This window comes from Pseudalkalibacillus sp. A8, assembly GCF_045920555.1.
In the GTDB taxonomy this organism is placed as follows: Bacteria; Bacillota; Bacilli; order Bacillales; family Fictibacillaceae; genus Pseudalkalibacillus.
Genome location: NZ_CP174509.1, coordinates 4,323,520 through 4,381,190 on the forward strand (window position 1 = coordinate 4,323,520; position 57,671 = coordinate 4,381,190).

Consider the following 57,671-nt stretch of genomic DNA (forward strand, 5'->3'; position numbering starts at 1 on the left):
CCCTGGAAATCATAGCCTTTCAATGATGGCAGCGGTCGCCATGCCATGTCCGATACATATCGTCAACAAGCCGTATTTACCGTCAATCCGTTCGAGTTCATGGAGCAAGGTCGTGATTAGTTTAGCTCCAGTGGCACCTAAAGGGTGACCGAGTGCGATCGCCCCACCATTCACATTTACCCGCTCAAGCGAACCGCCGATTTCTTTTTCCCAGGCTAAGACAACCGGGGCAAAAGCTTCGTTGATTTCTATGCGATCGATGTCCTCGATAGAAAGTCCTGCTCTATCCAACACTTTTCTTGTTGCAGGAATGACACCATCGAGCATCAGCGTCGGGTCAGAACCGACGACAACCCTCTCGACAATACGTGCGCGTGGTTTCATCCCCAACGATTCGGCTCTCTTTCTATCCATTAAAAGGACAGCAGCCGCACCATCACTCATCTGGCTCGCATTCCCAGCGGTGACCACACCATCCGGCTTGAAGACAGGCTTTAAACTTGCGAGGGCTTCTAAAGATGTATCTTTTCGGGGCCCTTCATCTTTAGACACTGAAATCGTATTCCCTTCAGCATCTTCACCATTCACCGAGAGGATTTCACGATCGAAGTGCCCTTCCTTTTGTGCATTCAATGCCCTTTGGTGGCTTTCAAAGGCATACCGATCTAAATCCTCCCTTGTCATGTTGTATTTATCAGCGATCAGTTCTGCAGAAACACCTTGATGGACAAAATTATATTTTTCCTTCAACGAGTTTGGAATCGTCCGTTCATTCCCATCACTTAAGATCGGAACCATCGTCATGTTCTCAACACCTGCGGCAATGGTGATGTCCATATCGCCTGCTAAAATTTCTTGCGCAGCAAAATGCAAGGCTTGCTGACCCGAACCGCACATCCTGTTGATTTGCACAGATGGGACTTCAACTGGAAATCCTGAATCGAGCGCTGCAAGCCGTCCAATATTAAACCCTTGCTCTGAATGTGGGGTAACGCACCCCATCACGATATCTTCAATCAGATCCTTTTCAATGTTCGCTCTTTTCGTCAGTTCATCTAGAACCGCTCCTGCCAAGTGCACGGGATGAGTATTCCTGAAAACCCCTTTCCGTTTGCCAACTGCTGTACGTACTGCTTCTACAATCACAACTTCCCTGTTCATGTATATTCCCTCCATCCTGTCCCCTGATTGTTTATTTATCGTAAGTGTAAAATCCACGTCCCGTTTTGACGCCAAAATGTCCTGCTTCAACCAGCTTCCTTAAGATCTGCGGTGGGCGGAAGCGGTCCCCGTACGCATCAAGCATACCTTCACTTGCGAACAACATCGTATCCAAACCGACGTAGTCAGCGAGTTCCAATGGCCCCATCGGGTAATTCAATCCGAGCCGGATCGCTTTATCGACGTCTTCGATGGATGCAACACCTTCTTCATAGATGCGCATACACTCAAGCATATGAGCAGACAGAGCGCGTGTCGTCACGAATCCTTGGGCATCTTTTACAAGTACCGTTTCTTTACCGATTTCTTCAGAAACCTGTTCAATGGCTCGAACCGTTTCATTAGACGTCTCGATTCCTTTCACGATTTCAATCAGCCTCATGATTGGTGCCGGGTTGAACCAATGCATACCGATCACTCTACTTGGCCGTTCAGTGGCAGATGCGATTGCTGTGATACTAAGCTCAGATGTATTGGTTGCGAGAATTGCATCTTTCGGAGCTAACTGATCAAGTTGATTAAGAACCCGCTTTTTCAATTCCAGATTCTCAGGAACAGCTTCGATCACAAGCTCACTTTTCGTACATGCTGTAGGCAGATCAAGTGTAGTCGAAATATTGGCAATGGTAGTCTCTACGTCATCGGTAGAGAGATGACCTGCTTTCTGGAGCCGCCCCAGACTTTTTTGGATTTTTTCCATTCCTTTCTTTAAAGCATCCTCTGTAATATCCTGCATGATGACCTTTTTGCCTTTCATGGCCATCGCCTGGGCAATTCCATTTCCCATCAGCCCTGCGCCTATGACCCCCACTTTTTTGATCATATCAGCCATTTCCCCTTTTTATTTTGATGTCGTTTCCAAATAATCTTTCAACTGATCCCGTAATGCGCGTTTTAAGAACTTACCAACTGAGGTTTTCGGATTTCATCAAGGAAGGCGATATCATCTGGAAGCCACCATTTTGCAAATTTTGGTCTTAAAAACGCCATTAATTCTTCTTTTGTGACTTTATCTTTCATGTCATCCTTGAGAACAACACAGGCCAGTGGTCTTTCCTGCCATTCACGATTTGGTACTGCAATGACCGCAGCTTCGAATACCGCATCATGAGCCATCAAAGCATTCTCCAAATCAACAGAGGAAATCCACTCTCCGCCACTCTTGATCAAATCCTTTGTACGGTCAATGATCTTGACGTTCCCTTCTCGATCGACTGTAACAACATCCCCTGTATGCAACCAGCCATCTCTGAACGCTTCATTTGTACGTTCATCTTGGTAATATTCATTAGCGACCCAGTTACCCCTGAGTAACAGTTCACCCATTTCCTTACCGTCCCATTTCACCTCGCCGTCTTTACCGATTACCTTCATCTCGACACCTGGAACAATGTACCCCTGCTTACTCCGGATATCAAGACGATCATCTTCAGGATAGGATTCCTGATAGCTTTTCAAGCGGGACAATGTTACGAGAGGACTGGTTTCTGTCATACCATAGGCATGGATGAATGGAATTCGGTATTTTTCTTCAAAGGTATGGATCATCGACTTAGGTGCTGCAGATCCTCCACATAAAATCGCTCTCAGGCTGCTCATATCATAATTTCCATTTTCCAACTCTTTCAAGAGGGCGATCCAAATGGTTGGCACGCCAGCCGCCAGTGTAACACGGTGTTTTTCAATCAAATCTGCTAAAATTGCTGGGGTCGGCATCGGCCCTGGAAGTACTTGTGAGGCTCCGAACCAAACCGAGGCGAAAGGCAATCCCCATGCATTCACATGAAACATTGGCACCACAGGCATCGTAACGTCAGATTCAGAAATCGCTGCACTATCCGCAAGACCGAGAGCCATACTGTGAAGAACAGTGCCGCGATGGGAATAGACGACTCCCTTCGGATTGCCTGTCGTGGCCGAAGTGAAACACATACCTGCCGGATCATTCTCATCGATATCCTTAACAAATTCATAGTCTATTTCGCCCTCATTAAGGAAATTTTCATAATGATAGACGTTTCGCAAAGTCGTTTCACCCAATGTATCTTCATCCGTCATGATGATATATGCTTGTACAGTCTTCAGTTTGTGCTGGATTTTTTCAATGAGCGGGACTAATTCGGTATCTAAAAGTAAGGCCTTGTCTTCTGCATGGTTGATGATATATGAAATATGTTCTGCGGAAAGACGGATGTTGATCGTATGCAAGACACCACCCATACCTGGGATTCCGAAGTAGGCTTCAAGGTGACGGTGATGGTTCCATGCGAAAGTACCTACCCGATCCCCTTTCCTTAAGCCTAACTTCTTTAAAGCACTTGACAGCCTTCTAGTACGCTCTGCAATTTCACTATACGTAAGAGTACAGACCTTTGTCGCATTCCTTGATGTTACTTTTTTTTGAGGAAAATACGTTTCTGCGTGCTCCAACATAGATGGTACAGTCATGGGAATGTTCATCATTTTAAAATCCTCCCTTGTCTTAAACTTGCTTCATAATCCCATTTCCTTTGCAATGATCGTTTTCATGATTTCATTCGTGCCTGCATAAATGGAAGCGACAGGGATATCCCGGTATCTTCTTGCAATCTCGTATTCTTCCATATAGCCATAGCCGCCATGGAGCTGCATACATTGCGTAGCGATGTTCCGAGCCATGTCCGTCGTCCAATATTTAGCCATTGATACTTTCTTGACTACATTCTTTTTTTGGATATGCTGATCGATAAGATCGTCTAAGAATGTCCTGCCAATCTCTACCTCAGTGGCCATTTCCGCTAAACGGAACTGGACGGTTTGAAAATCACTGATCTTCTTTCCAAATGCATTCCGGTTTTTCACGTAATCGATCGTTTGTTTGAGCATTTCTTCTGCTGCTGTCACCGCAACGATCGCTACAACAAGGCGCTCCTGCTGAAGCTGTTGCATGAGATAGTAGAAACCTTTCCCTTCCTCTCCAATCAAGTTAGCTGACGAAACCTTTACATCTTCAAAAATCAATTCAGCAGTATCCTGACTGTGAAGACCTACTTTGTCGAGCTTTTTCCCACGCTTGAACCCAGCCGTATCCCCTTCAACAACGATCAGGCTTATCCCCTTGTGTGCCGGCTTTATTTTTGTATCGGTTTTACATACAACTACGATGAGATCAGCATGGATACCATTGGTGATAAACGTTTTTTCTCCATTTAAAAGGTAATGGTCGCCATCTTTCCGCGCTGTCATCCTGATACCTGCAAGATCCGATCCCGCTCCTGGCTCCGTCATGGCGATCGCTGTTATGATTTCACCCGTAATACACTTGGGCAACCAACGCTTTTTTTGTTCTTCGGTCCCGTATTCTTCGAGGTAAGGAATGACGATATCATTATGCAAACCAATTCCGACCAGGCTTGAACCTACCCGTTCCAATTCCTCTAAAATGACAACGGAATATGCAAAATCAGCATTCAAACCACCGTATGCCTCGTCCACCCCTGGACAGAGGAAACCGTTCTCCCCCATCTTCTCCCAAAAGCTCCTCGGGATGAGACGATCTTTTTCCCAAACGTCATAAAAAGGGTACGCCTCTTTCTGAAGAAATTTCCGGAAAGCTTCCCGGAATATATGATGTTCTTCTTGCAAATATCGTGCTGTCATTCAAATCTCCCTTTCCACTGTTTTAAGGCATTTGTGTTTCAGCATCCCGTTTATATTGCTTTCTCAGCAGGAATTTTTGAATCTTACCGCTCGCATTCCGAGGCAATTCTTTTACGAAAATGTAGTTTCTCGGGCGTTTGAAGTCAGCGAGGGCCGTACTTGATTTACAGAATTGCTCGAGCTCATCCTCTGTCAGACTTTCATCTTTTTTCACTATGACAGCGGTTACATTTTCGCCCCACTTTTCATCTGGAGTACCAAGTACAGCTACATCCAGAACGCCTTCATGTTCATACAGCACATCTTCTACTTCTCTCGGATAGACATTCTCGCCACCTGTGATGATCATGTCATCTACTCGGTCGGCTACATAAAGATAACCATCATCGTCCATATAACCTAAGTCGCCAGAATGGTACCATCCTTTATACATCGCCTTTTCTGTCGCTTCTTCCCGATTGAAGTATCCAACCATCATACTTGGTCCTCTGACGATGATTTCACCGACTTCACCAGGTGGAAGGATATCTTCAGGTTCTGAGGGACCATGCTCATTCGGACGGACAACGCGGACTTCGTGATTCAAACAAGCTCTTCCCGCTGAACCTGCTTTTAGAATCTGCTCATCATCCGATAAGAACGTTATGGCTGGTCCCATCTCCGTCATTCCATATGCTTGGATGAGATCGACCCCTAATTTCTCTTTACATGCTCTGACGAGAGCAGGGGCCATAGGAGCAGCACCATATAAACCGAGACGCAAACTGATGATGTCATAGGAAGTAAGGTCTTGTTGAAGTATCATATTCCACATGGTAGGGGCACCAAAAAATACTGAGATCTTTTCTTGATTGATGACTTGAAGGACTTGTTGAGGGTCGAAATGATGGATAATGACATTTGTTGCCCCGACATGGACTCTAGGTAGGAAGCAACAATGAAGCTCTGCACAATGGAACATCGGAGCTGCCACCAATCCTCGATCATTTTCGGTCAATTGCTTCACTGCAGCACAGGCAATACTTTGCTCAACCATGTCGCGATGTCGGTGCATGACTCCTTTTGGTCGCCCTGTCGTTCCGCTCGTGTACATGATTGCATATAGGTCATTTTCCCCAACTTCCACTTTCGGAGCTTTTGTCGAATATTCACGTACTCTGTCATGATAATTAACAGCATAGGTCGGACAATTTTTACTGACACACCAAAAAGAGGTTTCTGGTGTTTGTTTATGTATTGCCGCAATATGAGGTTCAAGCATTTCTTCGAACAAGAATACAGTCGGCTTTGCATCTTCAATTATATAGGCTACTTCTTGTGCTTTTAGACGGAAGTTGATCGGATTCAGGATAGCTCCGATTTTAGCGCATGCGAAAAGTACTGTTGCAAGCTCAGTTGTATTGAATAAGAAGGTAGAAACACGATCGCCCTTGCCTACACCCGATTCAATCAAAGCGTTTGAAAGTCGATTGACGTTTTCATTCCATTCCTGATACGTCCAACGTTGATTGGTTGCAGCATCCACAAGTGCCTCTTTGTTCGGAAACTTTTGTACAGTCAACTCGAATAATTTCCCAATCGTTACATACATAAACGTTCCTCCTCTTATTAAATTACATTGGATCACTGACAATCATCATCCTTATGCACAGATGTAAACCCGCCGACTTACCTCCTTTTCATACTTACTTCGTTCCTTATATTCATTTCGTTATTTTCAAGCTATTTCCTACTGTTTTTTGAATTTTCACATAACATAATGGAAAAAAATAATTAAAAAAGGATTAATTGTCGAATGAACGGGGTAATAACTTTATAAACAAAGCACTAAATAGTCTATAACTCTTTAAAAAAGGTCGGCTTCTGTACTACAAAAAAATAAACCATATAAATTAACTTATGGATAGGAGGAATCTGAAATGAGTAGCCTAAAGCTACCTATTTTCCACAATGGAGATTGGGTTAAGGGGAAAACGATCAATGATGAGATGATTCAAGGATTTATTCATTCGATTCATCCTGCAAACGGGACAGTAAAAATCACAGTTACTCAATCTGACAATAAGCAAATCCAAGGAAAAAATATCGAAACATTCATTCACCGAATCACTCCGTTGACAGAGAAAATCGATGATCAAGAGGTATTCCTTGAAAACCTCATTGACGTTGCCCTATTAACGAAAGATAGAGAATGGTTCATGGAAATATGGGATAGACTTGATGAACTCCGTAAGAACAAAGAACAAACGATGCCATGCTAAAAAAGACAGACAGTCTTTAAGGAAAGGCTGTCTGTTTTTTTGATGTTTTAAATCCAAGAAAAGATAAAAAGGTAATGATAAAAAAATAGCCAACAAGTTTGTTGACTACTTTTCCACTTTATTTATATTTCGGCCTCGAAATCCTAAACGACTCCCCAAGATAACAATACCCAGGCCCAGCCAATCGTCCAATTGGATTTAACTTTTCAATATTAATCTTTCCATCATAATAAATGTCATCCTCTATATAAAAACACTTAACTTCACCTAGAACCATATCAAAATTCACATTTCCATTTTTATTTTGCAACTCGATATGCTGATGAAGCACACATTCCATCGCGATTTTACTTTCCACAATTCGAGGAACAGATACACTTTCCCCAGGAATCGTCGTTAAGCTTGCCAATTCAACCTCACTCACACCCTTAGGTGCATCAATAGCCGTGTGGTTGGCTTGCTCAAGATTTTCCTGATCTACAACATGAACGACAAATTCTTTATTCTCGATTATATTCGTAACCGTATGCTTCATCTTCCCCCCTTTTTCACGTCCTGCTGAAAACATGACGATAGGAGGATCATTGCTCACAATATTATAGAAGCTAAATGGTGCCGCATTAATAACACCATCTTCATTTATACTTGTAACAAATGCAATCGGCCTTGGGACCACGCTTCCCATTAATAACTTGTAGTTTTCTTGAACTGATTGTTGATCCGAATAAATATACATAAATAAACTCCCTTTAGATAAAATCAATCATATCTACTAAGAAGATAAAGATTCTAAAATGCTGAGCTTCCAATAGTACCCCCGATAAATCCAATGAATACTAGAATTGGATATGCCAAGCTTCAAGCTCTTTCATAAATGAAAAAATCCCAATTCGATATGAATCGATCTATACAAACAAAGGAATGACTTTGTCCGCTCTCCAACAAAGGAACACTTCATCCCCAGAATTTAGACTGTTGATGTCATGCTTTTCTGAAGGGACTTCCACGACCATGGATTCTCCATTTTCAAAGGTTGTATCCATTTCAATAAAGGTCCCTTTATAAATGACTTGATTAATCTTAACCTTGAATTGATTGCTATAGTCAGATACTTCAGATGGATTGAGCACTACCATGTTTGGCCGAATGCCAATATGCTTAATGCCCTCTTCTGTACTACTCAGGTTCACCTTTAACCCTTGATCGGTCACAAAGTAACCATCTTCTATTTTTCCACCATAAATGTTTCTCACTCCAACAAAGTCAGCTGTAAAGTAGGATTTCGGAGAGTCAAAAATCTCACTCGGAGTACCAATTTGGCGGATATTTCCTTCGTCCATAACCACAATTTTATCAGACAATACCAATGCTTCTTCCTGGTCATGGGTTACGAAAATACAGGTTAAATCTAGTCTTTTTTGCAACGAAAGAATTTCATTTCTCATTTCATCTCTAAGCTTTGCATCTAAGTTACTTAAAGGTTCATCTAAAAGTAAAACTCTTGGGTTTACAATAATTGCACGGGCAAGCGCAATTCTTTGCTGCTGTCCACCGGATAGTTGACCTGGATAACGATCCTCGAACTGGTCAAGATGAACCATTTTCAATGTTTCGCTCACTCTGGTTTTGATTTCACTTTTCGGTACCTTTCTCATTTTCAACCCATATGCTACGTTGTCGGCAACAGTCATATGAGGAAATAAAGCATAGTTTTGGAACACAAGTGCCGTATCTCTTTTATTAGGTGGTATGTGAGTAACAACAGAATCATTAATCTTAATTTCTCCTTCATCAGGTTCTAAAAAACCTGAAATAAGACGAAGTGTTGTACTCTTTCCACACCCACTTGGTCCAAGTAAGGAAACCAATTCGCCTTTCTTGATTGATAGACTTATATTTTTGACGACAACGTTATCTCCAAATTTTTTCTTGACTTGGTTTAGAACTAGTTCCTCCATTAAATACGCTCCTTACGTTCGAAATATATTTAAACTAAGCGCCCTCTTGGATTCCAGAAGAATTCCCTTCAATAACCTGCAGCTCCTTAGGGTATTGAGTTAACAGCTTATAACCGTCCTTGGTGACTAAAACCTCATCCTCAATTCGAACACCGCCGATTTCTGGAATATAAATACCTGGTTCAATTGTAAAGGTCATTCCTTCCCGTAAAATGTTGTCGTTGTCTTGATGTAGAGATGGATATTCGTGACCTTCAAGACCGATTCCATGACCCACGCGGTGCGGATAATAATCATCATACCCCGCTTCTGTAATCACTCTTCTCGAAATCCGGTCAATTTCTCCAATCGTCATGCCAGGCTTACAGCTTTCAATTGCTTGACGATTAGCCTCTAATACTGTTTCATAAATTTCTCTTTTTTGCTCTGATACGCTATCAAAAACAAAGGTTCTCGTAATGTCTGAACAATACCCATCTAAAATGACACCAAGATCAAACATCACAAGGTCCCCTTTTTCTAACTTCCGAACCCCCGACTTTCCATGTGGATGCCCACTGTTTTTACCAAATAACACCATGGGCGGTGCAGCCATATGCCGAACACCTTTTTTCTTTTGTTCATATTCGATATGAGCAACCAATTCAATTTCTGTAATTCCTTCACGTAAAGCCTGAATACCGGCTTCCATCCCATACTCAGCAATCTTGGCGGATTTAATCATTGCTTCAATTTCTTGTTCACTTTTAATCAACCGATTTTGGTTCATCACTTCATCAGCCGGCACGATGGAAGCGGAGGCAAATAATCCTTGAAGCTTTTGGCTTCGTTCATAAGATAAAACCGATTCCTCAATGGCATAGGTTTTCGGAGTTAATCGTTGCCGAGCAAAGAACTCCTGAATCATTTCCCACGGATTCTCATTATCCTGATAGCTAATGATCCTATAGGTCCAGCCTGTTTGGATAACTTGTTCTTCCTCAAGTTTGGGGCAAATGATGATTGGATCGGCTTCTGAAAACACCAATAATCCAACTAAGCGTTCATAAGGTTTACATGTAAACCCTGTATAATAGTAAATATTCGTTACCGAATTAATAAACACAAATTCTACTTTTTCGTCCTTAAGCCAATTTGATAGTTTTGCTAACCTATTCTCCATAAAAACCCCCAGCTATCTAATATGTTTTATTGATTAAAATACTTTCCCGATACTAATAAACTTGTTGGCAATCCACATTAAGATACCAATTAATATAATTTGAACTGTTGAAACGGCAGCGATTAATGGATCTACCTTCCAGAATACATAGTTTAGGATCTCAATTGGTAACGTTAACTCTCCGGGTCTTACTAACATCAAACTGATCTCTAAGTTGTTAAATGAATGAATAAAGGATAGAATCGCAGCAGCAATTATTGAAGGTCTTAAGTTGGGTAGAACAATTTTTACGAATGCTTGGGTTCTTGTTGAACCTAAGTCGATTGCAGCTTCTTCTAAGGATGGATTAATACTTAAGAGTCCTGCAGAAATTAAACGTACGGTCCACGGGATACAAATGATGACATGGGCCGTAACGAGCGCCCATAGGTTTGGCACCATGTCAATCCCAATTAATCGTTCCGCATTAAATAAGAAAATATAGATTCCGATACCTGTAATTATTGTAGGAACAATTAACGGAGATAAAAATAAAAGCTCTAAGATTTTCCTTCCTTTAAAGTCATATCGAATTAGGGCAATTGAACCGAGTAATCCCAACACTAATGAGATAATCATCGCAAAAAAGGACACCTTCAAACTTAATAAGAAAGAACTCATAAACTCTTGGTGATGTAAAAGCTCCACAAACCATTTAAATGAATATCCCTTAGGAGGAAAGGTAATTAAAGAAGTTGAGAAAAAGGATATCCATACGACCATAAACACGGGCAGTACAATAAAACCAAAGATTAAAAAGATCGGAATCCATTTCAAAAAGGTTAACCATTTGGATTGTTGCATCATCCTTTCACCTCCGTTGTGGTTGTATTATTGCTACCAGATGTAGTTCGTTCGATTACTCTTAAGTACAGAATGGATGAAAGAAGTGTGATGATAATCAGGATAATCGCCATTGCAGATCCCATTGGCCAATTGGATACTTCTGTGATTTGGGCATATAATGCAGGGGCCATCATTTGAACTTTTGTTCCACCAATAACGAGAGGTGTAGTGTAAGCATTCATAGAAAGAATAAATACAAAAAGTGTTCCGGCTAGAATACCTGGCGTCGCAATCGGTATCACAACCGTACGAATCACTTTCCATCGAGATGCACCTAAATCTATCGCAGCCTCTTCTAACGCTGGATTGATTCGTTCTATAACAGCTTGAATGGATAAAATCATATACGGCAGTACCACATTCGCAATCGCAATAATAACGGCTGGTGGTGTCTCCAAAAATTGAACAGGACCATCTGTAAGTCCTATTTGCGTCAAAATTCTATTCACTAGACCATTTTCACTGAAAAAAGCAATCCAACCAATATCTCGGACAATGTTCCCGACCAAAAGCGGAAAGACAACGAGCGCGATTAATACCCTTTTCCATTTAGACGTCATTCTAGCTAAAATATAGGCGACCGGAAATGCCATCACAAACGTGAGGATGGTTGCTGCTATAGAAATATAGATGGTATTCCATAGAATTTTTAGGAAATACGGGTCCGTGAAAAATCCAATGTAATTCTCAATGGTCCAGGCGGACTCCATGAATCCGCCTAGTATATTTTGATTGAAGCTGACTCTTAAAAAATAAATCAGAGGTAGCAGGAACATAATCGTAATTAGGATGGTTGTAGGAGCAATTAGCGTTCCTATTTCAAATCTGCTTCGTTTTCTGTTTTGGGACACAAAATTCCCCCTCCCGATTCTTTTTTATTATTTACTTGCAATCTCTCGATCAAATTTATCTTTCCATGCTGCATAATTTTCAGATACATAGCCAAAGTCAATAGACTTTACAAGTTCCGTTTCTTCTTCAGAAAAACCTACATTTTCGATTAATTCTTCTGACATTTTGGCATTGACTACCGTTGTGTCATATCCCATATTTGCCGCAAATTCTACTTGGGATTCCGGCTCTAGCATAGCATTTAAATAATCATAAGCTGCATCTACATTTTGAGCGTTAGCTGGAATTCCGCCACCATAAATTCTTGGGTATGTTCCCTCTTGAGGAATCACATTACCAATTGGGTCTCCACCTGCTTCATTCCATTGTACGGCACGGGACTTCCAACCAATAGTTAATGCAATTTCCCCTGTTTGCAAGGCTGTACCCAAAGCTTCTTGAGACGTGTAAAACTTAGGATCATTTTCTGTTATAGAGATAAACTTGTCCCAGCTCTTATCCCACTCCATAGATTCCGCGTTTCCTTCTAGAGTAGCAGCAGCATACAACCATCTATCAAATACGTCTACATAAATGCCAACTTTCCCTTTATACTTTGGATCCCACAACACTTCCCATGAAGTAGGCTCTTCTTCTACTATATTTTCGTTGTAAAGAAGAACTCCAGCACTATAGATATGTGGAACAAAATAAGGATTCTCTAAGTTTGGTTTAATATGTTTAGAATTAGTAATTTTACTATAATCCAATTCCATCATAATACCCTCATCAATCATTTCTTGAATCGTATCGTACGACAACTGAACCACATCAAAGGTTCCATCTCCTTCTTTTTCAACACGAAGCTTCGTCAAACGTGAAGGTGCATCCTCAGGTACATACACGACTTCTGTATCACTATTCACTTCTTCAAATCCCGGATTTACAAAATCTGTCATGAACTGCTGATAGTCACCGCCCCATGCTCCAACAACAAGCTCAGAGTTGGTTTCACTTGATGTGGCATTATCTCCCCCACAGGCTGCCAACATAACTAACAGAACCGTCATAGATAGAAAAAAACTAAACTTTTTCACAAGTTTTCATCCTCTCTCATTTTTTATATAAATTTGTAATTCTACTGAATGATCAATGACTCTAAATCCCTAGGATAATATGTTAAAAATTCAAACCCTTCCTCTGTGATTAGAATGGTATCCGAATTTCGGAACCCTCCAATATGTTTAACATATAATGCCGGCTCAACAGTAGCTACCATACCAGGCTGCATAATCCTTTCATCTCCTAGATCAAAGAAAGGAGCTTCATGATTAAGTAAACCGATGTTATGACCAGTATGATGTAGAGTCAGATGTTCCACATTATTCTCTTTATAGAAATCCCTTACGTTTTTCTCCACATAGCTAAATGGCTGTCCTGGCTTAATACTGTCTACTGCAATTTTTTGAGCTTGTTGAACTAAACGATAATATTTTTCTTGCTCTTTACTCACTTCGCCAACAAACATCGTTCTCTCCAACTCACTTCTGTAGCCCCAAACGGTAGATTCGGACTGAGAAACAACATTGTCTCTCTCTTTTAAGATTAAATTCTGTGTCTGTGAGTGTGGAAAATAGGAATGTTGTCCAATTTGACCGCGATAAAAAGCATGAGTAGGTTCGCCGTGAGGTAGAAACTCTTTACCTAGTGTTTCAATCATCGTTGTAGTGGCTTCAAGTGTGGCTCGCCCCGAAATTTCAATTTCGCTTAAACCTACTTTACTGTATTTATGAAGTAGTCGATGAGCTAAATTTCCCCATCGACAGGATTCTTTTATTAACTCTATCTCATTAATCGACTTAATCTGTCGAAGTTCCTCTATCCAACCCTTTATAGATATAAATTGTTGTCCGTCAATCAGGTCTGTTACATTACTGCCTTTATAGCCTTTTGGCGAGCTGTACCCTTCTGTATCTAGTCCAATCACTTTATTTTGAAAACCCGCATCTATTAAACTTTTTTTCATATAATCCATTGGATGTCGTACACCTGGGTACTCAGGGTAATAATGAACGTTTTGAACGTAAGCATATTCTTCGGCATGCTCTTTTTCTAAATGCGGAATTAGTAGGTGTGTGTTTTCTTGAGGGTCTATGAAAAAAGCAATCGGTCGTTCGGATGGGCGAAAATTAAAACCTGTTAAATAGAAAATATCCGTCGCACTAAATAAAATCGCGGCATCAATACCTTTTTCCTGTAGGGAAGAAAATAATTTACTTTGTCTAGATTTGATCTCGCTTTCTGGTATAGAGAGTCGCATCCATTCACATCCTTTATATAAAATTTTGTCAAAATATAATGAATTATCTAAATTTCATCTTATCATTAGCGGAGTAATTGGTATAATATATTATTATCTATTATTGATATCTAGAAAATATCATTCAGGATGTGATTCGGTGGAACTTCGTCATTTGAAATATTTTACAATGATTGCAGAAGAACTACATTTTGGACGAGCAGCCAAAAAGTTAAACATCTCCCAGCCGCCTCTAAGTCAACAACTTAAACAGCTTGAAAACGAGTTACAGGTAAAGCTATTTCACCGCACGAACAGATCAGTAGAACTTACAGAAGCTGGTAAGTTGTTTCTAGAAAAAGTCTATAATATTTTCAACTACCTAGATTACGCTTGTGAGGAGACAAGAAGTATAGATCGAGGAGAAATTGGGGAATTGACACTAGGGTATAGTGGTTCAGCCGTGTTTGACTTACTTCCTACCATTATACATTCTTGCAATCAACACTTCCCAAGTCTAACCTTAGACTTGAAGCAGCTCACAACATCTGAACAAATTAAAGCTTTAGAAGAAAGAAAAATTCAGGTTGGATTACTAGTCCCTCCAATTGAAAGCCCCAATCTCATTACTGAAACGATACGGGAGGAAAAACTGGTGGTTTGCCTTCCCAAGAATCATCTCCTAGCCCAAGGGCGAACACAAATTGATGCTAGAGAATTAGCGATGGAAAACTTCATTATGCCACCTAAACAAGAAGGGCATGGCTATTATGATGCGATTAAGAATATATTTGAGGACGCAAGTTTCACCCCCAACATTGTTCAGACGGCAAAAGAGCAGCATACAATGGTATCGTTGGTGGCAGCCGGGATCGGCATTGTCATTGTGCCTGAGTATACTCAGTTTATTAAACTGGATGATGTGGTTTATTTACCATTCAATAAGCACTATCCGAAGATCACAGCGATGACATGGCATAAGGAGAATAAACAGCCAGTTGTGAACCGATTTATTCGGGTAGTTCAGGAGCAGGTGATACCGAGGTTTAATTAATAGTTTCCAATCTTATTAGGGAGCCAGAAATTTATCTCTGGCAGTTGTCCACAAGAGCGTAGCATAGAATAATGAAAACTAAATGGATTGGTAGATATATCTAAAAATGTCGTAACACATACATGAATTCCGATAAAAAGGATACCACAAGTGATAGGGTTAAACCTTTTATCGCTCATGATTTTCTTTGATTTTTTTACTAAGTTATCAATTTCTCCATTATTAGTAGACCTACTATCCGGCTAGTATTATTCCTTCTATCTCTTAATCCTCTGGCATATCGGCCACTAAGCCTTCAAGCTGTTGTTCCGCCTCCATTTTTAACGTTTGAATCTTGTCAAAAACGGTAAAAAAGAATAGTAGATTCAATACTTAGATTGGAGGCTTTGATCAATGAGATTCTCCGAAAAACTAAAAGAATTACAGCAAAAGAGAACAGCCGGATCACAAAAGATCCTATCCTTGTATTTGAATACAGACCGAAGCAGTGCCGACCAACAAGGCGGGGAATGGAAAATCAAACTGAAAAACGGTCTTAACAAATTTGAAGAATACATCGATGAAATGAGAAATGACCACGATGAACTGAAAGGCTATAGAGAATTGAAGGATAAGATTTATAAACGAATCACCGGTAGAGAGCGTGAGCTGAAAAGAAGCCTAGTTCTGTTTGCGACCCCAGATGAAACATTATGGGTGATGGAAGATTTACAGGTACCGATTGAAACGTCATTCCACTGGGAAGAGAAACCAGTACTCGATCAGCTTGAAGACTTGCAGAACAACTATCCTTACAGCGGTATTGTTGTCATCAATAAAGAGGATGCAACAGTATTGGAGACCGAAATGGGCGTTCTAATCGATGAATTCCATTACACGTTCGATCCGGATACAGAGGATTGGCGGGAACATCAAGGTCCATTTGATGCCGCAATTTCAGGTGCTAATACGAATAAAAGGGACGAATTCCAAGAACGTTTTGAAGCAAACCAGCATCGTTGGCTGAAGAACTTAAGCAATAAAATCGAAAAGAAAGCGAAAAAGAATAAGTGGCAGGAAACTTACTTAATGGGTGAAAAAGGCTACCTCAATGAATTTGAAAGCCATTTATCGATTAAAGAAACGAAGAAAACAGGTAAGAATCCAAGTAAAATAGAACCGACGAAAATCATCAATCAAGTGATTGCTGGTTAAGCTCCATACTGACTTCCCCCTTAAAGTATAGAGCTTAAAATAAAATGGGCTGACCCATATGAAGTGACCCCTGTCAAGTAGACAGAAATTAAAAAGCATTTTTAAGCAGCCTGAGCTCTATAATTATAGGGACTCAGGTTGTTTAATTTCTTTTGAAATCTCTGGTGATTATAAAATCGTATGTATTGGTGGACGGCAAACTTAACCTCTTCAGAGGTTCGGAAAGAGTATAAGTGAAAACATTCTGTTTTAAAATGGCTAAAAAAGTTCTCCATACAAGCATTATCCCAACAGTTTCCTTTTCGAGACATACTCGCTTTCATTTTGTATTTTTTAAGCAGTTGGTTATATTGTTTTGAGGTGTACTGGAATCCCTGATCGCTATGAAGGATAATTCCTTTTACACTCCGTTTTCTTCTTGCCTTTTTTACTGTATCCATTACTAGTTGAAGGTCGTTTCTTTGACTGATTTTATATGCGATGATTTCGTTATTGTATAAGTCTTTAATAGCCGATAAATACAATCTTTGTCCATTAAAAATTAAGTATGTAATGTCTGTTACCCATTTTTCATTTGGCTTAGAGGCTTTAAAATCTCGGTTCAAATGGTTTTCTGAGATGGCATAAGCTTCCTTCTTTCCGTAGTAGGGCCGTTTTCTTCTTATGATGGCTTTTATTCCCAATTCACCCATCAAGCGTTGAACCCGTTTATGATTCATATGTAAATTGTGTACCGACTTAAGCCAGACATGTATCCTTCTATAACCATAAATCCCCTTGAGCTTTGTGTGACACTTTATGATTAACTTCTTGATTTTATCATCCTCTAACTGTTTAGAAGAGGGGGCTTCCTGACGCTTTAACCACTTGTAATATCCGCCCCTTGATACCCCTGCAAGTTCACATAGAAGTTGGACAGGGTATTGTTTCTTGGACATATCTTGAATCACTTTATACTTAGTACCTGTTGATACGGCTTCCATACCCCCTTTTACTTCCCTAAGAACTTTTTTAACATTTCATTCTCGGCTTCTAATCGTTTGATTTTCTCTTCTGGATCCTCAGGACGGGTTCTTGGTCTGCCTTTCCCAGGTCCTTTTGCTTTCCCGCGCTTTTCCTCGAGACCCTTTATTCCTTCTGCCTCAAAGTGTTGAACCCAACGACGTACAACTGAACTAGAAATACCTACTTCCTTCGCAACCGTATCGTAGCCCATACCATCTTTAATATATAGATCCACTACTTTTTTCTTAAATGCAACATCATATGATTGTCTCATTTTCCCCATAGAAAAATCCCCTCCATAATAGACAGATTAATGTGCTTTCTTTTTTCTGTCTACTATGTGGGGATCATATCAATAAGTGTCAGCCCATTTTAATTATGGATCCAGACATTTGTACCAATCGGCACTAATCTGGACAATTCATTCACATCTTTGTTATACATCCTGATACAGCCTTTCGAAACATCCTTCCCAATCGATGATGGATCGTTTGTACCATGAATACCATAACCTGGCCTCGACAACCCCATCCACATCGTACCGTATGGACCCCCTGGGTTTGGCTGTTTATTGATGATCGTATATTCGCCCGTCGGAGTTGGGGTCAGCATCTTTCCAACTGCAATGGGATATGACTTGATGAGTTTACTAGCATCGAATAACTTCAACTGATGTTTTTTTAACGCAACATCTATCCAGTAAACCATATGTGCCCCTCCTGTTTTTTCTATCTATATGCATGGAAAGGAGAATTATTTGTGTTGGAGGCCTTAATAACTTCGTCTTACTGAAATAACATACGTGAAAATTTGAATGAGAGGCATGACCAATATGATAAGCATTGGGTAGTAAGGCAACGTATCCGAGACAAATGGATAAAATAACATCAAAGCTGTTATGAGCGGGGTTCCGAACCACATGGCAAAATAGGAATTACGGCAAGCTTGCCCGGTGATATACTGTTCACGCTCATCTGCTTCTTCAAGTTCAGGAGGCAATAACAATGCCTTCTTCCATGATTGGTATTTCTTTTTATTTACCTTATAAGAAACAAACGTCAGAATCCCACCTATGACAATTACTGCAAGGATCGGGATTGCAGAAATAGTGACTTCCCAGGGCGGTTCAGGATTTTTCACAATCTCCGCAAACTGTATCTGAGCCTCATATAAAACGATCATCCCCCACCCGAACAAAATGATGACTATGGTTGTCATGATTGCATTCCGCCAAATGTTCATTCATCTTCCTCCTCAAAAAAGATCTCTTCAATTGGTTGGTTAAAATACTTCGAGATTTGCATGGCTAAAAGTAACGAAGGAATATAACTTCCTTTTTCCAATGCAGCAATCGTCTGTCTGGTGACACCGACCGCTTCCGCTAAATCCGACTGTGTTGTGTTGAACCTTGCTCTAAGCTCCTTCACTCGATTTGAAATTGTCATTTTAAACCATCTTTTCTTTTATTTGATAAAAATATTGTAAGGTTGACTTAACATTAAGAGTATGGGTAATTTAAAAATCACCGATTTATTCCAAATTCGCACCGAATTAAATTTAAATTGCACCGAAATATTCTACACTTGCTACGATATATTTCAAAATTGCACCGAAATCCCTTCTCCCCTTCCACCATACAAAAAAGCATGCAATCCACATTGGATCGCATGCTCTCGCAAACTTTATTACAACTCTGTCCGGATGTCCCAAAGTTCTGGGAAGAAACGGTGGTCCAGTACTTTTTTCAAATAAGACACTCCAGATGACCCACCTGTCCCTATTTTATGACCGATGATTCGTTCTACCGTTTTCATATGACGGAATCGCCACTGCTGAAGCCAATCTTCAATATCGACCAATTTTTCTGCTAATTGATAAAGATCCCAATATTGATCTACATTACGGTACACCTCAACCCATGCGGCTTTCACCGAAGGATCTCCTTCGTAGGTCACAGAATAATCCCTCTTCAATAATTCTGGATTGATATCAAACCCGGCTTTTGAGAGTTCTTGGATTGCAACATCATAAATGCTCGGTGCTTCATATGCTTCCTTCAAACGTGCATGGAGCTCTGGATCCTTCTGATAAATCCGCAGTACATGCGGCGTTTTGTATCCAAGTGCAAACTCGATCATACGGTACTGGTAAGATTGGAATCCAGACGCTTGCCCAAGCTTGTCACGGAACTCTAGATATTCGCTAGGCGTAAGCGTTGATAGTACATCCCATGCCTGGATGATCTGCGACTGTACTTTTGATACGCGTGCGAGCATTTTAAAGGCAGGTTGTAACTCTCCTTCACGAATAGAATCAATCGCTGAATTCAGTTCATGTAAAATCATTTTCATCCATAACTCACTGACCTGGTGGATGACAATGAACAGCATTTCGTCATGATGACCGGATAAACTTGTTTGGCTGGATAAAAGGCGATCGAGCTGCAAGTACTCCCCATAGGTCATATTGTTATCAAAATCAGTATGGATCCCCTTTTCGGTTACGTATTTCCCTTTTCCCTCTTCATGGTTGTTCCTCATTTTCACCACTCACTTTCTCCTCAGATACATTTATGCAACGACACCGCGTTTATTTTCAAACTGTTTGTATTCTTCGTCATCCATGATCCTCTTCAACGCCTGGATGGCATTCCACACTTCTTCAAAGGTGTTGTATAGTGCGGCAGGTGTTAATCGGATGCCATTCGGATTGCGGAAATCGGGCATCACTTTATTCACTTTCAATGCTTTGCATATTCGGGCAGCTTCTGGATGCTCCAGATAGATATGACCACCTCTTCGATGATCTTCTAATGGATTCCCGATTAAAAACCCATGATCAGCTAATTCGTGTGCGATAAGCTCCATCATGTACTGTGTCAATCGCAGTGATTTTTTACGCAGCCGTTCGATTCCAGCTTCCTGAAAAATTTCCAAAGACCCCAGCAATGGTACCAAACTCAACATATGCGGCGTTCCGATTTGGAATGCTCCTGCCGATTGGGCTGGCGTCAATTGATGGTCCATATCAAACTGCTTGTCTTTATCCGAGCTGAACCATCCAGCGAGTCCAGGTGTTTTCCCGATATGTTTTTCGTTTACATAAATTCCAGCGACACTTCCAGGACCAGCATTGACATATTTATAATTGCACCAGAACGCAAAATCTGCTCCCCAATCATTTAAAGCGTGAGGGATAGCACCGATTGAATGGCATAAGTCGAACCCAATGATGATACCGCGTTTATGTGATTCTTCTGTCAAACGCTTCATATCAAGCACTTGTCCGCTTCGATACATGACGCTCGGCAGCATGATTAATGCTACTTCATCTGTCATTGCTTCGATGATGTCGTCTTCTTCTACTATTCTTCCATCACGGCTTTTTACACGTATCAGATGGTCAGCGGGATCATACCCCTTCAGTTTCAATTGACTTTGGAGTGCGAAGATGTCTGAAGGGAACGTCAATTCATCCGCCAAAATTTTCGTCTTTTTCCCAGATGGACAATAAAACGTTGAAACCAGCTGATGGAGGTTGACCGTCGTGGAGCCTGTTGCAATCACTTCTTCAGGCTTTGCACCGACAAGCGGAGCCGACATTTCCCCTAACTTTTCAGACATGTAAAACCATGGTTGCTCCCCTTCGGTCCAACCATCAATCCCATATTCCTTCCAAGACTCAAGGGTTTCAGATAATGCTTTTTCTGAACGCTTGGATAAAAGGCCTAGTGAATTTCCAATCAAATAAATCGTATCTTCTTTTACATAAAATTCATCACGAAAGGATGAGAGGTCATCCTGCTGATCAAGCTTTTTTGCATAATTTAGAGAGGTATCAAAAGACTGATTACCCATAGGATATCGACTCCTTTAACAGATTGTTATTTTAACTATACCTTCCTTACTGACAAAGTGTCAATGACATGATGTCATTGACAACTTCTCCCCCTCATGCTTAAAATAAAAGGCACATTGATAAAAGGGATGAAATCGTATGAATTCAAAGAACCAAGAGCTCACAAGCCGACAACAACGGTCGGTCAAAACACGTAAAAATCTACTGAAAGCTGCAGAACTCATATTCATCGACCAGGGCTTTCAGAAGACAACCGTCACCCAAATCATTAGAAAAGCAGATACTGGCTACGGTACCGCATATGTACATTTCAAAAACAAAGATGACATTCTGATTGAGCTTATGGAAGACGTCATGCAGAAGTTTCATGACATTGCAGAGCTTCCTTTCAAACCGGAAACTGTGGAAGAAGCAGAACAACTCATTCAAAAGCAAACAGGTATGTTTTTAGAAATGGCTCAAAAGGAGGATCAGATTTTGAAGGTGGTAGAAGAAGCGATGGGCGCATCACTTCCTGTTCAAAACAAATGGAAAAAAATCCGGGAGCGTTTCATCAAAGGGATTACTAATGATATTACGTTTACACAACAAAAGGGGTTAACCCGGAAAGATGTAGATGCACACCTGGTAGCAAGAGGTTGGTTCTTTTCAAATGAGATGTATTTATGGGAAATCGTCCGCGGTGAACTTCAAGCATCAGTAAAAGATATTGTTCATAACCTTACAAGGATGTATATCAGAGGATTATATATTAAAAGCTAAGAAAGAGCTCGGAATTGAACTTCCAAGCTCTTTTTTTCTAATTCTATCCTTTTTTAAACAGCATGTTTTAAGGACAATTAATCAGGTAATAGTACTTCAACGAATACCCCTGATCAATTCAGCATAATCATACTACTTGTTATAAAAGGAGACGAACCATGCTTAAAAAAGAGACGGCCTACCTGCTAACTAAGGAAGTTATAGAACAGGGGAACAATCTCCCGGATTGGTTTCAAAATGAATATAATACCTTCAGTCAAATTGTAAATGACCCAACCTTCCCTTGTTTTTTCGGAAGGAACGGACAGCGAAAAGGCGAACTACGTTATACTTATATTGAACATGATAAACGGGATCACTTACCAGCGACAGTGGAGAGTTTCCTAAGCCTATTCGATGAACCTGAAGCGAAAAGACACGGACTATTCATTTTCGTAGAACCAGAAAAAACTGAGAAATCCCTTGAGTACTATCGCTCTTACTTCTGGGACATTCTTCAGTATTTGCATGATAATGATCGTTTTCCATGGCCGCATGAAGCCCCAAAAGACCCTGAACACTTCCTGTGGGATTTCCATTTTGCCGGTGAACCAATTTTCACCTTTGGAAACGCACCGGCATATAAGCAGCGAAAAACGAGGAATTTGGGGAACAGTTTGATTTTAGGATTTCAACCTCGTGTCATTTTTCAAGGACTCGAAGGAACAGAAAAAGGTGGCATCATGTCCCGTGAAAAAGTAAGAGTACGTGTGGAAAAATGGGACGGGCTCCCTACCCACCCTGATATCAGCCATTATGGTGACCCGGATCACAATGAATGGAAACAATCGTTTATTGGGGATGACATTAATCCAATAGAAGGTAAATGCCCTTTTCACCATAAAGACAGTTGCACTGGTGAAATGTAAATAAGGTAATCTTTAGGGTTTTACGGTATTGCGCACAGGGAAATGTAAAATATCGTCGAGACGGAGGTTATGGATATGAAGGGAATGGCAGTAGGCAGCAGCATTCATTGTAATACAGAATACACAGCTCTCAAAAAAGTGCTTATGGTAAAACCTACCTTTATGAAGATTACAAAAGCGATCAATGAAACTCAAAAACACTATAAAGAAACGAACATCGATACTTCACTTGCCTTAAAACAACATGAGGCGTTTGTAGATGTACTGAAGGAGCATGATGTTGAAGTCAACGAACTTCCTCCAAACCCCAGGTTACACGAGCAGGTATTTACAAGGGACATTGCTTTTACGATTCATGATCAGCTATTCATCAGCTCGATGGGTGAACAGGTTCGAAAGGATGAAACAGCTATTCTTAAAGCCTGGTTACAAGAAAACTCATTACCATATCAAGAAGGTCTTCCTCATTCCATCGAAGGTGGCGATGTCGTAATCGATGGCTCAACCATCTGGATTGGAAAGAGTGGACGAACGTCATTTCGGGCAATTGGAAATCTTCAAAACCGTCTTCCTTCCTACCGCATTGAACCCATAACACTTAGGAAGGATACCCTCCACCTGGATTGTGTATTCAACATCATCAGTGAACACACAGCACTCGTTTATCCTCCGGCTTTTACAGAAAAGGATTTGAGAAAAATCAAATCCCATTTCGATGTAATTCCTATATCGAAGGAAGAGAAGTTTCACATGGGTCCGAACGTTCTTTCCATCGGTAACAAAAAAGTCATCAGTCTTCTTCAGAATGATAGGTTGAACCAAGTGATGGAATCAAAAGGGTATCTGATTCTTCCAGTTGATTTCTCTGAGATTATTAAATCAGGTGGATCCTTTAGATGCTGTACCCTTCCACTAGAAAGAGAACAATGAACCAAAAAGGCTCTCCCTAGATTATGATTTGGGAGAGTCTTTTTTATGTTAGAGATAGATTTTTTCTATATACAACTTTTAAGTATATAAACTAAACTCCTTTTAGTCATCTTGACTTTTATGGTTGAATTGATATATTTGTTTTATGAAAATGATAAAAACAATTTCAAGGCCTGCACTACGAGATCAGGTATATAATTCTTTAAAGAAAGCGATTATCACACTGGAACTAGAACCCGGTCAGCGGATTAAGGATAAAGATTTAGCAACCAAATTTGGCGTTAGCCGCACACCTGTTAGAGAAGCACTCAAAAGACTGGAAGACGAACGTCTAGTCGAATCACTTCCCGGCTCACAAACACGGATTACCGAAATCAATTTAGAGGAGGCTAAAAAATCCTTTACGGTGGTAGCGACTTTACAAGGTTTAGCTGCACGTCTGGCTGCTCCATTATTATCTAAAGAAGATATTGTACGAATGAAAGAAAAAAATGAACTGTTACGTAAAGCTATAGAAGAAAAAGAAGTACTAGGCGCAGTTGAAGCAGATGATCAATTTCATCAAATCATTTTGGATGCTTCAGATAACCAGGAAATCGAATTGGCTTTAGAGCGTGTTCTCCCAAAAGTCCGGAGATTGGAATTCTCAAAGTTCAGTACGATTGATGGGTTTAAATCTGTGGAGCAGCATGATGAAATCATTTCAGCTTGTATGTCGAAGGATAGCAGTTTGGCATGTTCATTAGTAGAGGAAAACTGGCTTAGCCTGGGAAGAGTCTTGATTGATACAGAACCCCAAAAATAACCAAGTGTTTAGTTGATCAGCCTTCACGAGTATAACATTTTGTTATACTCGTTTTTTTCAGGAACTATTATCAGAAAAAATGGAATAGTTTTAAAACTTATTGACCCGTTGGTTGATGTGCGATATATTGGTTTTAATATATGGCTTTGAGAGATTAAAATCATTAGGAAGACACTTAATGGTGTTGAGTTAAGTCACCGGATGGAAGTACTTTTAAAAAATGATAACCTGGGAGGGGTTACCTTGGTTTCAAAAATTACTACAACAAATGAAAATTATGAAGTTCACGATCCAAAAGTGTTAGACTGGGCAAAAGATATCATTGAAAACAGTTCTTCTCCACGATTGATTCAGAAAGAAATTGTTGATGCTGTTGATCGAAATGCTATATGGAGAGGAGAAGAATGTCTCAACTTATTAGCTCCTGAAGCTCCTACAAGCCCTACCGTCCGGCAATTATTAGCATCTGAAGTAGGAACCAGAGCGGCTGAAGGCCATATCGGACCGACACAAAGATGGTTTTCAGGCACAAAATATATCGACGAAATTGAATCACTATGTGTAGAACTATTAAAGAAGGTTTTTAAGAGCAATTATGCCGATCATCGCCTTGTCGCAAGTATGATAGGAAATATGACAGTCTATGCAAGTTTAACAAAGCCAGGAGATAATATCTTATCCATCGCACAACCGTTCGGCGGTCATTCTAGTAACCGCCATGATGGACCGGCTGGTATTCGTGGATTGAATATTTATGATGTTCCGGTTGATCCAATTGAATTGGTAGTCGATTTAGATGAGTTTACAAAGGTAGCAAGACAAGTAAAACCTCAGCTGGTTACACTCGGTGCTTCAATGACATTATTTCCGTTCCCAATTAAAGAAATGTCTGAAATCGTCAGTGAGTGGGGAGGAAAAATATTCTTTGATGGAGCTCACCAACTTGGACTAATTGGTGGTGGTCAATTCCAAGATCCATTAAATGAAGGAGCTTGTATCATGACAGGATCAGCAGGCAAAACGTTCAGTGGCCCTCAGAGCGGTATCATTGTTTGGAATGATCCAGAACTTACACAATCAATTAGTGATACGATCTTCCCTGCCCTTGCAGCTACACATCAAGTAAACCGTGTTGCTGCTTTAGCTGCATCTGCCGCAGAATTCCTGGCATACGGAAAAGAATATATGGCACAAATTGTGGCGAATTCAAAAGCTTTGGCCAAAGCCTTACATGAAAGAGAAATAACTGTACTCGGTTCACATAAAGGTTTTACCGAAACCCACCAAGTGATCCTCGACGTCAAGCGTTTTGGCGGTGGATTAGAAGTGGCCCGAAAATTAGCGAATGCGAATATCATTACAAATAAAAACTTAATTCCAGGCGACAAACCTGAGGATTGGGATTACCCAAGTGGGTTACGCATCGGAACGATTGAAATCACACGTCTAGGCATGAAGGAAGCTGAAATGGAAACCATTGCAGACTACATTGTGAGTGTTTTGGAAGGAAGAGAAACAATTGATTCTATCCGAAAGCGTGTCATCGAAATGCGATCGGCCTATCAAAAAATACATTATTGCTTTGATTGATCATTCAAGTAAACCAATTTAAAATCGCAAAAAATCTGTTTAAATCAAGCTAAAAACTGCTAACCCAATTATGGAATAGCAGTTTTTTCTATTTATAAAGGCAATGCAATTTAGACTTTGTAGGTCTTGAAGGAAAATAAGCTCCCTCCTATCATCATTGAAAAGAGGACAAACAAGTAAACGATTATAAAAAAGAGGAGTAAACCGAGGATGCCTGCAACGACTAAAATAGCTAGTTTCTTCGCCTTTTTATCGATCATATAAGCAAATTTAACAAAACAATACTAAAATTCCATATCCGATGGTTACAAACAACTTACTGCTTTACATCACCTTCCAAAACTTGAATGAATCTAACTGAATTCAATGCATAGATTCAAAAAAAGTCGGGTAGACAGAAAGAAGATAACTCGATAACTCAATTTCCTAAAGGCAGGTGTGTACGTAAATTGAAATTACCCGAATCTATGATGAAATACAAAAAGATGTCTAAAAGGCAACGATGGCAGGAATTAAGATCGACTATGTGGTACACACCAGGAATCTATATTTTCCTATCGATGGGTTTAGCAATCTTCACCCTCTATCTGGATCTTGAACTTGACATCAGCCAACACATTCCTATCAAATTCAGTTCGAAAGCTGCGCTGACCAGAATACTTGTCAGCACGTTGATCGGTGGAATTCTTACACTCAGCGCTTTTACCTTCAACTCTCTTTTAGTTGTACTGACAACTTTCAGTGGGCAATTTTCACCTAGAATGTTATTGAATTTCGTTGCAGATAAGAAAACCCAACACGTATTAGGGATTTTCAATGGAAGTTTCGTTTATGTCTTACTCGTTTTCTTATTCATAAGTAATAACGATAATGAATTATATCTGGCCATCCCCATCACAACGGTCATTTTAGCCTTTTTTACTGCTGTTACATTCATTTACTTCATCAATCATGCGACAACCTGGATGCAAGTCCATAACATTACTGATAATATGAAAAAGATTTCAAAAAGGATCATCACTTTCTCTCTATTAAAAGATATAGAGCCTTACAGAATCACTGAAAATACGAAATTAAATGATAAAGAGTATCCTAAAGATGGCCATATGATCGTATCAAAGGAATCAGGCTATATTCAACTCGTCGATTATCCTAAATTGATCAAGCTGGCAACAAACGATAATGTAGTTATGCGCTTTGAATATAGTGTCGGCGAGTATGTGTTGACAGGCACTCCGATCCTGACTTACTGGAAGGAAAAAGATATTACTATCAACGAACATGATTACTTGATGACCATTGAAATCGGACACAAACAAACAGAAATTCAAGACCTTGAATTCGGTGTGAATAAATTGTCCGAGATCGCCATTAAGGCGCTCGGTAATAATGATCCTAAAACAGCTGCAAATACGATCCACCAAATGTCTGAATTACTACAGATCATAGCGAAGCTTACTCACTTCTCTCCTTTTTTAGTTGACGATGAAAAAAATATACGGGTCATTTTGAAAGAAGAAGATTTCGAATTCTACTTATATAAAGGATTCGGATATATCCGGCATTATGCCAATGAAAACTGGGTCATCATTACTGATATCATCGCTTCTCTAACGACAATGGCAAAATCGATGGACGAACAATTCCATGATGATTTATGGAATTTTGCTGTACAAACGGCTAAAGGAGTCGCAAAAAATGAAATCTACCGTCTCGATCGGAAATTCCTATTTGATCACTTGTCCAACCTTGCGACAGCAACCAATCGAGAATCTGAGTATAAGAAAGTAGAACAAGAATATTTACGGGAAACATAAAGAAAACTTGGCAAAGCCAAGCCTTGGCGAAGGCTGATCCTTAGCTGCACTTATACTTAGTTCGTAAACTTTTCTACTACGCCGGTTAGCTACATCGCTGAAAAGTTATACTTTCTTAACGTGTTAAAAAAGTGCAGCCTATCAACAGCTACACTCTTTCTAATTATTTACGCTCTAATATCCAAACTATCCATTATTTCTTGCCGAAATTTCACAAAATGTGCACTATTACGGTCTCGAGGACGCGGCATGTCATTCTGGATTTCCTTTACAACTTTTCCGGGTCTTGAACTCAGTACGAAAACTCTATCTGCTAAATACAAAGCTTCATCAATATCATGGGTGATCAGCACCATTGTTTGGTTAGAACCTTGCCATAATCTGATCAACTCATTTTGCATGGTCAGCCTGGTGATGGCATCTAATGCACCGTATGGTTCATCCAGTAAAAGAACTTCAGGATCCAAGACAAGCGCTCTTGCGATTGAAGCCCGTTGTTTCATCCCGCCGGAGAGTTGATGGGGGTAATACGTCTTGAAGTTCTCCAAGCCCACTTTCTCAAGTACTTTATGGATTCGTCCGCGACGTTCTTTTTTGGAAACGTTGGCCAGTTCTAAACCAAGCCCGACATTATCTTCGATTGTTCGCCAGGGATATAGGGCATGTTCTTGAAAAATCATGACCCGGTTCGAATTAGGCTCTTTAATTGAAGTCCCATTTGCTGATACTTCCCCTGTTGTAGGTTGTTCAAGACCAGCCAACATCCGGAGGGCTGTACTTTTCCCACAACCTGATGGACCGACGATCGCAGCAAACTCTCCTTTTTCAACGTCTAAGCTAAGATCCTCAAGAACTGTCAAGTTTCCATATGTTTTATTCACATTCCTCAACTGTAAGGTTTTCATTATTTCTCATCCCCGCCTGCATAACGCCATTTCAGCAATTTGCGCTTGATTCCATTCAATACGACATGATCCAGGATGATGGCGATTGTTCCGATCGTGACGATACTAGCCAGCACACCTTCCATATCCGCAATCTCACCTGCATAACTGATCGACCAACCGAGTCCGGCTGAAGCTCCGCCAACCATTTCCGCAGCAATCAATGACCGCCATGCATTACCAAATGCTACCTGTGCACCGGTAACGAAAGCCGGTAAAGTTTCCGGTGCATATACTTTTGTAATCAATTGCCGGTTTTTCGCACCCATCACCCTTGCAAGTTCAAGATGTGTCTGGTTCACTCCTTCGGTAGCATTTAAAACAGAAAGAGCCATCGGGAAGAAACTCGCGATTGTGATCACAAAAATGATCGGCAGGTCTCCAAACCCGATCAATACGACGAAAAATGGGACCCATGTAATCGGCGGAATCGATTGTAAAATCGAAATGACACTTTTCAAATAAACAGAGAATGTCTTTGAGACACCTCCCAATAAACCAAGAATCGCCCCTAACAGGCATGCAACCGGATATCCCCATGCCAGCCTATATAAACTGCTCTGTAATCCTTTTATAAAATCAGGATTTGAAAAGTTCCCGATGAATCTTTGCAAACCTTTGATCACATCCGGCATTAAAAATTCCGGTAAAATCCAGGCAGCTATTTGCCAGATCAACAACAAGCTGCCGACTGCCGCAAGATAGGGCAGCGTATTTCCAAATGGCTGTAGAGGGATGGTTGGTTTTCCTTTGTTCTTCACACTAAGGCCAGATTTCACAGCAACTCCCCCTGCATGTTACTTATTTTTCTTTTGCCAGGACAAGTCAATGATCTCATCTACATTAAACTTACTGTCCATGACGCGTTGTTCCACCATCAGATCGGAAACCTCTTGAATTTGTTTAACATTTTCAGGCGTCAGCTCCCAGTTGAATGTCTGGGCTTCAATCGCTTCTTCTATGACATCAACAGCAGAGACTTCTCCTTCAGCCGATTGGAATGTTTCCCCTTCAGCAAATCGTTTATAAATATACTCAGCTGATTTTCCCGGGTCATTTTCAAGCATTTCAATCGCTTCTTTTTGAGCGTCCAGCACTTTGTAAATGCTTTCCTGATCATCCTCCATTATTTCCCCAGAGGTGATGACGACCATGCATGGGAACGGCCATACTTCTCCGATTTCATAGATTTCTTCTACATCTCCCTGTAACCTTGCAATACGATCATAAGGTTCAAAAAGGAAAGCAGCGTCCACTTTTCCAGATTGTAACGATTGGACTGCAACTGCAGGGGAGACATAGTTCATGTTTACATCACTTCGCTTCAAGCCCGCCTCTTTAAAGGTGACACCATTCAAGACAATATCAGCTGTGCTTCCTTGCTTTTGAGATGCCAGGCTTTTCCCATTTAAATCTTCGACTGATTTGATTCCACTGTTTTTACGGGCCAGGATACTGTGATACCCCATTTGCGCGCCGCCGACAATTTTAAGGTCTGCCCCTTTTGCCGCCCAGGACACAGCATTCGTTGCCCCTAAAACCCCGGCATCCAGTTCACCATTGACTATTCCCTTGATCAAGTCTGTCCCACTTCCAAATAGCTTTAATTCTACATCCAGACCATGTTTTTCATATAAACCAGCATCCTCTGCCAACATAGCGGGTGCATCGTCCATGACATTGACATAACCAATCGTTAATTTTCCAGAGCTGCCATCACCGCTGCTTGGTTTGCTGTTCCCGCAAGCTGCAACAGTCAGTAATAGGAAACCTACTGTAAAGCCTGTAAACACCTTTTTTATGTTCACCTTTATTCCTCCCCCATTTAATCCCGAGTAAGTAGATAGGGATATTATATGTTTAAGAAGAGTTGAAGTCAACGATTATGCAAAAATAAAAAAGCTCAATAATCTTCGACAAAACTATTGCGCCTTTTAAACAAATTTCATGTTTCTTCTTGATGTGGGTAAGATAAATTGTGAGGTGATAACTATGAGTCGGGAAAATCGAGTAATGTGGTTTGGTTCCATTTTTGGGGCATTGATCTTCTTTTTATTCAGTGCGATTGGGATCAACCAATTTTATAATAATATTGATACGAAAAAAGACAAGGAAGAAGACTCCAGGGATAATGCCAAAAGATAAACGATTGTATCATGGGAAGAGTAAAACACTTACTTTCCCATTTTTTGTTTTAACATTTTAATTTCTTCTTCATGAGAAATCCCGTAATCCGATGGTGTTTCCAAAATGAACGGTACATCTGACAAATGAGAAGTCTTGATCAATTGTTTGATATACTTTTCTTCTATATGACCTCCTTTAAAAATATTCGCGTGGCGATCTTTTCCCGAACTTAAAGGATATTTGGAATTGTTCAAATGAATCACTTCGATATGTTGTATATATCCCAGTTCACTTCCCTTTTCCCAAAGTTCGTCATTGTTTTCACCGCTCCACAGACCGCATGAAAATGCATGGCAAGTGTCGAAGCAAAACCCGATCTTCTCAGAATACTTGGCAAGATTTTTGACTTGTGCAAGTTCTTCTAACGTCGTGCCCATTGCACCTGGTTTTCCTGCATTATTTTCAAGGAGAATTTTACAATCTCCCTCCCACTGTTCAAGAATATTGTTCAACATTTCAATCATCAATTGATAACTAGCCAGAGGGTCAGACTGGCTGATCCGGCTGCCAAAATGTACGACAACACCTACTGATCCACATGCATCAGCGATTTCCAGGTCATTTAATATCGATTCGATGATAAGTTCTTTCTTTTCAGCTGGAGGTGTCAAGCTTGTTGGATAAGGTGTATGGGCAACGGAAATAAGATCATGTTCACGACAAAAATCCTTACATCGTTTAGCGTCTTCCCGATTAAAATCTTTAATAGACAAACTTCTAGGATTTTTAGGGAAATATTGATAAGCTTGACCGCCGATTTTTAAAGCCTGTTTTGCAGCGCCGGTGTACCCTTCCCTAATACTTACATGACAGCCGAATTTCATAACGTTCCTTTGCTCCTTTATAGGATTTGTCAATGTAGATTTTTAAACAAACCTTCTCTTAGTTTTGTTCCTTAACCAAATTCGATAAACAAAGAAAACGATAAGAAGGAAAAGGACATAAACAATTACTCCAGCCAAAAGATTTTGTAAAGATGAAAAAATCTGATCTCCACCGTAAGCAAAAATGAACATAGGCGGTATCTTCCCTAATGCAGAAGCTAAAAGATAGGTCAAAAAAGAAATCTTGGTAAAACCTGAATAGATATTGACGACTGGTGGAGGAATGACAGGTACCAGCCGTGCAAAAAGAATAGCGATAAAGGCATTTTTTTCGATCATTGAATTAAATTTATTGATGCCCTGAAAACGTTGAATGTATTTTTTAAAGAAGTCAGAAAAGAGGTAACGTGCTGCTAAGAAGTAAATGACTGAAGCCGATACTCCTCCCCACCAATTGATGATAAGGCCTATCATAATTCCATATTTCGCACCCATAATACCTGCAAACAATGTGAACGGTACCACTGGAAAAGTGGCGATGAAAGTAGAAAGGACAAACATGACAGGCAAATGGGATGGATCACTTTCATGAATCCATTCCAATAATATCTCTTTATTAAAAAATACAATCGTCACCATTATGAGATAAACAAGGATCAACCATTTTTTCATAACTTGAGCTCCATTACTGTTTTTATCTAGTGACCTTTCCTTATCGAAATTCAGGAATAGTTTACCCGAAGGTCAGTCATCATAAGTAGCAAGGAGATGATGGACATGCCAAGGAATACCCAAGATCACCGAAAATTAACTTCCCATCCTGACGGCGAAAAAGAAAGCATCATTAATGATTCCACTGCAACGAAAGGTGGACAAATGGGGATCTATGTAGATCAACAAAATGAGTTGGACAATCGAAACCCCAATCCCTTTCACCTTTCACAGTCTCAACCTAATGAGAACATGAAAAATTTTGAAAAATTGATGCGAGGCAATAAAGCCGATACTTCAAAATGAGAGTTGTTCATAACCCTCAAAGTTACAAAATGGATCGTCCTCCATATAAGAAAGGGCGATCCAATACTGCTATTTGATTAAGAATTATTGAATGTCTGGGAAATTTCCTTTTCGGCAAAATATTCATTGGAGGATTCAAATTCTTTATGTTCATCAACAGAATCACCATGAAATCTTTCTTCGGGGTCTAACGGCCGATTAGATTCCAGACCTGATCGGATACTGATCGTGTCGATGCCATTTTCCAGGGATTTCTTTTTAGGCTCTTGTTTCATTTTCTTCACCTCAATCCTAGCTTGTGTATAACTGTTTTTTTAATTCTCAAATACAGGTTAAGATTTAGGAAAGATAGTTGTTTATTTTTTATAAGCCTTTATACAGACGGCAGATATTGGCTTGAATTTTTTACTTCAAAGGAAACCTCACTAAAACCTATCTTCTCTAATAATACTGTCAACTCTTCAGCATCGATCGCATCCTTTTCTGTAGCTCCTTTAAACATGGGCTGATAAGTTGTTGCGATGACCCCTCCTGGCTTTAAGTGGGAAAATAACTTCTCAAACTCTGTAACTCTGTCTTCCCAAAACATTACTGAGTTGACGGAATAGATTTTATGGAAGTAATCCTTAGGGATTTCTAAACTTTCAACTGTGCCAACTTTCAATTCCACTTTTCCACTTTCGATAAATGGACGATTTCTCCGGCTTGCTTGCTCTTTCATAGTTGTAGAGATATCGATGCCGATTACCTTACCGCTTTGAATGTTGTTGGCACATTTGTAAATCCCGATTCCTGGACCAAAACCGATTTCAAGCACATGATCATCCGGCTCAATATTCAGCTTTGATAAGGTCCAATCATTTCTTGATCCTGTTGTTAAAGCGAGTATATGGCCAGTCACTTTCCCCCAAAAACCTCTCGGATGTCGAAATTGCATTGAAAAATCTTCAAGGAATCCCATAAACGTTTACTCCTTTACTTTTTCTAATTTTTGACGGATTTCTTTCAAAGATTCAGCTAGCTCTAACAGATGCGCTTCATCAAACTCTCCCCTGAAATCATTTAATAAATGGTATCCTTCACCCCTGATTTGCTCCATTTGTGCCTTCCCCTCATCGGTAAGCTGAATAAAGAAGGAACGCTTATGCGCTGAATTTTCCAACCTCTCTACCTGCCTTTTATTCGTCAATCCGGTAACTACTTTTTGGACATATTGTCTGGAAAATGGAGACCGTTCAACTAATTGTGGAATAGTCAATCGTCCGTCGGACAAACAAAGTAAAATCCCCAACTCATTGGTTGTTAGCTGCTTTCCGGTATTTGTATTTTCAATAATTGACCTAAAACAATGGTACATAGCCACTGTTTCCTGGATCAGGACTTCAAATGCTTTCTTTTGCATATCTTCTTTTGAATCCATAAGTAAAGTCTCCCCTTCTTTTTTCACTTATATCTTATTAAATTGTCAATAAAGTAGTCAAATAGAGGATTAACCTGGAATTACTTTATATAAAGCTCTTTTATTTTTCATTGCCGAGATGGCTTTAGAAAATTTCCTGCAAAAGTCAACATAACTATTTATCAAAATAAAAAAAGCACCAAACCTATGTCTTGGACAAAAGAATGGTGCCTTTTCTTATTTTTTTTCGAGCTTGTCGACATCAAAGTTCTGGAAGACATGCTTCTCATACATCGGGAATACTTCTTTCCCTGTCAGATGATTGATGATGACTTTATTCCGATGGACTGCGAGGCCCAAATTCGTTGATCCGACTCCATGGGAATGGGAGATACCGCTATGGACATATATTTGATTAGGAATATTGACACGTAGACGATAATCCGCTTCTACTTTATATCTCCCTTGATCATCCCAGGAAATGTAAGGTTTCAAACCATTTATGAAGTCTGGTACATTAGGGCGATACCCGGTTCCGATAATGACTACCTCACTCTCAAGCTTGAAATCCTTCCCTTGCTGCCACTGATGACATTGCAGCTCATATTTCCCGTCTTTTTCTTGAATATCTTTCACCTCTGTCATAGCCTGTAAACCGACCTTCATCTTCCTGCGGGATACGGTATTTTCATAAAGCAAATTATAAATATCGGTAACCGTATGAGAGCTGATTCCCTTGTACAAGAGATCTTGAGTCCCGAAGATTTCATCTTTCTTTTCTTGAGGAAAGTCGTAGAAATAATTCACGTAATCAGGAGAAAATTGCTCTACACTCAATTTTGATTCTTCCATTGTTAAAAAGCTTTGTGATCGTGTAATCCAATTCAAACGATATTCATGCTCCATATGGTCTTTCAATAACTCCCTGAAAACCTCTGCTGCACTTTGTCCTGAACCGATCACCGTAATGGAATTCGCTTCTCTACACCGGTCTTGTCGACTAAGATACTCAGCCGTATGGAAAACATCCTCCCCAGGAAATCCGCGGAACGTTTTAGGTATCGCAGGAACCCCGCCAGTTCCAAGAACAAGATTTTTACTTTTGTAGATTAAGGTCTCTTCTGTATGTACATCAAATACAGTAACAAAATATAGTTCTTCAGCTTCATTGAATTCTAATTCGACGACCCTTTTTCCGAATCGGCAACTTTCCAATTCATTCGCAACCCATTGACAATAATCATTATATTCCCTTCTCGGAATGTCCAACCGTTGTAAAAAGTAGAATGGGTATAAGCGATTCTCTTTTGATAGATAATTCAGAAAGCTGTATCTGCTCGTCGGATCGGCCAGTGTAACCAGATCTGCCATAAACGGAACTTGAAGTCTTGTCCCGACAATCAACATTCCAGGATGCCAATCAAACTGCGGCTTTTGATCAAAAAACAGTGCATCGATCTCAGTGCGATCTTCTATCAACGCTGCAAGACTTAAATCAAAAGGCCCTATCCCTACTCCTAATAAATCATATACATGATCATTCATGATATTACCACCTCTATTTAAAATCTTGTTCTATTATACGGGAAAAAGAAAAAGAATACACTAATGATCCTATTGGTGTTCTATAAAATTAAAATGCTCAATACACTTCTATTCTAAACAAAAAAGCCTGACCTTAAAGGGTACCCTTTAAGGTCAGGTCTTTGGCTGGCTTAACATTATTTTGTGATTTTATTCAACGCATTCGTCAGTGTCTCGACGATGAAGTCCAAGTCGCTTTCTTCAAGGCTCAAAGGTGGTGACAAGCTCAACACGTTGTTGTAGCCTGCTACTGTCACGCCATTTTTGCCGATAAGCAGTTTATCCTTTTTACAAGTTGCCATCACGTCATTCAACTTATTGGTATCAAGAGGTTTTTTCGTTTCCTTATCTTCCACAAGCTCAATACCGATCAAAAGGCCTTTCCCTCTTACGTCACCGACGAACGGATGATTTTGAAGTCGAGTCTGCAATTCATTTTTCAGACGATCGCCTAATTCCTGCGAGCGATCGAAGAGCTTTTCATTTTCCATGATTTCAAGGTTCTTCAATGCGACAGCACAAGAGGCAGGATTTCCACCAAAGGTATTGACATGACGGAAGAAATCATATTCCTCACTACCTTTGAAAGCTTCATATATCTCTTTTTTGACAGCTGTTGCAGAAAGAGGCAAATATGCAGATGTGATACCTTTGGCCATCGTAATGATGTCAGGTTGCACATCATAATTCTGGAATCCGAACGGTTTCCCGGTTCTGCCAAACCCACAGATTACTTCGTCAACGATCATCAAGGCACCGTGCTTTTCACAAATTTCTTTGACGGCTTTCATATATCCATCCGGCGGCATGAGAATTCCGCCTCCAGTGATGATCGGCTCCATGATCATCGCTGCGATTGTTTCGCTCAACTCCCAAGTCATCGTTCGATCGATTTCCTGAACACACGCCATTTCATGCGCATTTTCAAGATCCGCATCTGGCATCCGGTACGTATCTGGAGGGGTTACGTGGAGGAAGCCCTGGGCTAACGGTTCGTATCTGTATTTCCGTTGTGCTTGGCCTGTGGCAGATAGGGAGCCCATTGTATTCCCATGATATGCTCTGTACCGGGATACGATTTTATGTCGATTATGGTCACCTTTTTGCTGGTGGTATTGCCTTGCTATTTTAAAGGCGGTTTCATTTGCTTCCGAACCACTGTTGGAAAAGAAAATCACATAATCGCCACCGAGCATTTCATTAAGCTTCTCAGCAAGTTTGATTGCAGGGGCATGGCTATGTGTCAAAGGAAAGTAAGCCATTTCCTTCAACTGTTCATAAGCAGCATCCGCAAGTTCTGTCCTCCCATAGCCGACATTTACGCACCATAATCCAGCCATGGCATCCAAATACTTTTCTCCGTTTATATCGGTGACCCATGCTCCTTTTGAACTTGAGACGACCATCGTTGCATTCGGATTATAAGGCTTCATCGAATGCCATACGTATTGATCATCTTTTTTCAGGATATCTTGTGATTGATCAACTTGATGGACCATTATTCTTCCCCCCTTTTTAGTAGTCAAACCGTGAAGTGATCATCTTTTTCCGTGTATAAAAGTTGATTCCGTCTTTTCCATTTACATGAAGATCCCCATAGAAGGAATCCTTCCATCCAGAGAACGGGAAGAAGGCCATTGTGGCTGGAACACCTACATTGATACCGAGCATTCCTGCATCTGCTTCTTCTCTGAATTGACGGACTGCCTGAGCGTTTTTCGTATACAGCGTCGCTCCATTTCCATATCGGGATCTTCTGATATATTGAAGTGCTTCGTCTAAATCTTCCGCTCGAAACAAACTCAGCACAGGTGCAAAGATCTCATCTTTAGCTATTGTCATTTCAGGGGTTACATGGTCAAAGATCGTCGCTCCCAAGAAGTTCCCGCCTTCCATATCTGACATTTCACGTCTGCCATCACGAATCAGATCTGCACCTTCTTCAATCCCTTTTTCAATATAACCGAGTACTTTTTCGCGATGAGCCTCTCGTATCACTGGGGTTAAAAGGACCTCTTCATCCAAGCCGTTACCGATTGTCAGCTCATCTGCTTTTTTCCGGAGCGCTTCCACAAACTGATCATTATCACCGATGACAACGACTGCACTACATGCCATACAACGTTGGCCAGCGCTACCGAACGTGGAACTGATGACGTTTTGTACTGCTTTTTCCATATCCGCATCCTGCATTACGACATGGTGGTTTTTCGCTCCCGACAATGCTTGGACACGCTTACCGTTTTGGGCAGCTTTTTCATACACATATTTTGCTACAGGCTGAGAACCAACGAACGAGATCGCTTTGACATCCTGGTGCTCAAGCAGACCATTTACGACATCATGAGCACCATGTACAATATTGAAAACGCCCTCAGGTAGTCCTGCTTCAGTCAATAGTTCAGCTAACCGGTTCGCTAAAATCGGTGTACGTTCCGATGGCTTCAGTACAAACGTATTCCCGCACACGATCGCCAGCGGGAACATCCATAACGGGACCATCATCGGGAAGTTGAACGGGGTAATTCCTCCGACAACACCTAATGGATAGCGGAACATTTCTGAATCGATATCTTCCGCAATGTTCGAGAGCGTTTCACCCATCAAATGAGTAGGAGCCCCTGCTGCAAATTCTATACATTCTATTCCGCGCTGGATTTCGCCATATGCTTCTTTAAATGCTTTACCATTCTCTTGAACAACTAATTTAGCAAGTTCTTCATGATTCTCTGTTACAAGATGATGAAATTTGTACATGACACGTGCACGTTTTGGAACGGGTACATTTTTCCACGTTTGAAAAGCGGTGTGGGCAGCCTCAACCGCCTTTTCCAAATCTTCTTTCGTTGAAATCGGTACACGTGCGAGCACTTCATTAGTAGCGGGGTTAGGTACCTCCAAGTCTTCCGTGCTGTTCGAGGCAATCCATTGTCCATTGATATAATTCTTCAGTAATTTCGTATCACTCTTTGTTACTGTCATCTAGAAAGCGCCTCCTTAATATTAGTTGCTCCCCTCATATTATCTATGATTCTATATGGTGTTACATTAGACAGAATGTCAAAAAATCCTCCCTTTCCATCCCTTACATTTATATGATTTACGTTAAAACATGCTTGTCCGATTTTACGTTTTGCATGTTGTCTTGAGTATTCAAGTAGTTATGGGCGAAAAGCATGAACTCGATCGCCATACGTTTTTCAGAATTGGACATGAAATCTTCTCCTAACAGCTTCACTAATTTTTCAAGGCGGTAATATAGTGTCTGGCGCACGATGAATAACTGTTCTGCCGTTTCTTTTTTAGAACCGTTGCAGGCTAAATAAGTCTTCAAGGTGTGCAATAATTTACCGTTGAATTGTTCGTCATACTCAATGACAGGGCTCAAGTATTCCTTGATCATGTTCTGGAACTCTTTTTGTGACTTGACAAGGCTGATTACCCGGTACATATGTAAGTCTTCATAAAATCTGCAAAATAGATCTGTCGGAATGTTCTTTTGTAACTTTAGGGTCTCCACGGCTGTTTCATAGCTTCGACCGATATCACTTAACGTTTCGATATATTGCCCAACAGCTATACTTTTAATCTTACAGGCATGTTTTTTCAGGAATTCTGTATGAACTACCCTTTCCATTCCTTTCTTCAACCGTTGCTTCCAAGAACTCATCCCGCGTTTATTAAGTAAAATATAGACGGTGTCCCCATGCCTTTCTGTCGTAATCAAATGAAATCCTTGTTGTTCAAAAATAGCCCGGATGAACAAATTCAGGTAAGTGATGTCTGAGCTTGAGGTGGTTTGCGGCAGCTTACAAATCGCTACAGTCCCTCCAAGAACATTCATCTTCCCTTCATAATAGATAAGATTGTCTGATGTTTCTTGTTCATTGTGTTTTCCATCCAGCCAGTTATTGATCCACTCATTCTTCTCTGTCCGACGCCTTTCTTCAACATACATTTCCCGTAAAAAAAGCTGGGCAAGCAAAGTAGCCGTCCGATCAAGGATCAGCAGATCGAATTCATTGATTTCACGTTCTTTGGATACAATGAAAATTTCACCATATTCCTGCTCCATAAGCGGTACAGGCTTGTGGCTCATAAACGGGGAATCACCTGCCTGATCAAGGTATGAAAGAAGGTCATCCCTTTTTTCATCACTCAATTCAGGCACGTAAATATCCTCAGAATTCGATGTTTTCATCAACACCTGTAATCCAGTATATTCGTTCATCAATTTCAGCATTTCTTCACTGTTTTCTATAGCCAATAATTTTTGGTTCAATTTTTGTGAATATTCCTCAAGATCCTGGATCATTTGATAATGTTGATTAATCAGTTGAACATGGATGTCCTGGGTAATATTGACGAATTGGACCTCTTCTAAAAAAAGGATGATCGGGAAACAATAGTGGTCGGCCAGCTTAATGACCTCATCCGGAATAGAATCCGTATAGGTCCCGATTTCAATACAAAGACCAGCCGCTCCACAATCAATCAATTGCTCAAGGAAATCAACAAGCAAAGCATGATTATCTTTCCAGACGACACCCGTCGATAGAATGAGTTCATTGCCGTTCAACAGCTTCCTGATATTCGGAACTTCTACGACATGGACCCACTTCACTTGCCGAGTCAATCCTTCAGCCCCAGCAATCACTTCTGTTTTCTCAAAGTGCTTCCTGCTCAAAATATCTTTTACAGCTAAACTCGAATGATGTTGCAAGTTTGGACACTCCGATCTATGAACATCGTTAACTCAGTGGCAATTCAAACCTTGACCCAGTACCTTATGATCTCTTCATCGGCAAGTACTTCTCCAATATCCGAAGCATATTCTGGTATGATTCTTGTTCATCAAAGTCATCTGAACGCCAATTCCTGAATACCCAGACTGCCAATTCTTGAGGCGTGTTGAAGAATTCGCCGCTAGAATCGGCTTTTCTGAGCATATAACGTCCGTTGTCCTCATCAATCGTCACTTCACATGGAAACATGCTCTCTTTACACTTCAGTGAAAATTCCATCGAAGATCTCCTTTCTTTTTTAACTCTGTTATTGTTAATAGTTGATTTCTGCAGGATTCATTCCTTTTCCGCGGGGGATCCGCAAGCCTCCTTAGTCGTTCCTCGCTACGGGGTATCGCCTGGTTCGCTTTTCCTGCAGTGTCGCGAATTTCGCTTAAAGAAAATTTTCTATAATAACTCAACGTGACAATTCAACAGAGCCTCTTTGTTAAAAGGATCAAACGTTTTGACGTTGCTGTAAAATAAGGTTGGAAAAATACTTTCTTGCATCAGCTGTCTTGATATGGAGTGTTTCAGTTTCGGTACCAGGCTTTTCAAACTTCAGTAAAGCCCCACTCAAATTCTCTTGCACATCTTTGATGAAATACCCTTTTTCAAACATTCGGTGGATTTGTTCGCGTTCTAAAAGGTACTCCTGGTAATCAGACATATAGAATCTCCTCCATTCCCTTCCGTTTTCGGGAATATCCATAAGATCATTTAGCGTCCCTAAATTCAACATCTGCATATTCATCCTCAAGGTTCCAATCCCTGCCGACTGTAATACCAAGAAACTTCTCATCACTTGGATCTTCGATTTCGGCCTGCGTGTACTTCTGAAAGTACCAGTACTTACAGAGTAAATAGTAACATGCTGCACCTAACACAAAACCGATTAAGAATGAATAACTCGGAAAGAAATAAGAAACGACAGCGCCAACAATCCAAGAGATGAATCCTGCTACGTTCACACCGCCAGCATACTTGAATTGTCCATCTCCTTTATACAGGTCATAAACATTTACACGCCGTTTCCTCAATAAATAGTAATCAGCAAATAGAATACCTACGATAGCTGAAAGAATGCCCCCTACGATGAGCAATACTGGGATGATGATCCCGAACAAGCTCCACGGTTGGACGATTGTACCAACGACCCCAGCAGCAAAGACCCCAGCCCAAAACGGGAATTTAGGTCCCCCGACATTGGAGAAGATCGTTGCAGCAGGAACGATATTCGCTGAAATATTCGTCGACCATTGTGCAAGGACGATCATGAGTAAAAGGATACCTAGTACAACCCCGGTGGCTGTTTCCTGGAGGGCAAGAACCGGATCATAGTTTTGAACTGCGATATAAGCGACTGCCCCGATAATGATCATAAAGGTCTGTGTCAGGGGTAATGCGATCAGACTGCCGACAATGGCGCCTTTATTTCGTTTGAACCAGTTTCGTTCGAACTTCGGAGCTTTAATGAATCTTGAAATGGAAGGAATATCTGCAGAAAGTGTTGCCCAGAAGCCCATGTTACTGAAGATGACGACTAAGAATGCAGTAAACGCTGCCCCACCAGTCACTGGGTTTTCAGTCCATGTCCATACATTACGACCTTCGGCGGCTGCTGTACCGGATAGCTCAAGGTACATCCAGATTGAAATGAGGATGATCGTCGGCGCTGCCATATCGGCAAACCGTTCGACCGCTTTGATCCCTAAAGCCGTGTTCAACAACTGTACGAAAGCGAAAATAAAGAAACAAACGAGCCAGCTGTCGAATCCCCATAACATATTCAATATACCGTTCATTGCTGTTGCTCCGAAATAGGTGTTGATTCCAAACCACATTGATGCAGCTACTCCACGTACAATGGAAGGGATATGTGTTCCAATCGTTCCGAATGGAGCTCGCATATAGACTGGAAACGAGACCCCGTGTTCAATCCCGATATCTGCAATCAACGAAATGAAAAGGCCGATTGCAACAGAACCGATGATCGTTGCCAATACGACGAGAGGTAAAGGCAGCGACATGACCCCTGCTCCACCAATTGCAAATGTCGCGAGTACAACAACCATACCAACCCACATGAAGGAAAAACCCAGTGTTGTAATCTTTCTCCCTTCCTGACTGATCGGCAGCAGGTCAGGAGACTTCAAATAATTTTTCTGTTTTTTCATTACAATCACTCCTCATACCCTGTAAAATGCAATTGGTGTGAATCATGGTGGTTTAATAATATGCAGTCTATTATCCTCGTTAGCACAACCTGCTAAAAAAAACCATTGTCCCCATAGTTATGTGAAAAAGTGCGAACAAAGAGAACAATGGTTCTGAATCTAGATAGTCATTTTTTCATCAACTGGCTTCAATAATTGATTATATCGAGCGCGTTTCAGATAATTCCCTGTTCCTGGCTTACCGACAAACTTTTTATCTCGGATGACGAAATCCCCACGTGAAAGAACGGATACTGCTTCCCCTGTAACCTTCATTCCTTCAAAAGCATTGTAGTCTACCGCCATATGGTGGGTTTTTGCTGAAATCGTCCGTTCTACGTTTGGATCGAATATTACAATATCAGCGTCTGCACCGACTGTTATCGTCCCTTTCTTAGGGAATAATCCAAACAGCTTTGCAATTCGTGTCGACATGATATCAACGAACTGATTCAATGTAATACGGCCTTTCTTGACTCCCTCAGAGAAAAGAATGCTCAAACGATCTTCAATCATCGGACCGCCATTCGGGATCTTAGAAAAATCACCTTTTCCTAAATCTTTTTGACCAACAAAATCAAACGAACATTGATCAGAACCTAATGTCTGCAGCTGTCCGTTTTTCAAAGCATTCCAAAGGACTTCCTGGTTCCACTTTTCCCGTAACGGTGGGGACCAGACATACTTTGCACCTTCAAAATCAGGCTTTTCAAGGTATGTTTGATCAAGCGCCAAGTATTGCGGACACGTCTCCCCCCATACGTCGAACCCTTTGTTTCGTGCTTCTGAAATCTTCTCGACAGCTTCCGCACAAGAAACATGTACGACATACAACTGGGACTTCGCCAAACCAGTCAGCTGGGCTGCCCTCCCCGTTGCTTCACCTTCCACTTCTGGCGGTCGAGTCAACGCATGGTAGATTGGATCAGTTTGTCCCTTTTCTAAGGCTTCTTTCACAAGGTAATCGATGACATCTCCGTTTTCTGCATGGACCATGACAAGACCACCTTGTTCTTTTGCCATGACGAGTGTTCTGAACAGGGTTTCATCATCCGCTTGGAATACATTTTTATAGGCCATGAAGACCTTGAAAGAAGTGATTCCTTCTTTGTCCATGATTGGAGGGAGTTGATTTAGCACGTCCTCGTTCAATTCCGAAATCATCAAATGGAAGCTGTAATCAATTACTGCTTTGTCCTTCGATTTTGCATGCCATACATCGATTGCCTTTTGGAGGGGCTCGCCTTTATTCGTCAAGCAAAAATCGATGACTGTCGTCGTCCCGCCGAACGCTGCGGCGATTGTCCCTGTTTCAAAATCATCCTTCGATACCGTTCCGCCGAAAGGCATTTCCAAATGGGTATGGGGATCGATTCCACCGGGGAATACAAAGCAGCCCTTTGCATCGATTTTTTCCGCACCCTGTTCATCCAGGTTTTCCCCAATTGCGACAATACGCTCGTTCTCAATTAAAATATCAGCACTATACTTATCCGAAGCTGTGACAATGGTTCCATTTTGAATGATTTTTTTCACGATCAAATCACCTTCCAGATTTTATTATTTAGTTCTGTTATTTTTCATTGTTGAATGCTGCGAAATTCACTCCCTTTCTGCGGACTGAAGAAAAGCAGAAGCGACCCGCTTAGTCACGTAGGTCACTGGAAGACTGGCGAGGAGGCTCGAACCAAACTCAGTTCGGTTCTGCGTGGGTAACACTCCGATCTATATCAATGTGTCGACCGCCGCAGGAAGTTTGAAGTGATCTAAGTGACTGGTCGCTGAGCTAGACATCACGTCTCTGCATCCAAACTTTTTACAGGCTTAGCCTCATTCCACAAGCCTCCTCGCTCACTTGAACAGGATGTCAACACAAAAATGAAATCATTTTCGTGTCTGCGATGAGAATTCTTAGAAGCTTTCCTTATGCTGGCTTCGACTATCACCCACAAGACCACGGACTTACATTCCATCCTTGTAGTTTTGTGCCGAGTAACCGCAGGCGCAGGACGCATTTGTACAGGATGTACTGACTTCGACGTTACCAATAGGACGTGGTGATTTTTACTCGAAGATCCTTAAATCGATGCGGGGTCTCGCTTGGCTCGCTGATCCCGCAGGAGTCTCGCGAATTTCGCTTAAAGTTTTAAAAAAATCAACAACAAAAATACGCAACGCTTATTATTTTATAGGGTCCGCACTCGGATTCTGTAGAGCAGCCATAGCAGCTTGACGGTCATTCCATGTCATCGGCGGGTGTTCACTTGTGACTTCGACCATATCGATGGCCCCATCAACAGGACAAACAATCGAGCAAAGGTTACAACCGACACAATCTTCTTCCCGAACCTCCAAATAAGAATTGCCATGGCCATCCTTCAACATGTCGATACATTGATGGGATGTATCCTCACAAGCAATATGGCACTTGTTACAATTGATACACACTTCATTATTGATCCTGGCAACGATTTTATAATTGAGATCAAGGTTGCCCCAATCTGAATACTTCGGCACTGATTTCCCGACGATATCCTGTACGGATGCAATCCCTTTTTCATCCAAATAGTTGTTCAGACCATCGATCATATCCTCGACAATCCGGAAGCCATGATGCATGGCGGCTGTACAGACTTGGACATTAGACGCTCCCATCAGCATGAATTCAACCGCATTCTGCCAATTCGAAACGCCACCCATCCCAGAGATCGGGACATTGATTCTTGGACTCCGTGCACATTCTCCGATCATGTTGAGTGCGATCGGTTTTACTGCAGGTCCGCAATAACCTCCATGTGCCCCTTTCCCTCCAACGTGAGGAATGGTGTTCCAGGAGTCCAGGTCCACACCAGCTAAACTATTGATCGTATTGATCATACTGATGGCATCCGCTCCACCTTGGGCTGCTGCTTCAGCCGTAGCTGTTATATCCGTTATGTTAGGTGTCAGCTTTACGATGACCGGCGTTTGAGCTGCTTCTTTTACCCAATAAGTCTGTTTTTCTACCAGTTCAGGAACCTGTCCTGAAGCCGATCCCATTCCTCGTTCAGCCATACCGTGGGGACATCCGAAATTCAATTCAAGCCCATCAACACCGACTTCTTCGACTCTTTTTACAATTTCATGCCACTTCTCTTGTTGCGGTTCGACCATCAAGGAAGCGACTACTGTATGATTCGGAAATTTTTTTTTCGTTTCATAGATTTCCTGTAGATTGACTTCGAGCGGTCGGTCAGTGATCAGCTCGATGTTGTTGAAACCAGCTACCCTTTGACCGTTGAAGCTAACAGCTGCAAAGCGTGAAGAAACGTTCAAGATCGGGTCTCCGAGTGTTTTCCAAACTGCTCCTCCCCATCCTGCTTCAAACGCTCTTTGTACCTGGTAACCAGAATTGGTTGGAGGTGCAGAGGCAAGCCAAAATGGGTTCGGCGATTCGATCCCAGCCAAATTAGTCCTTAAATCTGCCATTCTATTACTCCCCTTTCTTCTGTGTTTCCTAGCCTGCTTCCATTAAGCCGTCACTGTTTCCTCTATATATTGCGAATGGATTGCGTAAGCTGCTTGTTTCCCCTGTTGGGCAGCAGTCACGACCATGGCTTCCCCTTTTCCTTTTCCAAAAACGATATCCCCACAGGCAAACACTTTTGGATTGGAGGTAAGGTAGGTCTCTGAGATTTGCACGACCCCATCAATATGTTCAAGATTGAATTGATCGATCAGACTTTGGTGCCTCGTCTGGCCGATCGCTTTGATGACAGCGTCGACAGGCAAGGTGAAATTTGACCCTTCAACTGGTACAGGACGCCTTCTGCCATCTGCTCCTGGTTCACCAAGCTCCATTTTGATACATTCGATCGCTTTGACCCTGCCGTTTTTATCTCCATGGATTTTGACCGGCTGAGTCAACCATCGGAATTCCACACCATCCTGCTTGGCAAATTCGTACTCGAAATCATAAGCACTCATCTCTTCTTGTGTACGTCGATAAAGGATTTTCACATTTCCAGCACCTAAGCGGACAGAACAAGTCGCACCGTCGATCGCCGTGTTACCCGCACCAATGACGACCACGTTCTTTCCGACAAGATCATTGGATAACGGTTTCGTTTTCGTATCCTTGACGAACTCGATTGCATCGTACACGCCATCGAGTTCCTCTCCGTCAATGCCTAAATCCGGAACCTGGCCCATTCCTGCAGCTAATACGACATGATCGAAAGAATCTAACAGCTCGTCTGCTGAAACATCCTTTCCCACTGCTGTATTGGTCCGGATTCTTACATCAAGTCTCTTCACCTGGTCGACTTCCCAATAGGAAATTTCTTGTGGAAGACGGAAAGATACGATACCGAATGTGTTCAATCCTCCTGCTGTAGGCGATGCTTCAAAAATCGTCACGTCATAACCAAGAAGCGCCAGCTCCCGGGCGGCCGATAGACCTGCAGGACCTCCGCCTACAATGGCGACGGATTTACCATTGCTTTGCCCTTTTCGAAACAAAACTTGGTCGTTCTTGATCGCCCAATCAGTCGCATAACGTTGCAGGTCGCCGATCATGATCGGCTTAGTTGAATGGTTGAGAACACACGCCCCTTCGCATAATTCTTCTGTAGGACAGACACGTGCACAACTGGCACCGACTGGATTTGCAGTCATGATCGTCCTGGCGGATCCTTTTACATTTCCAGAAGCGATTTTTTTAATAAACGTTGGAATGTCAATGCCGGTTGGACATGCCTGGATACAGGGCGCATCATAGCAATAGAGACACCGATTCGCTTCTTCAACAGCTTCCCGGTCGGATAATGCAGGATGGACTTCTTGAAAGTTTTTTGGAAGTTTTGTCAATGAAATATGCAGCTTTTCAGATTTTCCCACATCAAAGCCCCCTTTTGGAGTTGGTAGATTAGCTTGATAAGCAGCTCAATAAAGGTGACCTGATAATAAGTGGACATTAGTCACCCTTAGTTACTGATTACGGTAGTAACGAAGTCATTTCGCCATAGGTTTCTGGTCTTCGGTCACGGTAGAATTGCCATACATCCCTTACTTCACGGATCATTTTCTTATTCATCTCGCCAATGATCACTTCATCTTGATCACGGCTCCCCATCGCAACAAAGTTTCCTCGAGGGTCCACTAAGTAGGATTGGCCATAAAATTCACCCATGTTCCACGGCCCTTCTGTCCCTACCCGGTTGATCGCTCCCAAATAGTAGCCATTCGCGACAGCATGTGCAGGCTGCTCTAATTTCCATAGGTATTCCGAAAGTCCAGCGACGGTTGCGGAAGGATTGAAGACGACTTCAGCACTCCTCAGCCCTAATAATCTAGCACCCTCTGGGAAGTGACGGTCATAACAGATATATACACCTACCTTCGCAAAGGCCGTATCAAATACTGGATAGCCTAAATTACCAGGCTTGAAATAATACTTCTCCCAAAAGCCGCACCCTTCATCTCCAACCTTTACATGAGGAATATGCTGTTTACGGTATTTCCCTAGATAGGAACCATCCGCATCGATCACCGCTGCAGTATTATAGTAGGTTGCAATCCCTTCCCGCTCATAGATTGGTAGAATGATAACGACACCTAGTTCGAGAGCGAGTGCCTGAAATTGCGACGTGGTAGGTCCATTCGGAATTTCTTCAGCAGAGTCATACCATTTGGAATCTTGCTCTGCACAAAAATAAGGTCCATAGAATATTTCCTGTAAACAAATAATCTGTGCACCCTTCTCTGCTGCTTCTCTAACAAGCTTTACATGCTTTTCAATTGATTTTTCCTTATGGACAGCTACTGGCTCGTTCCCATCCACTTCATGAATAGCTTGGATCAATCCAATTTTAACTAGATCAGACATTCACATTTCCTCCTTCAATTCTTTTAATCTTGTATGTAGAGAACAAAAGTAACACATCTCCAATGAAATTTGACTGAATTATTTGAATCTTAAGTTTATTTTACGATGTCGAAAGAAGGTTTGCATTTTACAAAATGTAAAAACATCAGACTTCAATTTTGTTCAAAGTGTAAAGTTGTGAGGTGATCGTGGGGTTGGATCTTTCAATTAATCAGGTGGAACTTCATCTCGGTTCACTTATTTTTAAGGTTATTCTGAGGAAAAATATGAGTTGGATTGACAATCATTTTTCAGAAAAAATTCAGCCACTCCTTTAAGCATATTTTAAAAACAAGCTGTTAGAGTAAAAACATATCATATGTTTTTTGAGAAGATTGTAGAATGAGAGGAGAAAAAATATATTTTTTTGTCGTTTTTCCAATTTTCTTAAAATTTATTATGAACCATTTTACTTTATGTTAAAGTTTAGATTATAAGTGTCCAATATACCCTTCGCAAAGAAGGTATTTTTTGCGCTCAATTTTTTTAAGAAAAGGCTCTTTTAAAGTTCATTGTTCGATATATGCGATATTCACTCCCTTTCCGCGGGCGATCCGCAAGCCTTCTCACTTGCACAGGATGTGCTGGCTTCGACGTTCACCACAGGACGTGGTGGTTGTTAGTCGGAGTTCCTTAAATTGTAGGTCGCTAGGGTCTCGCTTGGTTCGCTTTTCCCGCTGGAGTGTCGCGAATTTCGCTTCAGAAAATTTCCTGCAGAATCAACATTACTTTAACAAATCATAAGAAAAAGGTGTTGTGTGATGAATTTGATTATGGTAACTATTGTGTTCATCGGTGGAATTGCAGTCGCAATCCAAGCTGGCGTAAATGGAGGGCTTGGAAAACAAGTCGGAGTCATAGAAGGGGCTTTTCTCTCTTTTCTTATTGGCACAGTCACCCTGTTCCTTATGATGATCTTTTTTGGGAACGGAAACATCCTGCAAGCAGCGGCTGTTCCTAGATGGCAACTGCTCGGTGGAGTACTAGGCGCTTTTTATGTATTTGCTATGGTCCTGGCAGTTCCGAAAATCGGTGTTGCTGCTTCGCTCATTTCCCTCATTGCAGCCCAGCTCATTACAAGCTCTGTCATCGATCACTTCGGCTGGCTTGGTATGAAACAGATTCCGATTGACGGTAAAAGGATTCTGGGGTTTTGTTTCCTGATTGCAGCGCTATTTTTGTTTACAAGAAGGTAGCTTAAATGAAAGGATCATCTGTCTTTAAAAATCAAGGGTTTAGTCTATCTAAAAAACGGGTAAAGAATTAAGCCCGACATCTATCCCAGTGTCGGACTACACAGGATTCCCCTGCTTTCTATTACATAATAGATTGTGGGGGAAACTTTTTTATTATTCCTTTTTTATTTCCCTTAACCTTTTCAATTTCTTTTTATATAGCAAAACAATTATCATGAAAATTGGTGGATTTAAAAACTTTTCCTATGTTACAAAGGTATTACATATGAGAAAGAAAAAAGGGGAGATCCCAGTTGGATAAAAAAACGATAAAAAAGATAAAAAAAGGCGACAAAAAAGCGTTTCGCGCCTTATATGACGAGTATTATCAAGCAGCAATGAGAGCTTCGATTTCTATGTTGAAAAACGAATCCGATGCATCGGATGCAGTGCAAGAAACATTCATCCGTGTATATAAAGGCATTCATACTTATAATGATTCTAAACCTTTTAAACCCTGGTTCTATCGCATCCTGACAAACGAAGTCAGACGCTTGATCAGTAAACGTAAGCCTGAAACCGATATTGATCAGGTCCCTCAAAGTGCTTATCAGGACGAGTCGACTCAACCTGCTACTGATAACGAAATCCTCGATGAGGCAATGGAAAGATTGAAGGAGGACCATCGTGAAGCACTCGTATTGAAGTATGTAGAAGGTTTGAGCGAAAAGGAAATGTCATCAGTCCTTGAAATCAGTGTCGGTGCAGTAAAATCGAGGCTGTTTCAGGCACGAAAGCTGCTGAGAGAAGAATTAAGGGGAGATTACCATGGACAAGAACAAGTTTGATGATATGTTGGAGACTAAATTGAAGCAGGAATATGAAGTAAATGAACTTCAAAAAGAAAAAACATGGAAAGCGATTGAAAATGAACTGGAATTCGTCCAGCCAAAAAAGAAAAAACCGAAATGGATCGGCTTCGCGGCGACTTTAGCTGCGGCTGTATTACTCGCAATCGGCCTTCTGAATACAACACCAGGGTACGCCATCGTAGATAAAGTGAAAGAATGGTTTGCACCTGAAAAAGAAGTGGAACTCCCGATTGAAGGTACCGAGGAGGAAGGAACATCCTACCTGAACGATCAAACCAAACATGGCTATGTTATATATGTAGATGAAGAACGCTATAAAATGGAAGAACATGAGGATTATGATATTATTACTACAAAAGAGCCTCTACCAGAGCAATATCCTGAAGTGTTCATGAAAATCATCAGGGAAAAAGACCAGTCTGTTGAAGAGACGATCAGCCAATTGGAAGCAGAACATAGCGTCACTTTTGAGCAGACCGACTATCCAATCAATGCCCAAACAGCTCGCACACTAGACGGTAGTAATTGGGATAGCGTGATCAACCGTTACTATGTCATACCAGATGAAGACGGCGGCTCCTACATCTTCCACCAACGCTTCTTCCTAGAAGCTGAAGAAGGACACGGTGTAAGACTAGATGCTATGATGAAAGATTTTGAAATCGTAGAAGAAGAATAAAGACTTAAAAGAAGCTTGGCGTCCAAGCTTCTTTTGGTTTTTCACTTTTTATAGAAATCTTTTATATAGATTTCAGCTTTTCCATTACTTCTTTAGTTAACGCAACATCTTTTAAATTTTGCATGTATTCATTGACTGTTGGTGCCATGGAAACAGTATCTTGTGCAAATAATACAAACCCCCTGACTTTTTCTTTTCTCAGAATGTTGATTTGTTCTGCTAAACCTTCAGGATCGTTTTTGAAGTACCAAGCACCTAGTCCTACGACAACTCTTCCTGGATCTGTCACTTGTAGAGCATCTGTGGTATCTTTCCAAACTGTAGCATTGCTCGGACTATAAGACATAGGCATTACAAAATCAAGCACCCCGATCTACATCCACTTACGCCAATCTTGAAACACTCTTCCTAACCCTAAATCCCAGGCTGCTAGTACAGAAGCTGATACCTCTACTTCAGATCTACGTTCCTTTGTTCCATGATAAATCCTTGAAACGATATCCGTAATCTGGTCTGCACGCCATTGATCCCAGGCTTTACTATATTGTTCTGGTTCCAAGCCAGTTTCTTCTCTAAATCTTGAAACGGAAACTTCATTATATCCTACTCCAGGAGTATCAGGTCCCATTCTTGCTGGATATCTGATAAAGTCAAAGTGAATGCCATCAACATCATATTTTTCTATAACCTCCATATAGACGTCGCACAGGTGATCTTTCACTTCAGGATGACCTGGTGACAAAAAATAAGGTCCTTCCACCACACTATTTACTGGATCAGTTGAGGGATCAGGATAAGCAATCTTTCCTGTTGAATCTCTCATAAGCCATTCAGGGTGTTTATTGAAAATATGTTCGGGGTCTTTTGGAGAACTTGTTCCACTCCCCGAAGCAATCATCGCATTTAACCAAGCATGGACTTCCAAACCATGCTCATGACCCTTTTTAATCGCATAAGCAAGAGGATCGAAGCTTTCATCTTGTCCTTCTAACAACTCTGATCTAGATACAAAATCAGAATCATAAAGGGCATCTCCTCTTTGGCGAACTTGCACAAAAACTGTATTGAAGTTTGCATACGCTGCTTCTTTTATAAATTGGTCTATTTTTTCGGGGCTAGTCATTTGTCGATTAATTAAAATAATTTTTCAAAATTTAACAAATTCCGAAAGAATTCCCCTTCCTCAAGCCTGTGAAGGGCGTAGCCCAAGGATAGGGAGGGGATGAATTTCGGTAGGTTCAAACCGAAACACTTGTTCCCATCGCCTCTTCTTGGTATAATTATCCACATAAACAATTGGAGGTGGTGACAATGTTACTAAATCAAAAATATGAAGTCCATCCAACAGAAGAACAAAAAGAAATACTAGAACGTTGGTTACAATATTGTCGTCAAACCTACAATTCTGCTCTTTTAGATAAAGAACGAAAATATAAGCAAAACAAAGAAAATTACAGTCGTTATGATATGCAAAACCAACAAACACTAGATAAAAAGAAATATCCTTTTCTAAAAGAAGTACCTTCCCAGCCTTTACAGGAAGTCTTTGTTCGTCTACAAAAAGCGTTTGAAAGCTTGCTTCTTTCGTAAAGATGCAAAATATCCAAAACAGAAAAAGTATAAAGATTATAATAGTATGACTTTCCCTCAATTCGGTTTCAAACCAAATGGAATACATCGTTATGCTATGTCCTTTTCTGATATGGGTAAGTTATACAATAAAAAGCTAGGTGAAATAGATATCTTGCTTCATAGACCATTAGAAGGAACAATTAAACAACTTATTATCAAACGACAAGGAAAGAAATGGTATGCGATTTTTTGTGTCGAAAGACAAGCATTACCACCTTCTATTGATACGAATCGTGCAATAGGCATTGACTTGGACTTAATAAGTATGCGGTTCTTTCTAATGGGTTAGAGATTAAAAACCCAAGATTTCTTCGTAAGAAAGAGAAACAACTAAAGAAGGCACAGCGTACTCTTTCTAAGAAGAAAAAAGGCTCTCTCAACTACATCAAACAAGTACAAAAGGTTCGTTCTTTACACGAGAAAGTCGCAAACCAGCGCAGAGATTTTCTTCACAAGCTAAGTTACAACCTGTCAAAAGATTATTCTGTTGTCGCTGTAGAAAATCTAAATATCTGCGGCATGATCAGAAATAGAAAGTTATCGAAATCCATTTCGGATGCAGGTTGGGGAATGTTCCGAAACATGCTTTTGTATAAATGCGAAAAGCATGGAGGACTACTGAAAAAAGTGGAACCAAAATACACTTCTCAAGACTGTTCCTATTGTGGGAATCGTGTAAAGAAGTCACTTTCTATTCGTACTCATATTTGTACAAAATGCGGAACAGTGTTGGATAGAGACCAAAACGCAGCATTAAACATCCTACAAAAAGCATTAGAAGAATTACTTGTGACAAACTGAATCATACGAACTGTAGGGCAAGGTTGTGTCCGAACAGTATAATCTACGCCTGTGGAGATTATGTAAGACGTAGTGGGAAACCCCTCTACGCAACGGTCTGCGAAACAGGAAGCCCCTTCTTCAAACATCCCGAAAGGGTGTTAAGGAGGGGTCATTCACTTTCAAAAGTTTATATAAGTTGTAAAATTGAAAAATATTTCACAATACTACTTTCGGGTTATAGGGATAGTACGATGTACGTGATTATCTGAGAGGGACTAGAAACTTTCGTTTTTTTAGAATATTATGATTATTAACAAAAAATGAATGGGTACTCATTCATTTTTATGGAAGCGTTTACTATACATTGGAGGTATCGGAATGAATATTTTCAAATTACTTTCCGCTGAGTTTTCGAATATTGCTGCCCACAAAGGAATTCTAGTCTCCGTCATTGCTGCTTTACTGGTTCCTGTCGTATATGGAGGTATTCTTCTATCGGCTACTTGGGGTCCTTATGATAACCTCAATAATTTACCTGTTGCTGTAGTCAATAATGATCAGGGCGCTATCTCTGATAATGAACCCATCAACGTAGGAAATGAATTGGTAGCGAATATGAAACAAGGAAAAGACTTAGGCTGGGAATTTGTCAATTCAACCGATGCCATGAGAGGGCTTCAGAAGAATGATTACTATATGGCAATCATCATCCCTGAGGACTTTTCCCAACGTGTAACCACAGTCATGGAACCGAATCCACAAAAACTGGAGCTTGAATACATCCAGAATGAAGGGATGAACTTTCTTGCTTCTAAAGTTACAGAAACTGCAACACAACGTATCCGGGAGCAACTCGCCAATACGATTACGCAAAATTACACCTCAAAAGTTTTTACAAGTTTAGATGACGTTTCCGATGGGTTCGGAAGAGCAGCTGATGGGTCTGCCCGGTTATCAGACGGAACCACACAGCTACATAATGGCACCCAGGAACTTTTGAACTCTGTCACTTCCAAACAATCGGATATTACGAAACTAGCAAATGGAACACAAGAATTGAAGGACGGGACAGGCCTCCTATTAAGCAAACTTGAAGGAAAATCCGGAGACATCACAAAACTCGCTAACGGTTCACAAGAATTGCACGATGGAACTGTAAGACTTAAAGATGGTACCGGACAGATTTTAGCAGGATTGCAAAAAGCTGAAACCGGAAGTGAAGAACTAAAGAACGGTGTAGCGAATAATTTGGCACCGGGCGCAAGAGGCGTTGCTGATGGGACGATCCGTTTAAAAGATGGCTCTGCCAAACTGGCGGATGGCGCAAACCGATTGCTCGCAGGGTTGAAAGAATTCCGCGAAGCGAACCCATCCACCAATTTACCGCCATATAAGGACCCATACCAACAGATCATCGACGGAGCTCAGAACTTAGCCGATGGATTGAACAGCTTATCGACCAAATCGGTTAAGTTAAGTGACGGTGCGGTCAAGGTTGCAGATGGCATTGATAATAAAATTTTTCCTGGAACAGCCAAGCTCCATGATGGGTTGAATCAACTGGTTGCTGGACAAAAGAAAGTAGATTCAGGTGCCGCTCAATTGGAAGATGGAGCAAGCCGAATTGCAGATGGAAATGCTCAAGTCGACAATGGCTGGCAAGAACTCATCACCGGCGTTTCAAAACTTGATAATGGGGCTGAACGTATAGCAGAAGGTAATGCTGCTGTCGATGAAGGGTGGAAAAAGTTAGCTAATGGTGCGTCCAGATTGGAAGACGGGGCTGGAAAAGTCGATGATGGCAGTGAACAACTTGCTTCTGGTTTAAAGGAAGGCGCTGATAAAACGAGCGGGCTGAACACTGGTGAACAAAACGCCCAGATGTTCTCCTCCCCAGTCGAACTTGCAAGTGATACGGTCAATGATTATGAGTATTACCGTGACTCGACCGCGCCATATGTTCTTACATTAGGTCTATTTGTCGGAATCCTGATCATGTCGATGTTCATCAATTTCAAAAGACCTGCAGATGTTTCAAGCATCAGTTGGTTCGCCGTCAAGTTCATGAATCTGACAATCTTGTCACTTTTTCAAGCTGTTTTACTGCTGATGACTGTGTTTTTCATACTAAAATTGAATGTTGCTAATCCGCTTGGACTCGTATTGTTCACCGTTGTCGTCAGCATCGTCTTTTCAGCCATCGTCCTATTCCTGGCAGCCGCTGCCGGTAACATCGGACGATTCATCGCTTTGGCTTTCGTGATTCTGCAGCTTTCAATCACAGGAGCGAATTTACCAAGAGAAATGCTGCCCGAAAATCTGCGGGCATTGAGTGAATTCTTACCGTTCACTTACTCGATTGCCGGTTTCAAATCGGTCATTACATTGGGTGATTGGGGAGCAGCGGTGACAAATATGTCGGTCCTGCTGGCTTATCTGATCCTCTTTGCCCTCTTATCAGTGACGGTCTTCATCTTCATGAAAAAATCACAAAAACAAAAACATGAATTTGAAGCTGCTATGTAAGACAAAAAGTGGGACAGATACCTTTGATGGTTCTGTCCCTTTATCCTGATGGTTGGATATAGATAAGTTGGGGGAAAGATGGCCGCCTAACTTTAGACAATATCAATAAAACAGCCCCCTCAAAGAGAGAGCTGCTTTGAAATAAAATTAAACAGTTGCTTCTTTTTTTACATTCAAGAGTTTAAAGAACTCTTTCATAAACCCGGGAAGGTCTGGCCATGCGTGGCCGGATACGATGTTCCCATCAACATGAAGATGATTTTCAATGTAAGTTGCCCCAGCTGCTTCTACTTCTGGCCGGCAAGCCGTGTAGGCTGTCATCTCTCTGCCCTGAACATATTTTCTTACCGTGGTTAGAACTAGCATGCCATGGCAGATCACCCCAACAGGCTTGTCATTTTCAAGGAAGTGGGCAGTAATTTCTTGAGCCTTTTTGTTCATTCTTACATACTCAGGTGCCCTGCCTCCTGGAATAATTAAACCATCATAGTCTGCGGGATTGATATCATCCAATGAGGCGTGCGAATCGATCATATAGGCCTGCTTTTCAGTAAACGTTTCCATTTCTAAGAAATCATGGCACACTGTCTGCAATCTCTTTTTGGTAGGGGATGCAATCGTGCATTCGATGTCTTCTTCTAAACAACGATAGTAAGGATAAAACACTTCAAGAGCCTCAACAGCATCTCCGGTAACAATCAATACTTTTTTACTCATTCGTTCCTCCACCTCTTATTAAACATAATTTTATTTTTCCTCTTCGACAAGCAAATATCGTGTTTGCAACAATCAACTGCAATAATTCGTGTTGAATTCCATACTTGATCTTGTCCGTCTTGCTCCCATTACCGTAATCATTGAATTTTCGAGAGTCAGGGAATGGCCGTCCGGGTCCAGGAATGCCGCTCCATTTTTTTATCACCTTGAAGTATTTAAGCGGTAACAAAAGAGGTCATCTCATCCAT

Annotated in this window: 59 protein-coding genes and 1 pseudogene; 18 read left to right on the forward strand and 42 right to left on the reverse strand. The window is 41.0% G+C overall.

Annotated features, from left to right (window positions below):
* Positions 1 to 9 precede the first annotated feature (9 nt).
* The 5 genes and pseudogenes from ACJROX_RS22205 to ACJROX_RS22225 all read right to left on the reverse strand — a co-directional run bounded on the left by ACJROX_RS22205 (position 10) and on the right by ACJROX_RS22225 (position 6,451).
* Positions 10 to 1,161, reverse strand: coding sequence for a thiolase family protein (locus tag ACJROX_RS22205; protein ID WP_408007377.1), 1,152 nt, complete (start codon positions 1,159 to 1,161; stop codon positions 10 to 12).
* 31 nt (positions 1,162 to 1,192) lie between these two features.
* The gene (locus ACJROX_RS22210) at positions 1,193 to 2,044 is read right to left on the reverse strand and encodes a 3-hydroxyacyl-CoA dehydrogenase family protein (protein WP_408007378.1); all 852 of its coding nucleotides are present in this window, start codon (positions 2,042 to 2,044) and stop codon (positions 1,193 to 1,195) included.
* Positions 2,045 to 2,062: 18 nt separating this feature from the next.
* Positions 2,063 to 3,684, reverse strand: a pseudogene (locus tag ACJROX_RS22215) (long-chain fatty acid--CoA ligase).
* Positions 3,685 to 3,714: 30 nt separating this feature from the next.
* Positions 3,715 to 4,860, reverse strand: a complete 1,146-nt coding sequence (locus ACJROX_RS22220; RefSeq protein WP_408007379.1) for an acyl-CoA dehydrogenase family protein — start codon at positions 4,858 to 4,860, stop codon at positions 3,715 to 3,717.
* Between the two features lie 22 nt (positions 4,861 to 4,882).
* Positions 4,883 to 6,451 (reverse strand): fatty acid--CoA ligase, encoded by a 1,569-nt coding sequence (locus ACJROX_RS22225; protein ID WP_408007380.1) that lies wholly within the window; start codon positions 6,449 to 6,451, stop codon positions 4,883 to 4,885.
* Between the two features lie 328 nt (positions 6,452 to 6,779).
* Between ACJROX_RS22225 and ACJROX_RS22230 the strand changes: the two genes are divergently transcribed.
* On the forward strand, positions 6,780 to 7,121 hold the full coding sequence (locus tag ACJROX_RS22230; RefSeq protein ID WP_408007381.1) for a hypothetical protein: 342 nt from the start codon (positions 6,780 to 6,782) through the stop codon (positions 7,119 to 7,121).
* A gap of 118 nt (positions 7,122 to 7,239) precedes the next feature.
* On the opposite strand, the gene ACJROX_RS22235 is transcribed toward ACJROX_RS22230, so the two are convergent.
* The 7 genes from ACJROX_RS22235 to ACJROX_RS22265 form a co-directional block, all read right to left on the reverse strand.
* Complete coding sequence (locus ACJROX_RS22235; protein WP_408007382.1) at positions 7,240 to 7,857, reverse strand: flavin reductase family protein; 618 nt, start codon at positions 7,855 to 7,857, stop codon at positions 7,240 to 7,242.
* A 169-nt stretch (positions 7,858 to 8,026) separates the two neighbouring features.
* Entirely contained in the window at positions 8,027 to 9,079 is a 1,053-nt protein-coding gene (locus ACJROX_RS22240; RefSeq protein WP_408007383.1) for an ABC transporter ATP-binding protein, read from the reverse strand.
* 34 nt (positions 9,080 to 9,113) lie between these two features.
* Positions 9,114 to 10,241 (reverse strand): M24 family metallopeptidase, encoded by a 1,128-nt coding sequence (locus ACJROX_RS22245; protein ID WP_408007384.1) that lies wholly within the window; start codon positions 10,239 to 10,241, stop codon positions 9,114 to 9,116.
* A gap of 33 nt (positions 10,242 to 10,274) precedes the next feature.
* Complete coding sequence (locus ACJROX_RS22250) at positions 10,275 to 11,087, reverse strand: ABC transporter permease (protein ID WP_408007385.1); 813 nt, start codon at positions 11,085 to 11,087, stop codon at positions 10,275 to 10,277.
* Positions 11,084 to 11,977 (reverse strand): ABC transporter permease, encoded by an 894-nt coding sequence (locus ACJROX_RS22255; RefSeq protein WP_408007386.1) that lies wholly within the window; start codon positions 11,975 to 11,977, stop codon positions 11,084 to 11,086. Before ACJROX_RS22255 ends, ACJROX_RS22250 begins: the two co-directional genes overlap by 4 nt.
* Before the next feature lie 27 nt (positions 11,978 to 12,004).
* Positions 12,005 to 13,054 carry a PotD/PotF family extracellular solute-binding protein gene (locus ACJROX_RS22260; protein WP_408007387.1) on the reverse strand — a complete coding sequence of 350 codons (1,050 nt, stop codon included), beginning with the start codon at positions 13,052 to 13,054 and terminating at the stop codon, positions 12,005 to 12,007.
* Between the two features lie 41 nt (positions 13,055 to 13,095).
* Positions 13,096 to 14,277 carry a M24 family metallopeptidase gene (locus tag ACJROX_RS22265; protein WP_408007388.1) on the reverse strand — a complete coding sequence of 394 codons (1,182 nt, stop codon included), beginning with the start codon at positions 14,275 to 14,277 and terminating at the stop codon, positions 13,096 to 13,098.
* A 139-nt stretch (positions 14,278 to 14,416) separates the two neighbouring features.
* Here ACJROX_RS22265 and ACJROX_RS22270 point away from each other — a divergent pair, with 139 nt between their 5' ends.
* Both ACJROX_RS22270 and ACJROX_RS22275 read left to right on the forward strand, forming a co-directional pair.
* Positions 14,417 to 15,310, forward strand: a complete 894-nt coding sequence (locus tag ACJROX_RS22270) for a LysR family transcriptional regulator (protein WP_408007390.1) — start codon at positions 14,417 to 14,419, stop codon at positions 15,308 to 15,310.
* 393 nt (positions 15,311 to 15,703) lie between these two features.
* Positions 15,704 to 16,504: a VLRF1 family aeRF1-type release factor gene (locus ACJROX_RS22275; protein ID WP_408007391.1), complete on the forward strand. Its 801-nt coding sequence runs from the start codon at positions 15,704 to 15,706 to the stop codon at positions 16,502 to 16,504.
* Positions 16,505 to 16,605: 101 nt separating this feature from the next.
* On the opposite strand, the gene ACJROX_RS22280 is transcribed toward ACJROX_RS22275, so the two are convergent.
* The 7 genes from ACJROX_RS22280 to kynU all read right to left on the reverse strand — a co-directional run bounded on the left by ACJROX_RS22280 (position 16,606) and on the right by kynU (position 21,366).
* Complete coding sequence (locus ACJROX_RS22280) at positions 16,606 to 17,487, reverse strand: IS3 family transposase (protein WP_408007392.1); 882 nt, start codon at positions 17,485 to 17,487, stop codon at positions 16,606 to 16,608.
* Between the two features lie 8 nt (positions 17,488 to 17,495).
* Positions 17,496 to 17,792, reverse strand: a complete 297-nt coding sequence (locus ACJROX_RS22285) for a transposase (protein WP_408007393.1) — start codon at positions 17,790 to 17,792, stop codon at positions 17,496 to 17,498.
* Positions 17,793 to 17,881: 89 nt separating this feature from the next.
* Positions 17,882 to 18,217 carry a L,D-transpeptidase gene (locus ACJROX_RS22290; RefSeq protein WP_408007394.1) on the reverse strand — a complete coding sequence of 112 codons (336 nt, stop codon included), beginning with the start codon at positions 18,215 to 18,217 and terminating at the stop codon, positions 17,882 to 17,884.
* A gap of 63 nt (positions 18,218 to 18,280) precedes the next feature.
* A complete protein-coding gene (locus ACJROX_RS22295; protein ID WP_408007395.1) occupies positions 18,281 to 18,751 on the reverse strand; it encodes a hypothetical protein in 471 nt (156 codons plus the stop codon).
* A complete protein-coding gene (locus ACJROX_RS22300; protein ID WP_408007396.1) occupies positions 18,748 to 18,954 on the reverse strand; it encodes a helix-turn-helix transcriptional regulator in 207 nt (68 codons plus the stop codon). The genes ACJROX_RS22295 and ACJROX_RS22300 overlap by 4 nt, the downstream gene beginning before the upstream one ends.
* Before the next feature lie 240 nt (positions 18,955 to 19,194).
* Complete coding sequence (gene kynA / locus ACJROX_RS22305) at positions 19,195 to 20,049, reverse strand: tryptophan 2,3-dioxygenase (protein ID WP_408011736.1); 855 nt, start codon at positions 20,047 to 20,049, stop codon at positions 19,195 to 19,197.
* Positions 20,050 to 20,079: 30 nt separating this feature from the next.
* Positions 20,080 to 21,366 carry a kynureninase gene (gene kynU, locus ACJROX_RS22310; RefSeq protein ID WP_408007397.1) on the reverse strand — a complete coding sequence of 429 codons (1,287 nt, stop codon included), beginning with the start codon at positions 21,364 to 21,366 and terminating at the stop codon, positions 20,080 to 20,082.
* A 139-nt stretch (positions 21,367 to 21,505) separates the two neighbouring features.
* Here kynU and ACJROX_RS22315 point away from each other — a divergent pair, with 139 nt between their 5' ends.
* The 6 genes from ACJROX_RS22315 (at position 21,506) to ACJROX_RS22340 (ending at position 28,179) form a co-directional block, all read left to right on the forward strand.
* Positions 21,506 to 22,129 (forward strand): TetR/AcrR family transcriptional regulator, encoded by a 624-nt coding sequence (locus ACJROX_RS22315; RefSeq protein WP_408007398.1) that lies wholly within the window; start codon positions 21,506 to 21,508, stop codon positions 22,127 to 22,129.
* A 158-nt stretch (positions 22,130 to 22,287) separates the two neighbouring features.
* Entirely contained in the window at positions 22,288 to 23,037 is a 750-nt protein-coding gene (locus tag ACJROX_RS22320) for a YqcI/YcgG family protein (protein ID WP_408007399.1), read from the forward strand.
* Positions 23,038 to 23,112: 75 nt separating this feature from the next.
* Entirely contained in the window at positions 23,113 to 23,967 is an 855-nt protein-coding gene (locus ACJROX_RS22325; protein WP_408007400.1) for a dimethylarginine dimethylaminohydrolase family protein, read from the forward strand.
* A 145-nt stretch (positions 23,968 to 24,112) separates the two neighbouring features.
* The gene (locus tag ACJROX_RS22330; RefSeq protein ID WP_408007401.1) at positions 24,113 to 24,772 is read left to right on the forward strand and encodes a GntR family transcriptional regulator; all 660 of its coding nucleotides are present in this window, start codon (positions 24,113 to 24,115) and stop codon (positions 24,770 to 24,772) included.
* Between the two features lie 243 nt (positions 24,773 to 25,015).
* The gene (gene glyA, locus ACJROX_RS22335) at positions 25,016 to 26,362 is read left to right on the forward strand and encodes a serine hydroxymethyltransferase (protein ID WP_408007402.1); all 1,347 of its coding nucleotides are present in this window, start codon (positions 25,016 to 25,018) and stop codon (positions 26,360 to 26,362) included.
* A 470-nt stretch (positions 26,363 to 26,832) separates the two neighbouring features.
* Complete coding sequence (locus ACJROX_RS22340; RefSeq protein ID WP_408007404.1) at positions 26,833 to 28,179, forward strand: DUF2254 domain-containing protein; 1,347 nt, start codon at positions 26,833 to 26,835, stop codon at positions 28,177 to 28,179.
* A gap of 167 nt (positions 28,180 to 28,346) precedes the next feature.
* Here the strand turns inward: ACJROX_RS22340 and ACJROX_RS22345 are convergent, their stop codons facing one another.
* Genes ACJROX_RS22345 through ACJROX_RS22355 form a run of 3 tightly spaced genes read right to left on the reverse strand, consistent with a single transcriptional unit; the run spans position 28,347 to position 30,931 of the window.
* Positions 28,347 to 29,084 (reverse strand): ABC transporter ATP-binding protein, encoded by a 738-nt coding sequence (locus tag ACJROX_RS22345; protein ID WP_408007406.1) that lies wholly within the window; start codon positions 29,082 to 29,084, stop codon positions 28,347 to 28,349.
* Positions 29,084 to 29,902: an ABC transporter permease gene (locus ACJROX_RS22350; RefSeq protein WP_408007407.1), complete on the reverse strand. Its 819-nt coding sequence runs from the start codon at positions 29,900 to 29,902 to the stop codon at positions 29,084 to 29,086. Before ACJROX_RS22350 ends, ACJROX_RS22345 begins: the two co-directional genes overlap by 1 nt.
* 18 nt (positions 29,903 to 29,920) lie before the next feature.
* Entirely contained in the window at positions 29,921 to 30,931 is a 1,011-nt protein-coding gene (locus tag ACJROX_RS22355) for an ABC transporter substrate-binding protein (protein ID WP_408007408.1), read from the reverse strand.
* Between the two features lie 184 nt (positions 30,932 to 31,115).
* On the opposite strand from ACJROX_RS22355, the gene ACJROX_RS22360 reads away from it, so the two are divergent.
* Positions 31,116 to 31,268, forward strand: a complete 153-nt coding sequence (locus tag ACJROX_RS22360; protein ID WP_408007409.1) for a hypothetical protein — start codon at positions 31,116 to 31,118, stop codon at positions 31,266 to 31,268.
* A 29-nt stretch (positions 31,269 to 31,297) separates the two neighbouring features.
* Here the strand turns inward: ACJROX_RS22360 and ACJROX_RS22365 are convergent, their stop codons facing one another.
* Positions 31,298 to 32,167: a deoxyribonuclease IV gene (locus ACJROX_RS22365; protein ID WP_408007411.1), complete on the reverse strand. Its 870-nt coding sequence runs from the start codon at positions 32,165 to 32,167 to the stop codon at positions 31,298 to 31,300.
* 9 nt (positions 32,168 to 32,176) lie between these two features.
* On the reverse strand, positions 32,177 to 32,806 hold the full coding sequence (locus ACJROX_RS22370; RefSeq protein WP_408007412.1) for a TVP38/TMEM64 family protein: 630 nt from the start codon (positions 32,804 to 32,806) through the stop codon (positions 32,177 to 32,179).
* Between the two features lie 105 nt (positions 32,807 to 32,911).
* On the opposite strand from ACJROX_RS22370, the gene ACJROX_RS22375 reads away from it, so the two are divergent.
* Positions 32,912 to 33,151, forward strand: a complete 240-nt coding sequence (locus tag ACJROX_RS22375; protein ID WP_408007413.1) for a hypothetical protein — start codon at positions 32,912 to 32,914, stop codon at positions 33,149 to 33,151.
* A 77-nt stretch (positions 33,152 to 33,228) separates the two neighbouring features.
* Here the strand turns inward: ACJROX_RS22375 and ACJROX_RS22380 are convergent, their stop codons facing one another.
* The 14 genes from ACJROX_RS22380 to ACJROX_RS22445 form a co-directional block, all read right to left on the reverse strand.
* Positions 33,229 to 33,426 (reverse strand): hypothetical protein, encoded by a 198-nt coding sequence (locus ACJROX_RS22380; RefSeq protein WP_408007414.1) that lies wholly within the window; start codon positions 33,424 to 33,426, stop codon positions 33,229 to 33,231.
* 98 nt (positions 33,427 to 33,524) lie between these two features.
* Positions 33,525 to 34,112: a class I SAM-dependent methyltransferase gene (locus ACJROX_RS22385; RefSeq protein ID WP_408007415.1), complete on the reverse strand. Its 588-nt coding sequence runs from the start codon at positions 34,110 to 34,112 to the stop codon at positions 33,525 to 33,527.
* Between the two features lie 6 nt (positions 34,113 to 34,118).
* Positions 34,119 to 34,571: a MarR family winged helix-turn-helix transcriptional regulator gene (locus ACJROX_RS22390; protein ID WP_408007416.1), complete on the reverse strand. Its 453-nt coding sequence runs from the start codon at positions 34,569 to 34,571 to the stop codon at positions 34,119 to 34,121.
* Positions 34,572 to 34,787: 216 nt separating this feature from the next.
* The gene (locus ACJROX_RS22395; RefSeq protein ID WP_408007417.1) at positions 34,788 to 36,095 is read right to left on the reverse strand and encodes a lysine N(6)-hydroxylase/L-ornithine N(5)-oxygenase family protein; all 1,308 of its coding nucleotides are present in this window, start codon (positions 36,093 to 36,095) and stop codon (positions 34,788 to 34,790) included.
* 176 nt (positions 36,096 to 36,271) lie between these two features.
* On the reverse strand, positions 36,272 to 37,633 hold the full coding sequence (locus ACJROX_RS22400; RefSeq protein WP_408007418.1) for an aspartate aminotransferase family protein: 1,362 nt from the start codon (positions 37,631 to 37,633) through the stop codon (positions 36,272 to 36,274).
* A 16-nt stretch (positions 37,634 to 37,649) separates the two neighbouring features.
* The gene (locus ACJROX_RS22405) at positions 37,650 to 39,116 is read right to left on the reverse strand and encodes a CoA-acylating methylmalonate-semialdehyde dehydrogenase (RefSeq protein WP_408007419.1); all 1,467 of its coding nucleotides are present in this window, start codon (positions 39,114 to 39,116) and stop codon (positions 37,650 to 37,652) included.
* 118 nt (positions 39,117 to 39,234) lie between these two features.
* A complete protein-coding gene (locus ACJROX_RS22410; protein WP_408007421.1) occupies positions 39,235 to 40,857 on the reverse strand; it encodes a PucR family transcriptional regulator in 1,623 nt (540 codons plus the stop codon).
* Between the two features lie 64 nt (positions 40,858 to 40,921).
* The gene (locus tag ACJROX_RS22415) at positions 40,922 to 41,158 is read right to left on the reverse strand and encodes a hypothetical protein (protein ID WP_408007422.1); all 237 of its coding nucleotides are present in this window, start codon (positions 41,156 to 41,158) and stop codon (positions 40,922 to 40,924) included.
* A 217-nt stretch (positions 41,159 to 41,375) separates the two neighbouring features.
* Entirely contained in the window at positions 41,376 to 41,588 is a 213-nt protein-coding gene (locus tag ACJROX_RS22420; RefSeq protein WP_408007423.1) for a hypothetical protein, read from the reverse strand.
* Between the two features lie 46 nt (positions 41,589 to 41,634).
* Positions 41,635 to 43,095, reverse strand: coding sequence for an NCS1 family transporter (locus ACJROX_RS22425; protein ID WP_408007424.1), 1,461 nt, complete (start codon positions 43,093 to 43,095; stop codon positions 41,635 to 41,637).
* A gap of 159 nt (positions 43,096 to 43,254) precedes the next feature.
* Positions 43,255 to 44,670, reverse strand: coding sequence for a dihydropyrimidinase (gene hydA, locus ACJROX_RS22430; RefSeq protein WP_408007425.1), 1,416 nt, complete (start codon positions 44,668 to 44,670; stop codon positions 43,255 to 43,257).
* 645 nt (positions 44,671 to 45,315) lie between these two features.
* A complete protein-coding gene (preA, locus tag ACJROX_RS22435) occupies positions 45,316 to 46,602 on the reverse strand; it encodes an NAD-dependent dihydropyrimidine dehydrogenase subunit PreA (RefSeq protein ID WP_408007426.1) in 1,287 nt (428 codons plus the stop codon).
* Between the two features lie 42 nt (positions 46,603 to 46,644).
* Positions 46,645 to 48,012, reverse strand: a complete 1,368-nt coding sequence (locus ACJROX_RS22440; RefSeq protein WP_408007427.1) for an NAD(P)-dependent oxidoreductase — start codon at positions 48,010 to 48,012, stop codon at positions 46,645 to 46,647.
* A 97-nt stretch (positions 48,013 to 48,109) separates the two neighbouring features.
* Positions 48,110 to 49,000: a nitrilase-related carbon-nitrogen hydrolase gene (locus ACJROX_RS22445; protein WP_408007428.1), complete on the reverse strand. Its 891-nt coding sequence runs from the start codon at positions 48,998 to 49,000 to the stop codon at positions 48,110 to 48,112.
* Positions 49,001 to 49,800: 800 nt separating this feature from the next.
* On the opposite strand from ACJROX_RS22445, the gene ACJROX_RS22450 reads away from it, so the two are divergent.
* From ACJROX_RS22450 to ACJROX_RS22460, 3 genes are all read left to right on the forward strand, one after another.
* Positions 49,801 to 50,235 carry a DMT family transporter gene (locus ACJROX_RS22450; RefSeq protein ID WP_408007429.1) on the forward strand — a complete coding sequence of 145 codons (435 nt, stop codon included), beginning with the start codon at positions 49,801 to 49,803 and terminating at the stop codon, positions 50,233 to 50,235.
* A gap of 293 nt (positions 50,236 to 50,528) precedes the next feature.
* Positions 50,529 to 51,062, forward strand: a complete 534-nt coding sequence (locus ACJROX_RS22455; RefSeq protein WP_408007431.1) for an RNA polymerase sigma factor — start codon at positions 50,529 to 50,531, stop codon at positions 51,060 to 51,062.
* Positions 51,043 to 51,765 carry a hypothetical protein gene (locus ACJROX_RS22460; RefSeq protein ID WP_408007432.1) on the forward strand — a complete coding sequence of 241 codons (723 nt, stop codon included), beginning with the start codon at positions 51,043 to 51,045 and terminating at the stop codon, positions 51,763 to 51,765. The genes ACJROX_RS22455 and ACJROX_RS22460 overlap by 20 nt, the downstream gene beginning before the upstream one ends.
* A gap of 61 nt (positions 51,766 to 51,826) precedes the next feature.
* Here ACJROX_RS22460 and ACJROX_RS22465 read toward each other — a convergent pair whose 3' ends face one another.
* Both ACJROX_RS22465 and ACJROX_RS22470 read right to left on the reverse strand, forming a co-directional pair.
* Positions 51,827 to 52,132 carry a hypothetical protein gene (locus ACJROX_RS22465; protein ID WP_408007433.1) on the reverse strand — a complete coding sequence of 102 codons (306 nt, stop codon included), beginning with the start codon at positions 52,130 to 52,132 and terminating at the stop codon, positions 51,827 to 51,829.
* Positions 52,133 to 52,138: 6 nt separating this feature from the next.
* Positions 52,139 to 52,888, reverse strand: a complete 750-nt coding sequence (locus ACJROX_RS22470; RefSeq protein ID WP_408007434.1) for a glycoside hydrolase family 10 protein — start codon at positions 52,886 to 52,888, stop codon at positions 52,139 to 52,141.
* Positions 52,889 to 53,076: 188 nt separating this feature from the next.
* Between ACJROX_RS22470 and ACJROX_RS22475 the strand changes: the two genes are divergently transcribed.
* The 4 genes from ACJROX_RS22475 (at position 53,077) to ACJROX_RS22490 (ending at position 56,706) form a co-directional block, all read left to right on the forward strand.
* The gene (locus tag ACJROX_RS22475) at positions 53,077 to 53,355 is read left to right on the forward strand and encodes a helix-turn-helix domain-containing protein (RefSeq protein ID WP_408007436.1); all 279 of its coding nucleotides are present in this window, start codon (positions 53,077 to 53,079) and stop codon (positions 53,353 to 53,355) included.
* A gap of 112 nt (positions 53,356 to 53,467) precedes the next feature.
* Positions 53,468 to 53,686, forward strand: coding sequence for a hypothetical protein (locus tag ACJROX_RS22480; RefSeq protein WP_408007437.1), 219 nt, complete (start codon positions 53,468 to 53,470; stop codon positions 53,684 to 53,686).
* A 2-nt stretch (positions 53,687 to 53,688) separates the two neighbouring features.
* Positions 53,689 to 54,198 carry an RNA-guided endonuclease InsQ/TnpB family protein gene (locus tag ACJROX_RS22485; RefSeq protein ID WP_408011737.1) on the forward strand — a complete coding sequence of 170 codons (510 nt, stop codon included), beginning with the start codon at positions 53,689 to 53,691 and terminating at the stop codon, positions 54,196 to 54,198.
* 360 nt (positions 54,199 to 54,558) lie between these two features.
* Positions 54,559 to 56,706, forward strand: coding sequence for a YhgE/Pip domain-containing protein (locus ACJROX_RS22490; RefSeq protein ID WP_408007438.1), 2,148 nt, complete (start codon positions 54,559 to 54,561; stop codon positions 56,704 to 56,706).
* A 147-nt stretch (positions 56,707 to 56,853) separates the two neighbouring features.
* Here ACJROX_RS22490 and ACJROX_RS22495 read toward each other — a convergent pair whose 3' ends face one another.
* Entirely contained in the window at positions 56,854 to 57,423 is a 570-nt protein-coding gene (locus tag ACJROX_RS22495) for a DJ-1/PfpI family protein (RefSeq protein ID WP_408007439.1), read from the reverse strand.
* On the reverse strand, positions 57,416 to 57,628 hold the full coding sequence (locus ACJROX_RS22500; protein WP_408007440.1) for a hypothetical protein: 213 nt from the start codon (positions 57,626 to 57,628) through the stop codon (positions 57,416 to 57,418). The genes ACJROX_RS22495 and ACJROX_RS22500 overlap by 8 nt, the downstream gene beginning before the upstream one ends.
* Positions 57,629 to 57,671: the final 43 nt, after the last annotated feature.

Excerpts from the sequence above, each read along its gene's own strand:
- ACJROX_RS22205 (WP_408007377.1), bottom strand. The coding sequence starts at position 1,161 with ATGAACAGGGAAGTTGTGATTGTAGAAGCAGTACGTACAGCAGTTGGC.
- ACJROX_RS22210 (WP_408007378.1), bottom strand. The coding sequence starts at position 2,044 with ATGATCAAAAAAGTGGGGGTCATAGGCGCAGGGCTGATGGGAAATGGA.
- ACJROX_RS22220 (WP_408007379.1), bottom strand. The coding sequence starts at position 4,860 with ATGACAGCACGATATTTGCAAGAAGAACATCATATATTCCGGGAAGCT.
- ACJROX_RS22225 (WP_408007380.1), bottom strand. The coding sequence starts at position 6,451 with ATGTATGTAACGATTGGGAAATTATTCGAGTTGACTGTACAAAAGTTT.
- ACJROX_RS22230 (WP_408007381.1), top strand. The coding sequence starts at position 6,780 with ATGAGTAGCCTAAAGCTACCTATTTTCCACAATGGAGATTGGGTTAAG.
- ACJROX_RS22235 (WP_408007382.1), bottom strand. The coding sequence starts at position 7,857 with ATGTATATTTATTCGGATCAACAATCAGTTCAAGAAAACTACAAGTTA.
- ACJROX_RS22240 (WP_408007383.1), bottom strand. The coding sequence starts at position 9,079 with ATGGAGGAACTAGTTCTAAACCAAGTCAAGAAAAAATTTGGAGATAAC.
- ACJROX_RS22245 (WP_408007384.1), bottom strand. The coding sequence starts at position 10,241 with ATGGAGAATAGGTTAGCAAAACTATCAAATTGGCTTAAGGACGAAAAA.
- ACJROX_RS22250 (WP_408007385.1), bottom strand. The coding sequence starts at position 11,087 with ATGATGCAACAATCCAAATGGTTAACCTTTTTGAAATGGATTCCGATC.
- ACJROX_RS22265 (WP_408007388.1), bottom strand. The coding sequence starts at position 14,277 with ATGCGACTCTCTATACCAGAAAGCGAGATCAAATCTAGACAAAGTAAA.
- ACJROX_RS22275 (WP_408007391.1), top strand. The coding sequence starts at position 15,704 with ATGAGATTCTCCGAAAAACTAAAAGAATTACAGCAAAAGAGAACAGCC.
- ACJROX_RS22280 (WP_408007392.1), bottom strand. The coding sequence starts at position 17,487 with ATGGAAGCCGTATCAACAGGTACTAAGTATAAAGTGATTCAAGATATG.
- ACJROX_RS22285 (WP_408007393.1), bottom strand. The coding sequence starts at position 17,792 with ATGGGGAAAATGAGACAATCATATGATGTTGCATTTAAGAAAAAAGTA.
- ACJROX_RS22290 (WP_408007394.1), bottom strand. The coding sequence starts at position 18,217 with ATGGTTTACTGGATAGATGTTGCGTTAAAAAAACATCAGTTGAAGTTA.
- ACJROX_RS22295 (WP_408007395.1), bottom strand. The coding sequence starts at position 18,751 with ATGAACATTTGGCGGAATGCAATCATGACAACCATAGTCATCATTTTG.
- ACJROX_RS22300 (WP_408007396.1), bottom strand. The coding sequence starts at position 18,954 with ATGACAATTTCAAATCGAGTGAAGGAGCTTAGAGCAAGGTTCAACACA.
- kynA (WP_408011736.1), bottom strand. The coding sequence starts at position 20,049 with ATGAGGAACAACCATGAAGAGGGAAAAGGGAAATACGTAACCGAAAAG.
- kynU (WP_408007397.1), bottom strand. The coding sequence starts at position 21,366 with ATGGGTAATCAGTCTTTTGATACCTCTCTAAATTATGCAAAAAAGCTT.
- ACJROX_RS22315 (WP_408007398.1), top strand. The coding sequence starts at position 21,506 with ATGAATTCAAAGAACCAAGAGCTCACAAGCCGACAACAACGGTCGGTC.
- ACJROX_RS22320 (WP_408007399.1), top strand. The coding sequence starts at position 22,288 with ATGCTTAAAAAAGAGACGGCCTACCTGCTAACTAAGGAAGTTATAGAA.
- ACJROX_RS22325 (WP_408007400.1), top strand. The coding sequence starts at position 23,113 with ATGAAGGGAATGGCAGTAGGCAGCAGCATTCATTGTAATACAGAATAC.
- ACJROX_RS22330 (WP_408007401.1), top strand. The coding sequence starts at position 24,113 with ATGAAAATGATAAAAACAATTTCAAGGCCTGCACTACGAGATCAGGTA.
- ACJROX_RS22340 (WP_408007404.1), top strand. The coding sequence starts at position 26,833 with ATGAAATACAAAAAGATGTCTAAAAGGCAACGATGGCAGGAATTAAGA.
- ACJROX_RS22345 (WP_408007406.1), bottom strand. The coding sequence starts at position 29,084 with ATGAAAACCTTACAGTTGAGGAATGTGAATAAAACATATGGAAACTTG.
- ACJROX_RS22360 (WP_408007409.1), top strand. The coding sequence starts at position 31,116 with ATGAGTCGGGAAAATCGAGTAATGTGGTTTGGTTCCATTTTTGGGGCA.
- ACJROX_RS22370 (WP_408007412.1), bottom strand. The coding sequence starts at position 32,806 with ATGAAAAAATGGTTGATCCTTGTTTATCTCATAATGGTGACGATTGTA.
- ACJROX_RS22375 (WP_408007413.1), top strand. The coding sequence starts at position 32,912 with ATGCCAAGGAATACCCAAGATCACCGAAAATTAACTTCCCATCCTGAC.
- ACJROX_RS22380 (WP_408007414.1), bottom strand. The coding sequence starts at position 33,426 with ATGAAACAAGAGCCTAAAAAGAAATCCCTGGAAAATGGCATCGACACG.
- ACJROX_RS22385 (WP_408007415.1), bottom strand. The coding sequence starts at position 34,112 with ATGGGATTCCTTGAAGATTTTTCAATGCAATTTCGACATCCGAGAGGT.
- ACJROX_RS22390 (WP_408007416.1), bottom strand. The coding sequence starts at position 34,571 with ATGGATTCAAAAGAAGATATGCAAAAGAAAGCATTTGAAGTCCTGATC.
- ACJROX_RS22395 (WP_408007417.1), bottom strand. The coding sequence starts at position 36,095 with ATGAATGATCATGTATATGATTTATTAGGAGTAGGGATAGGGCCTTTT.
- ACJROX_RS22400 (WP_408007418.1), bottom strand. The coding sequence starts at position 37,633 with ATGGTCCATCAAGTTGATCAATCACAAGATATCCTGAAAAAAGATGAT.
- ACJROX_RS22405 (WP_408007419.1), bottom strand. The coding sequence starts at position 39,116 with ATGACAGTAACAAAGAGTGATACGAAATTACTGAAGAATTATATCAAT.
- ACJROX_RS22415 (WP_408007422.1), bottom strand. The coding sequence starts at position 41,158 with ATGGAATTTTCACTGAAGTGTAAAGAGAGCATGTTTCCATGTGAAGTG.
- ACJROX_RS22420 (WP_408007423.1), bottom strand. The coding sequence starts at position 41,588 with ATGTCTGATTACCAGGAGTACCTTTTAGAACGCGAACAAATCCACCGA.
- ACJROX_RS22425 (WP_408007424.1), bottom strand. The coding sequence starts at position 43,095 with ATGAAAAAACAGAAAAATTATTTGAAGTCTCCTGACCTGCTGCCGATC.
- preA (WP_408007426.1), bottom strand. The coding sequence starts at position 46,602 with ATGGCAGATTTAAGGACTAATTTGGCTGGGATCGAATCGCCGAACCCA.
- ACJROX_RS22445 (WP_408007428.1), bottom strand. The coding sequence starts at position 49,000 with ATGTCTGATCTAGTTAAAATTGGATTGATCCAAGCTATTCATGAAGTG.
- ACJROX_RS22450 (WP_408007429.1), top strand. The coding sequence starts at position 49,801 with ATGAATTTGATTATGGTAACTATTGTGTTCATCGGTGGAATTGCAGTC.
- ACJROX_RS22460 (WP_408007432.1), top strand. The coding sequence starts at position 51,043 with ATGGACAAGAACAAGTTTGATGATATGTTGGAGACTAAATTGAAGCAG.
- ACJROX_RS22470 (WP_408007434.1), bottom strand. The coding sequence starts at position 52,888 with ATGACTAGCCCCGAAAAAATAGACCAATTTATAAAAGAAGCAGCGTAT.
- ACJROX_RS22475 (WP_408007436.1), top strand. The coding sequence starts at position 53,077 with ATGTTACTAAATCAAAAATATGAAGTCCATCCAACAGAAGAACAAAAA.
- ACJROX_RS22480 (WP_408007437.1), top strand. The coding sequence starts at position 53,468 with ATGGGTAAGTTATACAATAAAAAGCTAGGTGAAATAGATATCTTGCTT.
- ACJROX_RS22490 (WP_408007438.1), top strand. The coding sequence starts at position 54,559 with ATGAATATTTTCAAATTACTTTCCGCTGAGTTTTCGAATATTGCTGCC.
- ACJROX_RS22495 (WP_408007439.1), bottom strand. The coding sequence starts at position 57,423 with ATGAGTAAAAAAGTATTGATTGTTACCGGAGATGCTGTTGAGGCTCTT.